Below are 57,671 nucleotides of genomic sequence, written 5' to 3' on the forward strand. Positions count from 1 at the left end.
TCGGAAAGCGGAAAGAACCGCAGAATATGAGGGAATACCAGGTCATGACGGAAAGCTGGGACGGAATTTCGTGGGAACGGGAGAGCCGGATTATCGATGGACCGGAAGATGAGGAAATCCAGGATTTCCGGGGTCCGAAAGTATTTTTTGAAGATGGCGAATACAAGATGATCATCGGCACACGGACAAAGGAACACCCGGCGGTTGCGCTTTATAAGTCCTACAATCTTGTGCAGTGGACGTACTGTCAGGAGATCTTCGAGGAAAAGCAGGAGGAAGGATGTTTTCCTCTGGAATGCCCGGATCTTTACAAACTGGACAATCAGTGGGTGCTGACAGCCGGATACTGCGGCAATGTGGACGAGCACGGAAGGAAAAACGGGACCTATTACCATATCGGAGAATGGTATCAGGATCAGTTCCATGCGGAGACGAAGGGACTATATGATTTCGGCGCGGATTTTTATGCCGTGCAGACACTTGAAACCGAGATCGGGAGAGTTGCCATCGGCTGGATCAGCGATGTTGCAAAGGAACATGTCAAATCAGTAAATGGAGCCTGCGGAAGCATGAGTATTCCGAGGGTGCTCCATGTCAAGGATGGAAGGCTGTACCAGAATCCGGTTCAGGGAATTTATCAGCTGATCCGTTACCCGGTCTATGAAGGATGTGACGAGAATGTGGAACTTTCCGGAATCGAAGGGAACACCTACTATGTCAGACTGGAACTGGAACATTCGGCGGATTTCCGCATGACGCTTTATAAATGGAAGGACCGCAAGCTCTATCTGGAGCAGAAAGACGGACAGTGCCGTTTCCGGACTGTCGGGGAAGGAGCGAAAAATATCCTCTATCCTGCGGACATTGATCAGGTGACGGTGGTGGAAGTTTTTGTGGACCGGAATGTCTGTGAGGTATTTTTAAATGAAGGGCAGGCGGCAGGAGCGAAGAAGTTTTATCAGCAGTCCGAGATGGGGAACTTTGAGTTCCACGTACAGGAAAAGGGTGCGGTGAAATCCCTGCTTGTAGAAAAGATGGAAGGAATATGGTAAGAGAAGATGAGAATAAAAGCAGTACTCTTTGATATGGACGGTGTTCTGATTGATACGGAAAAATACCTGACCCGGTTCTGGAGACAGGCGGCAGAAGAAGCCGGGCTTTTGCTGACAGAAGAGGATTCTTATCAGTTCCGCAGTTTTGCCAGCAGGTACGCTGCCCCGTGGTTTGCCAGGACGTATGGTGAGCAGTACGATTATTGGGCTATCCGGGAGCGGAGAAAAGAGCTGATGAACGAGCATCTGAGAGCAAATGGAATCGAGAAGAAGGGCGGTGTGGACGAAGTGCTCTGCGGGCTTCGGGAAGCCGGATATCAGACTGCCGTTGTGACGGCAACGGACGAAGAGCGGACGAGAAGCTATTTAAGTGAAATTGGAATTCTGGATCTGTTTGACGACATCGTCTGTGCTACTATGGTAGAGCGCGGCAAGCCGTTTCCGGATGTGTATGAATATGCATGCAGGAAGATCGGAAGAAAACCGGAAGAATGTGCGGCGGTGGAGGATTCGCCAAACGGCGTTCGTGCGGCATCCGGCGCCGGCTGCTGTGTCATTATGGTGCCGGATCTGACACAGCCGGATGAGGAGCTTTTTTCGCTCATTGACCGGAAGGCAGACACACTTTGTGGCATTCCGCAGATTATCCTGGAATGGAACAAAGAGGAAGAGTAAAGTCAGAAACTGGAGGAATACAGATGGGAACATTTCGGATTATCAAAGGAGATATTACAAAATGCAGAGCGGATGCCATCGTCAATGCGGCGAATCCATCGCTGCTTGGAGGAGGCGGAGTGGACGGAGCCATCCACCGGGCAGCGGGACCGGAACTTCTGGAAGAGTGCCGCACCCTCAATGGATGCAGGCGCGGTGAGGCGAAGATCACAAAAGGCTACCGACTTCCGGCGGACTATGTCATTCACACACCGGGGCCGGTATACCGTGGCGGAAACTGTGGAGAGGAACAGATTCTGGCCTCCTGTTACCGGAACAGTTTAAAGCTTGCAGCCTGCTATGAACGGAATACTGTAGCCTTCCCGTCCATCAGTACCGGAATCTACGGATACCCGGTTTCCCTTGCGGCAAAGACGGCTGTCAGGGAGATTCTCACATTTCTTCATACTCAGAGCACGGTCCGGGAAGTGGTGATGGTATGCTTTGATGAAGAAACAAAGAAAGCCTACGAAGAGGCATATCAGGAAATCGGGCAGACCGAATTTGTGATCCGGAAAGCCAAAGAAACGGATCTTGCGGATATTCAGAAGCTGATGGAAACAACCGTTGCATATATGGAGAATCCGGACTGGTTTTACGAGGATGGAAAAGAATTTCTGGAAACCTGCGTAAAGGAAGAGGAGAATGCTGGTTTTGCGGTCATTGCAAGGACTAAGCAGGAGGGAATTCCTGCAGGATGTTTTCTTGTGGAGATCCCGGGGGATGTCCCGTACAACCTTGGCAATGATCTGGGATTTTCAAAAGAACAGCTGCTTTTGTCGGCGCATATGGATACGGCAGCTGTGGCTCCTCTTTACCGCGGGCATCATCTTCAGGACAGGATGATGGAAGTCTGCGAAGAGGAAATGAAGAAACGGGGCATGCGTTATCTGCTGGCGACCGTTCATCCGGACAACCCGTACAGCCTTTCCAATGTGCAGAAGCGGGGTTACGGAATCCGGGCGACGAAAGAAAAATACGGCAGATCGCTCCGCCATATTCTTTGTAAGGAAATATAAGCCATGGGACAGACAGCTCCCATGGCTTTATTTTCATGAGAGGAAATCCTCTTTCACACTCCTTTTTGCGATAGAGATAAATTTTTTCAAGGGTGGGTTATCCACTCCTTTTTTATAGAAAATTCCGTAGGATAAAGGATCCGTGCCGGCGAGAGGAATGTAGCACAGCTGTTCATCCGGGAATCGGGACTGCGGAAGGATGCAGTATCCATATCCGGTACGGACCAGTGTCAGAGCTGCCTGATAATTATCACAGAAGTAAACCGATTCGGGCGGCAGATAACCGGTGATGCGGTTCTGATATTCCAAGGCGCCGGCAGGAAGCGCATAGGAGTTGCAGAAAACAAGGCGTTCTGAAAGAAGATCCTGTTCGTAAACTTCCTTTTTTCCGGCATAGGCATGACCGCGCGGAAATACGCAGCAAAGCGGGATATGGAGCAGTTCATCGTAAACGACGTTTCCTTTTAAAGGGATGTCGCTTTGGAATCCGATCAGAAGATCAAGCTCTCCCTGATAAAACAGATTCAGAAGCGAGCGGTGGGAGATGATTCTCAGAAACGGATGAAACGCAGGCATCTCCTTTAAGCAGGAATCGAGAATGCCGTTTAGAAAATCAAGGTGGGCCTCGCTTCCACACCCGATGGAGACCACCTGCATGGCGGCAGCGGTGTGGTGCTGAATTTTGGCGGTAGCGTATTTCAGTCGTTCTATGATCTGCTTTGCATCGTCAAGAAAGCTGATTCCGGCAGGGGTGAGGCGGACAGTCCTTGTGGTCCGGTGCAGCAGTTTGGTATCCAGTTCCTCTTCCAGAGCATGAATCTGGCGGGAGACTGCGGACTGGGTAATATTGAGAGATTCAGCGGCTCTTGCAAAGTTCAGGTTTTCCGCCACCTGGACAAATGTTTTCAGCTGTTGTGTATTCATGGTTCCGTTCCTTTCTATTATTGCGTTTGTAGCATTAATGATACCATTTTTTCATTTTTCATTCAAGGAAATTTGTGATTTAATAAATAGGAGACAGTTCGGAAGCTGACAAAAAGCATCCGGTACTGGAAAAATTAAAAATAAGGTAAAAGAGTAAATGGACAGGAGGTTTTTACAGTGAGAAAAGTATTACAACAGCTGGGAAAGTATAAACGGGATACCTTTCTGTGTATTGGACTGACCGCTCTCGAAGTAATTATGGAAATACTCATGCCCTTTGTTACGGCCATTATTATTGACAGAGGACTGGAGCAGTCGAATCTTTCCGTCGTATATCGTTATGGTGCCCTGATGATTGTCATGGCATTTCTGAGCCTGATCTTTGGAGCGATGGCAGGAAAAAATGCTGCAAGCGCCGCATCCGGTCTGTCCGCAAATCTGCGGGAGGCAATCTATGCCAATATTCAGACCTTTTCCTTTTCCAATATTGACAAATTCAGTGTGCCTGGACTTGTTACACGTATGACAACGGATATTACCAACGTGCAGAATGCCTACATGATGGTGATCCGCGTGGCAGTCCGGGCGCCGTTAAACCTGATTTTCAGTTTTACCATGTGTATGATTATTAACCGGAGACTCAGCGGCATGTTCCTGATTGCGGTTGTGTTCCTTGTGGTTGTAATTGGATCGATCATGGTCATCACTCTGAAAATTTTCCGTCAGGTTTTCCGCCGGTATGATGATTTGAACGCGAGTGTACAGGAGAATGTCACTGCAATCCGTGTGGTAAAAGCATTTGTACGTGAAGACTATGAAAATAAAAAATTTGCAAAAGCATCCAGGATTCTTTACGATCTGTCTGTCAAGGCAGAGGGGCTTCTGGCATTCAATAACCCGGCCATGATGGTTGCGGTTTACTTCTGCATTATTTCCGTCTCCTGGTTCGGTGCCCGGTTTATTGTGGAAGGTTCACTGACAACAGGAGATCTGACCAGTCTGTTCAGCTATATCATGGCTCTTCTTATGAGTCTGATGATGCTGTCCATGGTAGTGGTTATGATCAGTATGTCCATGGCGAGTATCCGCCGTATCGGTGAAGTGCTTGATGAAAAGCCGGATCTGACGGATCCTGAGAACCCGGTGATGAAAGTTGAGGACGGCAGGATTGATTTTAATCATGTGAACTTTTCCTATAAACATGGAAGCGGTAAAAATGCTCTTTCTGATATTGATCTTCACATTAAAAGCGGTGAGACAGTTGGTGTAATCGGAGGAACCGGTTCCGGGAAAAGCAGCCTTGTCAATCTGATCTGCCGGCTCTACGACGTGGATGAAGGCTCTGTCTGTGTAGGCGGCGTGGATGTCCGCAAATATGATACCGAAGTGCTTCGGAATCAGGTTTCCGTTGTGCTTCAGAAAAATACTCTGTTCTCGGGAACGATTCTGGATAACCTAAGATGGGGAAATCCGGATGCCACAGAGGAAGAGTGTATTGAGGCATGCAAAGCAGCGTGCGCGGATGAATTTATTGACCGGATGCCGGGAGGATATGAAACCCGGATCGAGCGGGGAGGAGCCAACGTTTCCGGAGGACAGAAGCAGCGTCTGTGTATTGCGCGTGCACTTTTGAAAAAACCGAAAGTACTGATCCTTGATGATTCTACCAGCGCGGTAGATACGGCGACCGATGCAAACATCCGGGCAGCCTTTGCAAAGAAGATTCCGGGAACAACAAAGATTATTATTGCACAGCGTGTTTCCAGTGTGGAGTCCGCAGACAGGATTCTTGTTCTGGATGAAGGAAAGATCGATGCGTTCGATACACATGAAAACCTGCTGAAACACAATGCAATTTATCAGGAAATTTACAACTCGCAGCTGGAAGGCAGCGGCGACTTTGACCAGCCGGCATAATCAGAAAGGAGGAAACAGTGTTATGAGCGAAAAGATCAATGAAAAACCATCAGGATCCAGAGTGAATACAGCCGTCAGGCTGATCAACAGGGTCATTCGATATATGCTTCATTATTACAAAATTCCGTTTTTGATTGTAGTTATCTGCATTTTGATTACTGCCATCGCAACTGTTGTAGGGGCGACATTCCCCCAGACGTTGATTGATGATCACATTACACCAATGCTCGAAAGCGGCTCCAGGGATTTCAGCAGTCTGGCTTCAGACCTGATTCGTCTGGTATGCATAATGGCAACGGGAGTTATCACGGCATTTACCTATAACAGGATCATGGTCAATGTAAGCCAGGGAACGATGCGGCATTTAAGAGATGATCTGTTCCGCAGGATGGAGTCTCTGCCGATCAAATATTTTGACACCCATGCACATGGGGATATCATGTCAGTCTATACCAATGACGTGGATACACTGAGACAACTTTTAAGCCAGAGTATTCCGCAGATCATCAATTCCGTGATATCCATGATTGCGACACTGATTACCATGATAGTGTTAAATCCGTTTCTTACCGTGATTTCCATTTTGACAGCATGTGTCATGCTGCTTGTAACGGCCAATTTTTCCAAACTGTCCGGAAAATATTATGTCCGCCAGCAGATCGATCTGGGAGCAGTGGATGGATTCATCGAAGAAATGCTGGACGGGCAGAAGGTTGTGAAGGTGTTCTGCCATGAACAGGAAGCGATGGCGGATTTTCACAAAGTCAATGAACGGCTTCGTGACAGTACAAACAAGGCGAACCGTTATGCCAACCTGCTCATGCCGATTAACGCCAATATCGGGTGGATCAGCTATGCGCTGGTGGCTATTGTAGGAGCAATCCTCGGGATCAACGGGCTGGCAGGAGTTACCATCGGTACTGTTGTTACCTTTGTGGGACTGAACCGAAGCTTTACCAACCCGATTACCCAGGTAAGCCAGCAGATCAACTTCGTGGTCAATGCGGCAGCCGGAGCACAGCGTGTCTTTGAACTGATGGATCAGGAGCCGGAGAAGGACGAAGGATATGTGGAACTGGTCAATGCCGAAGAGGATGAGAACGGCAATCTGATTGAATCCCCGGTGCGGACCAATATCTGGGCGTGGAAACATCCGCATAAGGCGGAGGGCACCATTACATACCGCAGACTGGAAGGCGGCGTTGTATTGGATGATGTCGATTTCGGATATAACGAAGACAAGATTGTCCTGCACAATATCAGTCTCTATGCAAAACCGGGACAGAAGATTGCGTTTGTCGGCGCGACGGGTGCAGGAAAAACGACGATTACAAACCTGATCAACCGGTTCTACGATATTGCGGACGGGAAAATCCGGTATGATGACATCAATATTAACAAAATCAAAAAGCAGGATCTGAGAAGATCTCTTGGTATGGTCCTTCAGGATACCCATTTGTTTACCGGTACGGTAATGGAAAATATCCGGTACGGAAAACTTGACGCCACGGACGAAGAATGTATCAAGGCGGCAGAACTTGCGAATGCGGACGGATTTATCCGGCGGCTGCCTGACGGCTATAATACCATGCTGACGGGAGACGGATCCAACTTAAGCCAGGGACAGCGGCAGCTTCTCGCTATTGCCCGGGCGGCAGTTGCGGATCCGCCGGCACTGATTCTTGATGAGGCGACTTCATCTATCGATACCCGTACCGAGAAACTCGTACAGGCCGGAATGGATGCCCTCATGAAAGGACGGACCACCTTTGTCATTGCCCACCGCCTGTCCACAGTCAAGAATTCAGACTGCATTATGGTTATGGAACAGGGGCGCATCATTGAACGAGGCACCCACGATGACCTTATCGAGGCAAAAGGAAAATATTATCAACTCTATACAGGAAACTTTGCTTCCTAGAGACACATCTCTTTTCAGACAAAGCTCCGCCCGGCGGGATTCCTTCTCCCGCAGGCGGAGCTTTTGTGTGTGAGAAATGATTGCCTGGGATGAAAGATTGGATTACAATAAAAGAAGAAGAAAAAAGAAAGCGGTGAAGACAACATGAGCAACAGATTTGAAAATGTAAAAAAGAATTTTGGATTCGGATGCATGCGCCTTCCAATGAACGGCGAAGAAGTAGATCAGCAGGAATTTACCAGGATGGTAGACACCTTCCTGGAGGCCGGATTCAATTATTTTGACACGGCCAGAGGCTACTTAAAAGGAAAAAGCGAGACAGCCATCCGGGAATGCCTTGTAAAACGGTACCCAAGAGAAAGCTTTATTTTGACAGACAAACTGACAGAACCATACTTCGAGACAGAAGAAGATATCCGCCCATTCTTTGAAAGCCAGCTGGAAGCGTGCGGCGTGTCCTACTTCGATTTCTACCTGATGCACGCACAGAACGCAGAAAATTATAAAAAATTCCAGAAATGCCACGCCTATGAAACAGCTCAGAGATTAAAAGAAGAAGGAAAAGTCCGCCACGTCGGAATCTCCTTCCACGACAGCGCCGAAGTACTGGATCGCATTCTCACAGATCACCCGGAGCTGGAAGTCGTACAGCTCCAGTTCAACTATGCAGACTATCTTGATGAAGAAGTACAGAGCAAAGCCTGCTATGACGTCTGCCGGAAACACGGAAAGCCGGTCATCGTCATGGAACCGGTCAAAGGAGGAAAACTCATCCGCCTGCCGAAAAAAGCACAGGACACACTCGACGCACTCCACGGCGGAACAAACGCAAGCTACGCCATCCGCTTCGCTGCAAGTTTTGACAATGTCATGATGGTACTCTCCGGTATGAGCGACATGGAACAGATGAACGATAACTTGAGCTTCATGACCCGGTTCCAGCCACTCACACCCGAAGAACAGGACGCAGTCAAAACGGCAGCAGAGATCTTCAACGCACAGAAAATGATCTCCTGCACCACATGCCGGTACTGCACCGACGGATGCCCAAAACAGATCCCGATCCCGGAAATCTTCAACTGCGTCAACGACAAAATTCAGTACGAAAACGAAAAAAGCAAAGAAGACTACCAGACCATCACAAAAGAAAAAGGAAAAGCATCCGCCTGCATCCAGTGCGGCAAATGCGAAAAAGCCTGCCCACAACACCTCCAGATCCGCCAACTCCTCAAAGACGCAGCCCAGATGTTTGAATAATTTTTGGGGACGTGTTCCGATTCACCGGAACACGTCCCCAAAATACAAAAAATGCCTTCCAGCCCAGTAAAATCAAGGGCTAGAGGGCTTTTTCTTAAAATTTTCATTGGGGACAGGTTCTGAAACGCCGGAACACGTCCCCAAAACGCAAAAAACACCCGCCAGCCCAGTAAAATCAAGGGCTGGCGGGCATTTTCATGAAAAATTCATTGGGGACAGGTTCCGAAGCATCGGAACACGTCCCCAATGATTAGAAAAACTGCTGGATTACGTGGAGGATGCCGTCGTCGTCGTTTGAGAGTGTGATGAAGTCGGCGGCTTCTTTGACGGCGGGCTGTGCGTTTGCCATGGCAACGCCGAGTCCTGCGGACTGGATCATGGTGATGTCGTTGTAGCCGTCTCCGCAGCAGATCATCTGTTCGGTGGTCAGCCCGATGCTTGAGAGGAGTTTCTCAAGGGAGTGTGCCTTATCGATGTTCTGCGGCATGATTTCGAGGAAGAACGGGTCGGAGCAGTAGATGTTGAGCAGTCCGTGAAAGTGCGGGATGAGTTTGTCTTTTACACGGGCGATTTCATCTGGTTCTCCTGTGATGAGGAATTTGTTGTTGTCTGCCTCGATATGTTCGGTAAATGGTTCGATATGGCGGACCGGGAGCCCGTTGATCCGGGATTCCAGTTCGGTGTACTGGTTCGTGTGGAGCCCGGACAGTATGGCCTTCTCGGAATATCCTACAATATCGACATCAAAGTGTTTGACGATCTCAAACAGAGGTGCAGCGATGTTTTTTGGAAGGAGTCTGTTGTAGAGGATCTCCCGGCTCCGGCAGTCGGTGATGCGTCCGCCGTTGAAGGAGAGAATGTAGCTTCCAAAGCGTTCCAGCTGCAGTTCTTTTGCAAGGGGAAGGACGCCGGTTGTTGGGCGTCCGCTTGCAAGTACTACTTTGATTCCGTTTTCCTGTATCCGGATCAGTGCCTCTTTTGTCTGGGGCGTGATCTCTTTTTTTGAGTTGGTCAGTGTGCCGTCAAGATCCAGGGCGAGGATCTGGTAATCCATCATAATGTTTCTCCTTTTTCCATGCTGTTGTCTGCCGGGGAGTTTCCGTTACAGCCGAATTCTTTTAATGTTTCCACAATCTGAGAGAATTTCATGGAATTGGAAGCTTTTACAAGAATGGTATCTCCTTTTTCAAATAAGGAAGGTACATCTTCTAAAAAGCGTTCTTTGTCCGGATAGTAGAGTACGGTATTGCCGGAGGCAATATTTTTGGCGCCCTGATACATGTGTTCGGCCAGAGGTCCGATGCAGATGATCTGGTCGATGCCTTTGCGGGCAGCGTATTCTCCGGTTTCAAAATGAAGGAGGTCTTCGTCTTCGCCTAATTCTTTCATGTCCCCCATAACCGCGGTGCGGCGTCCCAAAGCCATGGCGAGGACATCGAGGGATGCCCGCATGGATGCCGGATTGGCATTGTAGCAGTCGTCCAGAATGGTCAGAGTATCGGTCTCAATCTGGTGATTCCGTCCGGATACCGGCTGGAGAGCCCGGATACCGGATTCGATTTCCTCGGCTGAGAGTCCGAAGAGGCGGCCGATGTAAGCTCCTGCGAGAGCGTTGTAGACCATGTGTTTTCCTGGAATCGGAATGTCGGCCTGAATCGTTGTCTCCGGGAAATCGCCGCATGCCGGAAGCTGGATTGTGCAGAGTGTCCCCTTGAGTCCTCTGTTTTCAATGTGGGATGCGAAAACCGGAGCGGCAGAATCGATGCCGAAAAATACCGGTTTCTGCCCGCGCACATCAGAGACCGTGCGCAGCATATCATCATCTCCATTTAAAACAACACAGAACTCATCCTGCAGGTGATCGAACATTTCAGTCTTTGCTTTGAGGATTCCCTCACGGGAACCGAGACTTTCCAGATGTGCGTATCCGATATTGGTGATGACACAGACATCCGGCCTTGCAATATCCGCCAGACGGTGCATTTCTCCGAAATGGTCGATTCCCATTTCGAGAACCGCGATTTCATCTTCTTCGGTCAGCCGGAAAATGGTCAGCGGAAGACCGATCTCATTATTATAATTTCCTTCTGTTTTCAGTACGTGATATTTCTGCGCCAGAACAGAGGCGATCAGCTCTTTGGTGCTGGTCTTGCCAACGCTTCCCGTAATGCCGATCACTTTCAGATTCAGCCGGCTGCGGTAATAGCGGGCCAGATCTTTGAGCGCCTGTTCGGTGGACTCTACAACAATATACGGGTACGGGACGTCTCCCAGGGAATGTTCGGATAAGGAGCACAGTGCTCCTTTCTCCATAACCTGTTCTATAAAATCATGTCCGTCTACGCGCGCACCTTTGATTGGAACGAAGAGAAATCCTTCTTCAATCTTGCGGCTGTCAATCGCCACGCCGGTAATCTCCCGGCTGAGAAGTTCTTCCGGTCCGTAGCAGGTGCCGCCGCAGGCGGAGGCAATAGCTGCCAGTGATAATCCTTTCATATGTGTTCTCCTGTCTTTGGTAATTACCCGCGGTAACGGGCATCCATGGATTTTTCAATCAGCAGTTCGCAGAGATCGCCGAATTCGATTCCGGCCGCCTTTGCTTCTTTTGGAAGAAGGCTTGCGGCTGTCATTCCAGGCAGACTGTTGTATTCCAGACAGTAAATGCTGCCGTCCTCAGTCAGAAGGAAATCGGCACGGGCATACACGTCAAGTTTGAGTGCCTTGAATGCCTTCTCCGCAATATTCTGAATCCGAAGTGCTGTTTCTTCCGGAATCCGGGCAGGGCAGATCTCTTCTGTCATGCCGTCCTGATATTTGTTCGCATAGTCAAACCAGCCGTTTTTCGGACAGATTTCGATGACCGGAAGGGCTTTCCCGTCGATGACGCCGCAGGCAAGTTCTCTTCCTTTAATATACTCCTCAATAATAATCTCGTCTTCATAGCGGAAGGATTCCCGGACAGCCTGGTCAAATTCTTCCTCAGTGTGGGCGAAATAAACGCCGATGCTGGAACCTCCGGAGCACGGTTTTACCACGAGCGGGAGAGAAAGTCCGGTGGAAGCAAGGGAATGATCCGAAGCAGATTTTTTCATCCAGGTTCCCTTTGGAGTCGGAATCTGGTTTGCCTCGAAGATCACCTTCGTAATTTCTTTATCCATGGAAAGGGCGCAGCCAAGGGAACTTGGGCCGGTATAACGGATACCGAGGACATCAAAGGATGCCTGGAGTTTTCCGTTTTCTCCCACGTCTCCGTGAAGTCCCATAAATACGATGTCCGCAAGCCGGCAAAGTTCGATGACATTGGCGCCGAAAAAGCAGTCTGATTTGTCTTCTCTGCATGCCTTTACCGCTTCCAGATCCGGCTCTGTGGAGCGGATTCCGGATGCGATTCCAAGACCTGCGTCCGGTCTTTTGAAGACCGCTTCCAGATCATCCCCGGCATCCGGAAGCCCGAGGAACGGATCCAGAAGAAAAGCGTCGTGGCCTTTCTCACGTAAGGTACGGCAGATCCCTGCACCGGAACTTAAAGAAACGTCACGCTCGGTGCTGAGTCCTCCTGCTAATACAATAATTCTCATAATCAAATCCTCCTTATAAATTATCCATACTCATCTGATCGAGCAGTTCCTTCTTCACCTGATACAGCCGGTCAGATAAATCGACATAGACATTGTGAGGGTAGAAGAGACGCTTTGTCTCATCCCACAGTGTATCTTTTTCCTGGCGGCAGTAATCCGCAATCTCCATCACGGTCGGAGACTGGTATACGCATTCTCCGTTGATGAAAACCGGAACGAGCATTTCACGCATCGTGTAAGTGCCGCCTTTTAACTTCGTCTTTTTCCATGTTTCGATCGGGTCGAACAGAAGCAGATCGTCATTTTCATCGAAAGTCTCATCTGCAAAACAGATCAGGTCTGCCTTGATCTTGCCGCTTTCCTTCTCGTAGATCCGGTAGATCGTCTTGTTGCCCGGATTGGTAATCTTTTCCGTATTCTCCGACAGCTTGATCTTCGGAACAAACGTGCCGTTTTCATCCTGAATAGCCGCCAGCTTGTAGACGCCGCCAAAGGACGGGCAGTCCTTGGACGTGATCAGGTGAGTGCCCACACCCCAGACGTCGATGGCTGCTCCCTGCTGCTTCAGATCGTGGATCAGATATTCATCCAGATCATTGGAAGCGGAAATCTTCGCCTCCGGGAATCCTGCGTCATCCAGCATCTTACGTGCCTTCTTAGAAAGATATGCAAGGTCGCCGCTGTCAAGACGGATTCCGAAGCTTTTCGACTGGATTCCCTCTTCCCGCATCTCACTGAACACACGGATCGCGTTCGGTACACCGGATTTTAAGGTGTCATATGTGTCCACAAGCAGAGTACAGGAATCAGGATACATCCGGGCGTACGCCTTAAATGCTTCGTATTCATTTGGAAAACTCATAATCCAGCTGTGGGCATGGGTTCCCATCACCGGAACATCAAACATCTGTCCGGCCAGAACATTGGATGTGCCGACGCAGCCGCCGATCATGGCAGCTCTCGCCCCGTAAAGTCCGGCATCCGGCCCCTGGGCACGGCGAAGGCCGAACTCCATGATGCCGCCGCCGTTTGCCGCGTAGACAACACGGGCAGTCTTGGTAGCAATCAGAGACTGGTGGTTTACGATATTCAAAATCGCCGTCTCCACCAGCTGGGCCTCCATAATCGGGGCAACGACTTTGATAATCGGTTCTCTTGGGAAAATCACACTTCCTTCCGGAATTGCGTAGATATCACCGCTGAAATGATATCCACTTAAATAATGAAGGAAATCTTCATCAAAAATGTGCAGGCTTCTTAAATAATCCACTGCTTCATACGAAAAATGCAGCCCCTTGATATACTCGATCACCTGATCCAGCCCGGCTGCAATGGAATAGCCATTATTACAAGGGTTGGCACGGTAAAAGACGTCAAATACAACGACTTTGTCGTGATCCTTCTCCTTAAAATATCCCTGCATCATTGTCAGTTCATACAAATCTGTCAATAATGTCAAATTACGTTCCAACATAGGACACACTCCTTTTTTGCCGCACAAAAGAGCGTACGGCCTTTTTTTCAGCATAATACTGGAAACATTATAGCACTCATCCGGGCAAAGGGAAAGAAAAAATCCGCAACTTCAAATTGAAAGCCCCGGGGAACTGGTATATAATAAACTTAAAAAAAGAACATTTCCAGATGGAAGGAGGAGTCAATATGACCACACGAAAAGTGATAGCAGCAGATATCGAAAGCAGATATGAGGCACCGGGCGCAGAACTGGTTCGTATTGCATGCCAGTTCCAGAGCAGGATTATGTTAAAGAGCGGCGATATGCATATCAACGCAAAGAGTATTATGGGGATGATGGCTTTCCGACCATCAAAGGGAATGGAGATCGAGATCACTGCAGAGGGTGACGACGAAGAAGAGGCAGTCATCGGCATTGAGGCCTTTTTGAAAAATGACCAGGTAAGGTGAGAGAATGTAGTGGGCAGAGAGGAAGAAAGGCGAATGACATATATTAATAGTCTGGACATTCAATCGTTCAGAGGAATTTCTTCATTACAATTAGATCAGCTTTCCAGTATTAATATTCTGACAGGGGATAATAATTCTGGAAAAACAAGTGTACTCGAAGTCATAGAAAGTTACAGTAATCCAGAAAGCCTCAAAATGTGGGGGACGTTGTTAAGAAAGGGATCGTCAGCGTCGGCATATTCTTTTTATGAAGGATTCTATGACCTATTTAATATCAATGAAAAAGATAAGAGTATCGAATACACTATTAAAAGCCAGGACTCTATATCAAAACATGTTGTAAAAGAAAGAATACGAGTTGATGCACGGATTATAGACGAAGAGATGACCGAATCTGAGTATAATCAAGTAAGAGAAATTGTCAATTATGCCCCAAGCGATTCAGAAGAAATGCTTCAGAGAGTGGGAAAGATGGAGCTTTGTATCCGAATCAATGATTCGACCGTGGCAAAAGGCTGGGTGTATGAGGGGCAAAGACGTTTAGATACCGCTTCCGTTGGAACAGAAGGAAAGCAAAAACATAATATAGTCTATATTGCGCCATCCAGTCATACGGATGCAGATATATATCTTACAGATATTCTAAAATATCCGAATCTTTATGAAGAAATGTTAGAGATATTAAAAGATTATGATGAAAATATTATCAGCATTAATTATGATAAAGGGAATCATAATTATGGAAAAGGTATCTATAAAATCTTGTCAAAGTCGTATCAGGAAGCTTTGCCATTGAATGTATATGGCGATGGAATGAAAAAAGCAGTTTTGCTGATGAGTGCAGTTTTAAAGGCGCAAGACGGGATTTTGCTTCTGGATGAATTTGAAACTGCAATTCATACATCAGCTATGAGCAGAACATTTCGATGGATTTTGGAAACTTGTCTTAAACTGAATGTACAGGTGTTTTTAACGTCACACAGCAAAGAAGCGATTGATAAAGTTTTAAAATGTTCTGAAAAAGTGAGAAGTCGTACAGCAGTATATACTCTTTACAGAAAGAAGGATAAAATCACAGTTAGGCGGCTTTCCGGAAATAAAGCGTTGGAAGTACAGGACGAAATGGGATTGGAGTTGAGATAAATGAAAAGTATGTTAATCTGCGAAGGCTCAACGGATTCCGTTCTGATCCAGTACTTTATGAGAAACACATATCAGTGGGAGGACACCCGGGAGAGTTTCCTCATAAGTAAAAAATTTAAAACATTTCGTGTTCTCAAAAAAGAAGAGCGATTATTGTGCATAGGAGGAAGCGGAGGAGCCAGTCGGATTTTGGAAAAGTTTGGATATATGCTGGAACTAAACAGTCTGGCTGCCGATGAAGAAGAATATAATAAAATTGTGATTCTGACGGATCGGGATGAGGTCGATACGGAGGCAGAATTCTGTACTAAGATTAGAGACATGATGTCTGAGCGACATGTACAAACTCAGCAAGAGATAAAGAATAATGAATGGATTCATTGTCATATGCAAAACGGACAGAAAAAGGAAATTACGGTGGATATATTATTACTGGTAATTCCGTTTGAGGAAACGGGAGCGATGGAAACATTTCTTTTGAAAGCGATTGCTGAAAACGATCCATATGACGCTCAATTGATCTGTCAAAGCAATCAGTTTGTAGAATCCGTAGATCCGAAAAAAAGATATTTAAATAAACGAAGATATATTACTAAGGCAAAATTTGATGTATTTTTTTCAGTTAGGACTGCTGCAGAGCAGTTTGTGGAACGGCAGAACATACTCAGAAGTGTGCCATGGGAGAAGTATCAGAAGATACAGGAATGTTTCAAAAAATTTGCGGATCTTTAAAAGAACAGAACGATAAAGGGGAGGCAGCGACTCATATGAGCCGCTGCCTCCCCTGATTTTTTACCTCATACCATATCCGCGTTTTTCTCAATCGTTTCCTTAATAATCGCTTCAAAATACGGCGCGAGATGTTTTCTTGTCTCTTTGTCCAGATCTTTTGGATATACCGGCTTCCCGTACTCTACGACCACATGAGTCTTCCGGACAAACGGAAAATGGGCTTCAAAAATCTGAGCGGTATTATTCAAACTGATCGGGACAATCGCACATCCCGCCTTTTCCGCAATCTTAAAGGACCCCTCTTTAAAAGGAAGAAGACTTAACTCTTCTCCGGTATTTCGCGTTCCTTCCGGGAAAATACAGATGGAAATCCCGCTCTTTACATAGTCAATCGCCTGAAGAATCGTTTTCATGCCCTGCTTCGGATCTTCGCGGTCCAGAAACAGGCAGTATACATACTTCATCCAGGTGGAGAGAAGAGGAATCTTCTCCATCTCCTTTTTGGCAACATATCCGGTGAGCCGCGGGCATCTGGAATAGGTCAGCAGAATATCGAAATAACTTCTGTGATTTCCCACAAACAGGACCGGCTCATCCGGAATATTCTCAAGTCCGATCACCGTAGCATCTACGCCCGCGATTTTCAGGATACATTTAAAACCCCACTGCACAATCCGCAGGGAAGAAAGATCGCGCATCTGCCGGTTTTTCTTTCCGATCAGCCATTCCACGAAAAAGACCGGTATGGAAAGAATCAGATAGACAACCAGATAAATGACAATACAGATAAAGCGAATCATGGGGATACGCTCCTTTCCATAAAATTTAATAGACAGTATGTCGAAAAAAGACGTACTTACAAAGTAACACTATTATACTATAAAAATGCGCGAAAAGAAATCAAGATTTGGTATTTTTTATGGGAAGTTTGTGTAAGATAATAAAGAGAAACTGCAGGATCGCATGGAATGAGCAAAAAAGCAGGAAATTTCCGAAAAATCATCTTCTCCTGTACTGCAGTCTTCCTGATTTTATGCATGTCCGGATGCTCTGTCACGGACCTGGGAGGAACGAAAAAGCAGGAGCTGGACTTTACGGTCCTGGAAAAGGAAGACATACCGGAGGAATTAAAGACTCAAATCGAAGAGAAAAAGGACGAACCGATGAAGCTGACGTACACGGACCAGGGACAGATGTACCTTGTCAGAGGGTATGGAAAAAAGGAGAGCAGCGGATACAGCATTGAGGTAAAAGAACTTTACGAGACCGAAAACGCCGTCCATATCCGCACGGAGCTGAAAGGACCGGGAGAAAAGGAACAGGTCATCGAAAAACACACATGGCCTTATCTTGTCGTGAAACTGGATTATCAGGACAGACATGTTGTCTTTGAAGAATGAGGAGGTTCCCTATGGAGTTGGTAAAAAAACAGATTATGAAACAATGGAGCGGAAAGCCGGTGACAGACCAGTTTCTGATTGATGAAGACTACAATGTGCCGGACAACAAAAAGGATATCAAAAAAGTCATGCAAAGCGAAGGAACGCTGCGGATCGAGGAAATCCGAAAGGTGGATCATTATGTGAAAATCCATGGAAAGCTGATGTTCAAAATTCTCTATGTCACCGATGAGGCGGATGAAAAGATGGCAGAAATCTCCGGACAGTTCCCGTTTGAAGAGATGGTTTACACAGAAGAGGAACGGGGAGACTGGCTGATCCGAAGCACCAGAACAGATGTGACGGCGGTGATGATCCATTCCAGAAAGCTCAATATCCGGACCATGGCGGAGATGGTGCTGGTTCCGGAAGCCGGAGAGGAAGGCGAATTGACGATAGACGTGGACGGCGTCGACCGGTGCTGTAAGAAAAAGGAGACCCGGAAGATTCTGAAGATGCTGACTTCCATCCGTGATACATACCGGATCAAAGAGGAAATCCACCTTCCGAAAGGGAAAGAAAATATTGCCTCCCTGCTGTGGACGGATATCAAACCGCAGCGGCTGGATACGAAACTGATACAGGACGGACTGATCGTGGAAGGGGAGCTGCTTGTTTTTGCCTTTTATGAGACGCCGGATGAGACATTGAACTGGATCGAGGAGCCGGTACGCTTTGAGGGCAGAATTCCGTGCCCGGGAGCAGACGAGACAATGTTCCACCAGATCGACAGCGCTTTTACCGACGAAAACGCGGAAGTGCGGCTGGATGAGGACGGAGAAATGCGGATTGTCGGCATTGAGGCATCGCTGGAAGTGAAAGCTTCCGTTTTCGAGGAGGAAGAAGTGGAAATCCTTCAGGATCTGTATTCTTTAAGCTGCAATCTGACAGCTGAAAAGGAGAAGGATGAATATGAGCAGATGGTGATGCAGAACCACCTGAAATGCAGTGTCAGCGAGACCCTTTCCCTGCCGGAACTCAAAGACAATATTTTTCAGATCTGCCATACGTCGGGCAGCCTTGAAATTGTCCGGACGGAAGCGAAAGAAGAAGGAATTCAGGTAGAAGGAATCCTCCACATCGGATTTTTGTATGTCAAGCCGGATGATGATATTCCGTTTGACACCTGGCAGGGCATGGTCCCGTTTTCCTGTATGCTGGAATGCAATGAAATGTATCCGGATATCCGCTGTTCCTTAAACGGCTGCATCGAACAGCTGACAGTCAACCTTCTGGGACAGGGGAAAGCGGAGATTAAGGCTGCCGTCTGCTTCCGGGCGCTGGTAAGGAAACCGGTGGAAATCGAAAATATCAAAGGCATTACCATGGAAGAACGCTCGATGGAAGAACTGGCAAAGAGACCGGGTATTGTAGGGTATGCAGTCAAAGACGGAGATGATCTGTTCTCCCTTGCCAAGCGGTTCGGAACGACCGAAGAGAGCATCTGTGAGGTCAATGGAATCGAGAAGGAAAAAGGACTGCGTCCAGGTGAGAGGATATTGATTTTTAAGGAAAATTTGAGTATACTATAAGAAAATGTATACAAAATACATATTGTCCGTTTCTTCTATATATATAGAATCTTTTATAAGATCCGGAACAGGAAGAAAAGGGCAGGAGAGAAAAGAGGATAAACTAAGGAGAGATTGGATGGAACGAATTCAGTTAAAAGCACTTGGAAAGATTAATCTGGGGCTCGATGTACTTGGAAGAAGAGAAAACGGATATCACGATGTCAGGATGATCATGCAGACCGTCTACCTGTATGATGAGGTCACGCTGGAAAAGCGGAAAGAGCCTGGCATTACCGTTGCATCCAATCTCGTTTTTTTGCCGACGGATGAAAGCAACATTGCGTTTCGTGCAGCAAAGATTCTGCTGGATGAATTTGGAGAAAAGCACGGAGTTTCCATCACGTTGAAAAAGCACATTCCGGTGGCGGCAGGGATGGCAGGCGGAAGCGCGGACGCCGCCGCCGTGCTCTTCGGGATGAACCGGCTTTTCGGATGGAAATTAAGTGAAAAAGAACTGATGGAGCGCGGGGTCACACTTGGCGCGGATGTCCCGTACTGTATCATGCGGGGAACGGCTCTGGCAGAAGGAATCGGGGAAAAGCTTACCCGCCTTCCGGCCATGCCAAAATGCCACGTTCTCATTGCAAAACCGCCCATCAGCGTCTCCACAAAGATGGTCTACGAAAAGCTGGATTCTTCTGCCATCGTGGATCATCCGGACATTGACGGAATCATCGAAGGACTTCGGGCAAAAGACGTCACCCGTGTGGCCGGCTCGATGGGAAATGTCCTGGAGAGTGTGACAGAGAAACAGTACCCGGTGATCACGCAGATCAAAGAAGAGATGCTTCGCGGCGGAGCCATGAACGCCATGATGAGCGGAAGTGGACCTACCGTATTCGGCCTGTTCAGGGAACGCAGTATGGCAAAGAAAACAGCGGAACAGATTCGACAGAAGGGATTTGCAAGACAGATTTACACAACAACCATTCACAATGTACGAAAGAACAGGAGGAACGATTGATGGAAGCAGATTTTGGAGCAGAAATGAATGAGTATCTTCCGCTGCGCGACGTGGTGTTCAATACACTCCGCCAGGCGATTTTGAGAGGAGAGTTAAAGCCGGGAGAACGGTTGATGGAAGTCCAGCTTGCGAAAAAGCTGGGCGTGAGTCGTACACCGATCCGTGAGGCGATCCGGAAGCTGGAGCTGGAAGGGCTGGTACTGATGATTCCGCGAAGAGGAGCAGAAGTGGCGGAAATCACGGAGAAAAGCATGCGGGACGTGCTGGAAGTCAGACGGGCGCTGGAAGTGCTTGCGGTCAGCCTGAGCTGCGAGCGGATCACAAAGGAGCAGATTGAAGAGCTCAAAAAGGCGGCGGAAGAGTTTGACCGGTCGCTGACATCTGATGATGTGACAAGGACTGCCGAGGCAGACGTCCACTTCCACGACATCATTTACAACTCTACAGAAAACCAGAGACTGATCCAGCTTCTGAACAATCTGGGAGAGCAGATGTACCGGTACCGGGTGGAATACTTAAAGCACCGGGAATTCCATCCGCAGATCTCAAAAGAACACAAAGAGCTGATCACCTATCTGGAAGCAGGCGCAAAAGAGCAGGCGGAAGAAAAAATCGGCGTACACATCGACAAGCAGGCAAGAACCGTGCTTGAGACGATCCGCCGGAATAAAAATCCGGAAAAAGCAGAATAAATCAACCAGATCCGGCAATACTCCCGTTAGTAATGGAAACAACGGGAGGGACATGGATCATGGAAAAACGAAGAAATCTCATCATGGCAGCGTTAGCTGTCATGATTTCGCTGATGCTGACTGCGTGTGTCTGGCGCACGGAGACAGTCAGCGCAAAAGTAGAGAAAACACAGGAGCACATGGCAGAGGAAGTGCTGCGCTTCCATGTGCTTGCAAACAGCGACAGCAAAGAGGACCAGAACCTGAAAATGAAAGTAAAGGATACGGTTGTCTCCTGGATGGAAGAAGAGATGGATACAAAAAGCCTTGCACAGACAAAAGCATTTATCCGCTCCCACCTTCCGCAGATCGAAGCACTTGCCGAAGAGACCATCCAGAAGGAAGGATATTCCTATCCGGTCCGGGCATCCCTTGAGTGGACAGTCTTCCCGGAAAAGACCTACGGGGATATCACCTTTCCGGCCGGAACGTATGAAGCGCTCCGGATCCAGATCGGGGAAGCAAAAGGGCACAACTGGTGGTGTGTTCTGTATCCGAGCCTTTGCTTTATCGACAGCGTCCATGCGGTCGTCCCGGAAAAAGGGAAAAAGCAGCTGGAACATGTCCTGACAGAAGAGGAATATGAGATGGTGACAGCGACATCAAAATTCAAAATCAAATGGTTCTTCTTCGGATCATAAAGAAAAAGTACTTCAGGACAAAAGACGAAAGGGAAAAGGAATGACAGAATTTTTAGTAAGACGGTTTGTAAAAAACTACGAACAGACAGAGACGGTTGCGGTACGGACAGCCTACGGAGTACTGGCAAGTGTGGTGGGCATCCTCTGCAATGTTTTTCTCTTTCTTGTAAAAGGCGCCATCGGAATCGTACTTCACAGTATTTCCGTTACGGCAGACGCATTCAACAATCTTTCCGATGCCGGATCATCGATCATCGGTCTCGTCGGGGTCAAGATGGCGGAAAAGCCCGCCGATGAGGAACATCCCTTCGGGCACGGGCGGATCGAGTATATCGCGGCACTGGTTGTGGCATTTATCGTACTGCAGGTAGGCTTTACCTTCCTGAAAGACGCCGTTGGGAGAATCCGGAATCCGGAGATCCTCAGCTTCAATACCATTTCTGTTGTCATATTGATTCTGTCCATCGGAGTCAAGCTGTGGATGGCGGCGTTTAACCGAAAGCTTGGAAAAAGGATTGATTCCAAAGTCATGATGGCCACGGCAGCCGATGCCATGGGAGATGTGGCAACGACAACGGCGACAATACTTTCTGTATTATTTTTCCGTGTGACAGGCATCAATATCGACGGTTTCGTCGGAATCGGCGTGGCACTTGTTGTCATGTGGGCCGGAATCGGAATCGCAAAAGATACACTGGAACCATTGATCGGGGAAGCAGTCCCGCAGGAAACCTTTGATGAAATCACCAGATTTGTGGAATCCTACGACGGCATTGTCGGAACACACGATCTGCTGGTACATAATTACGGACCGGGACGGAGCATGGCGTCCATCCATGCGGAAGTGCCAAATGACGTGAATATCGAAGTTTCCCACGAGATCATCGACCGGATCGAGCGGGACGCCAGAAAATATCTGGGCATCTATCTTCTGATCCACATGGATCCGATTGAGACAAAAGATCAGGATGTGCTTCAGATCCGGGAAAAGGTGGAACACATTGTGGCCGAGACCGATCCGGAAGCAAGCATTCATGACTTCCGTATGGTGCCGGGCGAACATCAGATCAATCTGATCTTTGACATGGTGATGCCCCACGGGTATGATAAAGAAGAGGAAAATACACTGCTTCATCTGGTGATGGAGAAAATCCGTCATCTGGACGAGCGGTATCAATGCGTAATTACGATGGAAAAAAGCTATGTGGCAGAATCAAAAGAAAAGTAAAAGAGGGATGATATGTACGAGGTGAAATCAAGAGTACGGCTCAGTGAAGTGTCGGACAACGGATGCATGACACTTCCGGGCATAATCAATTCGTTCCAGGACGCAAGCATCTTTCAGTCGGAGGATCTTGGCGTAGGAACGAAGTATCTCGAAGAACAGAAAAAAGCATGGGTGCTTTCTTCCTGGCAGGTAGAAATCCTGCGCTATCCAAAACTTGGAGAAGAAATCCGGACCTGCACCTGGCCGACCGGATTCCACGGATTCTTCGGTGACCGGAATTTTGTCATGAAGGATCAAAATGGAGAAGTCACGGCGTATGCCAACTCAATCTGGGTTTACATGGATCTGGCATCCGGACGTCCGACCCGGCCTTCCGAAGAGGAGATCAGCCGTTACGGGATGGAAGAGCCGTATCCGATGGAATATGCATCCCGGAAAGTGTCGATGCCGGAAGGAGGAGTCAAAACGTCTCCGATCAAAGTCAGGAAGTATCATATTGACACGAACCATCACGTCAACAACTGCCAGTATGTGCAGATGGCGGTGGAACTTCTGGAAGAAAACGGGATGGAGCCGGACTTTTCCGGCCTGCGGGTAGAATATAAGAAATCAGCGGTTTACGGAGACATTCTTTATCCGTCATACAAGATAGAGGACGGCATTTCGACGGTAGCGCTTGGGGATGAGAATGGAAAACCGTACGCGGTTGTGGAGCTAAAGCATAAAGGAGAACAAAACGATGAAATTGGGCGAAAAGCAAGTATTGACGATTGAAAAGCAGGTAGACTTCGGAGTATATCTGGGAACGGAAGAGGAGCATGTCCTTCTTCCGAAAAAACAGGTACCGAAAGGGGCAGAGCTGGGAGATCCTGTGGAAGTCTTTTTATACAAAGATTCCAGAGACCGTCTCATTGCAACGACAAATGAGCCGAAGCTCACCCTCGGAGAACTGGCGGTGCTGGAAGTGATCGATACCGGAAAGAACGGCGCATTCCTCGACTGGGGACTGGAAAAGGATCTCTTCCTTCCATTCAGGGAGCAGACCGGACCGGTGAAAAAGGGCGATCACGTTCTGGTAAGCCTTTACATTGACAAAAGCTCCCGCCTGTGCGCGACCATGAAAGTCTACGAAAAGCTGTCCTGCGATTCCCCGTACCAGAAAGACGATATGGTGGAAGGAATTGTCTACGAACTCAGTGACCGCTTCGGTGTCTTCGTGGCGGTAGACGGAAAATACTCTGCCCTGATCCCGAAACGGGAAGTGTACCATTCCTACCGGGTAGGCGAGACGATCCGTGCCAGAGTATCTGCAGTCAAAGACAACGGAAAACTGGATTTAAGCGTGCGGGAAAAAGCATTCATCCAGATGGATGTAGACGCGGCAAAACTGATGGACTACATGGAAAAACATGGCGGCCGGATTCCATTTACGGATAAGGCGGCGCCGGAAACGATCCGCACGGAATTTGAGATGAGCAAAAACGAATTCAAACGGGCGGTGGGACGCCTCTTGAAAGAGAAAAAGATTGAAATCAGGGAAAAGGACATTGTCCTTGCAGGCAAATAAATCATATAAGAAACAAACAGGAAAAAGAAAGGAGAAACGCAGATGAAAGTACAGAACATTACGGACATTGACAAATTTTTTGAAGTAGTGGACAGCTGTAAAGGAAAGGTGGAACTGGTAACAGGAGAGGGTGACAGACTGAATCTCAAATCAAAACTGTCTCAGTATGTATCTCTGGCAAATATCTTTTCCAACGGAGAAATTCCGGAACTGGAAATCATTGCCTATGAAAAGGAAGATATCGACAAACTCGTATCCTTCATGATTAACGGCTAAGAAAACAAAACAGAATCAAAGAAAGCAGGGCGGAAGATCAGATCTTCCGCCTTTTCAATACATTTTGCAAGCGTAGAAATACAAAAAGGAAAAGGGAAAATCGGAGAATTCGAGGACAAAAATGATGATTTCATGGCCAGCAGGGCGAAAATTAGTGAGAAATGTAGTACAATTTCATCAGGACGAAAAGATAGTTAAGTTGAGGGCGCAGGGAGAAAAAATGAAATTTGCCAAAGTAGAAGTCGAAGGAATCAAACTTGCGGTCTCAAAATTTTACAAAACGGACGCACTTCAGTGCAGGAAGATTTTATTAGAGAGCATTCAGTGGCTGAGGGATCGGTATGAGCGTTTGAAAGAGGAAGAAGATCTCAAGAAAGCGCTCTGCCATATGGAGGCATATGGAGAGCTTGGCTTTTCATACGACGATGTAAAAGATGAGGCGGAAGAGATCTTCGGCCTGCTGGAAGCGGACAAGGAGGTGAGAAAAGAGTTTCGGAGACATTTCTGCGAAAAGATCGTCGTCAACAAAACAAGAGTCAACCGTCTGCTTGGACGATGGAATCCGGCCCGGCATTCTATGAGAATCAGTGATGCGGTGGATGATATCATCCGCAAGGTGACAGAACAAAAGGAGGGGATCTCCCTCTATCATTGCGGGAGAAAGCTTGTAGAAGACGGGGAAGACGGACTGTGGGAGCATACTTTCCGCCTGCAGATACAGGATGGAGAAGCAATTTTCCACGATGTCAACAATAATCAATACTATCTTCTGCTGAAGGAGGAGACACATGCTGAAAATTGTAATTGTAGATGACGATAAACAAATGCAGGATATGATCCGGGACAAAATCAAAGAAACAGCGGACGCATTTCTGAACACACAACTTCTGGTTTTCTCATCCGGAGAAGCATTTCTGGAGTATGCGAAGACACAGGAATACGGAGAGGAAGGGGATATCTTTTTCGTGGATATCGAACTTGGAGACGGTATGACCGGACTTGAGCTTGGAAGAATTCTGCGGAAAACCTACCCGAATCGTGGACTTGTGTTCCTGACGTCCCATACGGAATTTGCGCTGGAAAGCTATGAGATCGAGGCAGATCAGTATATTCTGAAAGAAACGATGGATGAACGGCTGCCGCACATTCTGGAAAAGCTTATGCGCCGGCTGGGTGCAGAAAAGAATGACTATCTGAAACTGAAACGTCAGGATGAACCGGAAGAAAAAGAACAAAAAGTCTATTTCCGTGAAATTATTACCGTCCATAAGAAAAAGATGGGAAAATATGCAGAATATGCGACCTTCCACGGGAACTTCAAAGAGCGGATTTCTTTAAGCGAATTGATGAAAAAGCTGGACAGTAATGAATTTTTCCTTGCAGATCGAAGTAATATTATCAACCTCCGCAATGTCCAAAGTATCAAGGGCAATACGATCTACATGGAGGAAGGTCATGAACTGGAACTGAACCAGTACCGGATCGATGCAGCGAAGAAAAAGATTGAAGCTTACTGGAGGGAACGGGAATGGAACGACAAATCCATGTCATAGTATTGATTCTGCTTTCTATCTTTGAAGTATGGATGTGCTATCAGGTATTATACCGGACGGCGCTGGAGAAGAAATGTCTACGGAAATGGAAGCAGGTGCTGATCTGGGGGAATATTCTGGTGTCAGGCACCCTGTTGGGGATCAATCGAAAAATCATTTTTTTCTCTAGTACCATGTTTATATTCATCATTTTAGCTACGCTGCTCTGTGCCTGGATTGTAGAGAGAAAGAATATGCTGATTAAAATAGAGATCATTACTCTATTTTACACGATTCTTGCGCTGTTTGATTTTTTCTGCGGATTTATCACTATGGAAGTGATTGGAAAACAATTTTGGATAGAGATTTATAAGTTCTCGCAGTCCATGTTGCAATGTGTCCTGTTTTTGATACCAAGAGCAGTTGCAATTCTGTTTTTGATGAAATGGAAAGAAAAAAGTTTGATTTTGAAAGAGAACAGAAAGATCCTTGCACTCCTTTGCGTTGTATTTTTAGGAATTTTGCGGATTTATACGACAACTATGATCAATATGGTAACAAGTACCAGAACGGCGCAGGGCTGGAGTGCGGCAGTTTCGCTGGTGTTTGTAGGCACACTGACAGCAGGAGTCGTTATGTTTTTTCATCATTTTCAAATGCTGAAAACGGAAAATAAAATGCTGTTGGAACTGGAAACATTGTCTGAAAACCATATAAAAGATATGGAACTCATGATGGAAAAGAACAGAATACAGACCCATGACATGAAGCATCATCTGCTGATTTTGCGTGAGTATGGACAGGAGAAACAATGGGATTCGCTAATGTCATATCTCAACGAGTTGTCGGATGACATTTTGGTACAAAAGAAGACGGTGTGGACTCAAGTTGGAATTTTGGATACCCTTCTGGAACAGAAAAAGACAAAAGCAGAGTCAAAGGGGATCGAAGTTCGTGTCCAGGCGGATCGAATCGTAGGACTGCCTTTTTCAGATATGGAAATCTGCACCTTATTCAGTAATCTTTTGGACAATGCCATCGAAGCCTGTGAGAAAATCGAGGATGACAGGCGGTGGGTTGCGATACAGATCACACGAAAATCAGGGATGCTTTATCTTACCATTTCCAACAGTATCAAAGACAGACCGGCAGAACAAGAGGGAAAATTGATTACGAATAAACAAAATCATCAACTGCATGGGTATGGGATCAAAAGTGTACAGAAGATTGTCCGTAAATACGAAGGAGACTTTTCTTATCAGATACGTGAAAGTGAATTTATAGTAACCATTACATTTTGGAGATTAGAGGAGAGAAACGAAATATGAATCAAGAAGTGTATTTGTATACTGCCGGAGACTTAAAAAGCGAATTAAAAGAAATAAACGGGATGCAAGATCTGGAATTGGAAGAAGCAGTAGAGCGTTTTACTAATCCGGCTGGAGATACCTTTTTAACAATCTTATGTTGCTAATTATTTTAAGAGCAGGATGTTCATGCGAGCATCCTGCTTTTTTCGGAGGAGCTTATGAAAGATACGTATTTGTGGGAGAGAGAGTATAGAAAAGACCAGAAGAAACCAGCCAATGAAAAGAAAAAGCAATACTGGGAGCAGCTTTTAGGAGAAGCTTTGGTGTCGGAACTTCAAAAGCGACATCCTGACTTTCAGGCATATCTGGAAGATCAAAGATTTGAGCGAAAAGAAGGGACTTACACGGGAAGTTTGCGTGTGGAATATAGGGAATGGAATGATCCATCAAAGGAGATACGAAGAAAGATTGGAGATACGAAGCTGTTTTTTGCAGAATTTTACCAGCCTTTTTTGATAACAGGAATAGAGGAATTCAAACGTCAGTTACATACCGGGAAAGAGCAGATCACTTCGGGCGTATATGAAGATTTTGGGAATGAACTGGCGGTCCGTCTGCAAAATATGGCACTTCGCACTTTGATTGCGGAAATGCATGGTTACAAGCAAAGGGGAATGCTAAAGGGAGCGGACTCGAAAGAGGAGTATCAGGACTTTTGCAGAATATGTGGAAGAAAAGAGTTTTTCTATTATATCGCAGCCACCTATCCGGTTCTGATTCGATGTATCCGGGAGCGTATAGAGTGTCAGATCCAGTACTATGTACAGGTAGTGCAATGGTTCCGGGAAGATTCTGATAAAATCGGGGAACTCTTTTTTGACGGGGGAACTCAGGGCAGGATCACAGGGATAGAATCGGGACTATCGGATCTTCATAACGGTGGGAAAGAAGTACTGAAAATATGTCTGGAAAACGGGAAAAAGCTACTTTTAAAACCTCGTTCTATGGAGAATGAACAGTTTTTCACAAGGCTTCTGGGGTGGATCAGTGAAAGGACGGGTTCAAGCCAGTATCATTATAGAATCCTGTCCTGCCGCGACCATAGCTGGTGTGAAATCGTGGAATATCAAAGCTGTGAATCGGAGCAGGAGATCCGTCAGTATTACAGACGACTGGGAGAACAGCTCTTTCTCTCCTATCTCCTTGGAACGAGTGATATCCATGCGGAAAATCTGATTGCCTGTGGAGCATATCCGGTGATTGTGGATCTGGAAGCATTGGCACGACCGGGGAAAGAGATACAGGCAGAGTCAGCGGAGGATGCAATTTATTCCTGGATCCGGGAATCGGTGATTGGAACAGGAATCCTGCCTTTTTATGTGTGGAACAAAGAGGGAGAGGGAATTGACGGGAGCGCCATTCACAGCAAGAAAGGTCAAAAGCTTCCATTTCAGATTCCGGCGGTGGCGGAAGAAGAGACTTCCAACATGTATATCACCTACCGGGAGGGAGTTACTTCCGCAGGCAGGAATCTTGCATGGATGAAAGGAAAAGAGGAAACGATCACGGCATATGTGGACGATCTTCTTAGAGGATTTTCCGAGGCGTATCAGGCAGTGGAGAAAGAAAAAAGAAGCTTTCAAAGTGTTCTGGAAGAAGGGAAAGGACTCAAAAGCAGGGTTGTTTTGATGCATACGCAGCGGTACGCGATGCTGTTAAACAGTTCCTATCACCCGTCCCTTCTGATGGATGGAGCGGATCGGGAAATCTTCCTGTGTTCCATTGGACAGGGACGCCGGGACAGGGAAGAGCGGATTGTCCGGGAAGAAATCCGGGCATTGCTGCGGGGAGACATCCCATGCTTTTCCAGTGGAATGGATGAGAAGAGCTTATATGCCGGAGAGGAGAAGTGTGAGGAAGCCTTTTTTCAAAGGACAGCATACAGCCGGATTCTGGAACGTCTGGGAGGGATCGGTCAATCGGACCGGAATAAGCAGTGTGATCTGATTCGTACATCCATGGAACTTATTCCGGAGAATAAAGAGCATTTTGTGAATCAGATATACGAAGTCAGAGCGGACGAGGAATTTGAACGGACGGTGAATAAGGAAAGTCTGGATCGGGTCATTACTATGCTGTCAGACAGATTGTGCAGTTATGCGCTCTGGAATCAGAAGAGGAGCGAGGTGAGCTGGCCTGTCCTTCGCTTTGCTTCTTCCGGGAGCTGTGCGTGGCAGATCCGTCCGATGGGTATTTACTTTTATGATGGATTAAGCGGGATGCTGCTCCTTACTACTGTGATGCAGGAAAAACAAAAATCCGAAAGAATTGAGAGAATTCAGAAAGCGTTACAGAGACAGTTGTTTCGATATACAGATGAGGGGATGGAAGATCTAAAGAATCTACAGTCCCAAAATACCGGGGCGTATACAGGGGAAAGTTCTGTCGTCTATACCTATTTAAAACTGTATCAACTGACAAAGGAAGCGATTTATTTACAGTATGCCAGAAAACATGAAGAAATCGTTTCAAAAATCGTTCCGAAAGATACTTGTGCCGACCTGCTTGGAGGGAAAGCGGGAGCAGCATGGATCTTCCTTCAGATGTTTGAGCAGACGGGAGAAGAGAGATATGTGAAGGAGGCAGAAAAGGCGGTCTACTCTATGCTCCCGCAGGCGGTGAAGATGGATTGCGGAATCGGATGGAAATTGGAAACAGGAGAAAATCCAGTCAGTGGAATGGCACATGGAAACGCAGGAATTTTGATGCCGGTTCTTGCACTTTGGGAACTTACGAAGAAACAGGAGTATGAAATCCTGGCAGAAAAGATCCGGGAATATGAAGAGAGCCTTTATGATGAAAAAAGAGGAAACTGGATCGATCGAAGGAAAGATAAGGAAGAAGGAGAAGATACCGTAGCATGGTGCCATGGGGCGGCCGGAATCTTACTTGCGAGGCTGTGGTGCTATCAACGTGTGACGGACAGAGCATGGAAGGAAAGGTTGAAAAACGATATTGAAAGAGCGTATCGAAAAACAGAAACATACTGGAAACGCGACAGCTGGAGTCTGTGTCATGGAACAGGAGGTAATCTGTGGATTCTGGATATCGCAGATCGGGTACTTGGGAAGGAACAAAAGAACAGGATGGATATAGACGAATTCCGATTACTTCCACAGGAGAGATTGAATCCGGGGATTATGGGCGGATATGGGGGAATATTGTTATATCTTCTGCAAAAAATAAACTGAAAACAAAAAGAATATAAATCAAAGAACAGAAAAATAAATTAAATAAAAGAGTATTGAAAAAACAATAATGATGAATTAAAGTATAACTAACATAACAGAGAAAAAAGAGAGAATGAGGTGATGCCGGTGTATTTTAAAATATAATATTTTTTGAAAAACAAAAAGGCGTTTTGATAAGTAGAGGGATGGTTGAATAATCTACTCAGCACCAGCAAGGGGTGAATTATGAAAAGAAAATCTAAAATCAATTACCCGGCGATACTAGTGATCCTTACTGCAGTCGTATATGAGTTTATGTATAAACAAAATTTTTCTTCAATCTGGCTCAATTTTGTATCAACGATGGCTTCGGTCAGTTTTTCGATCTATCTGTTTTTTGAATGGAAAAAATCTCGCCGCCGTTTTGAACTGATATGCTTTATACTTTCTTTAATCCCAATATTTATTATTGGCAGTTATGTAATCAGAGTTTTGATGAAACAATAGATGCAAAGGAAATCTGGAGGAACTTGGGAATGGATCACCAAACTATAAAGAGAATATTGGTATTCTCCTTGTGTGCAGTCATAATAAGCTTGTCAGGTTGTTCTAAGGGAGAAGAAGAGCAAAAAGAGAAAGAAGTAGTAACTACGGTACTGGAAAAATTGTTTACAATTCCAAATCAGAAAATGCAGGATGCCTATGAAGAAGCAACGAAGATGGCAGAGCAGGATTCTTCTGAGACAACAGAACCGGGTGCATATGGAGTATATGATTTTCAAAAGTTACTGGAAGAAATGTACGGTTCATATTTTACAGAGGAAGGAATTGAAAGTATACCGTACTGGATTTATACGAATTTGAATGTATATGCTGCGGATCGGGATGTGACAGTTACGTTTAAAAGTGCGGATGTCCAGCCGGAAGAAAGCTCGGAGGGAAATTATTATACATTTGTAACTGAATTGGAGTATTCTATTGGTGGGGAAGAGGCATCGTTTGAACAGAATGGAACGGTACTGTTTGAAGATGGAAAGATCAAAAATATTTACTTTGCGGATGGGCTGATGACAGAGATTGAAAATCAACTGTTTATGTAAGAGATGACAGGAGGAAGGTAAAGATTGCTACCAGATACAAAACTGGTAGCAATCTTTTTTGAATATTTATTTGTTTGTCTAGAAGAAAATGAGTCAGATAGGATGGAAGAACTTCTTCTGTTGGTATCATTGCAGCTGAAAAAATAAAATTGTCAAGATGCATGATGAGAAAGGAAGCTGTAAATTGGATACGGAGGATTTAACTCAAAAAAAGAAAAGTACTGATATGTCTAAAGTTAATTTTTATGTTTAAAAACTGAATCTTATAAACGATTATTCTAGTAGAATTTTGTAATATCTTTAAAACAATTTTAATAACAAGAAAAATGGAAATTAGAGGACAGAAAAACCAAAGTCAAGGACAAAATATTGAAATCGTATTATCTGTAAATTATAGTAGGGTAAAAACGTGAGCAATAATTCATTTTAGATTTAAGAGAGAGGCAGTGGATTATCATAATGCCTCTCTTTCCTTAAGGGAAATTAGGAGAGGTGGGGAAAAGATGAAGACAGATAGAAAAAGCAAGTGGATCAGGTGCATACAGCTTGGCGGAGGCATTCTTGCGGTGTTGCCTTTGTTTTTTATGAAATTCCGTGCCCCAGGGGCATCGCTTTATTGGCCGAAAATGGCTGTCAGGATGATGCAAGAAGACGGATTCCACCCGGAATATCTGATTTTTGTTCTGACTTCGCTTTTTGTGATGGCGTCGGTGATCCGGATAGTTTTCATCCTGCGGGGAAAGAGACAGGGATGGTATTCCTATCTGCCTGTAGTGAGTCTGGTGGTGTATGGAGGAATGCTCGCGGTCATCACTAATACGATGGATCTGACACTTTATGTTAATTTTCCGCTGTATTATATCATCGTTTCCATAGTGGAATTTTTGAGTGTAAAATATTTGGAGCAGCAGGAAGAAATCAACGAACGGTACGAGACGATTCAGGAAGAAGAACGAAGAGAAAAAGCTCACCGAAAGAAGGCAGACTATTTTCCGGGAAAATATCCAAAAGAATTTTATCAGGTCATTCGGGCGAACCTCCGGTACCGGGGGAAAGATCAGGCAGTTTTCATTATGGCAGGGGCGATGCTTGCCGCAATTTGCTACATCGTTATTGCCATGTATCAGATGACAAATCAGCTCTACGGAGGAAAAGGGGAAACGCATACTGCCCTGGTGAGCGTCATGTTCGGGGAAGGCATCCATGGACTGTTCAAAAGTCTGGCACTGATTTTAGGAATTTTGAGTGTCTTGATGATGACCCTGGTGACTTCCTGGTATATGAAGGAGCAGAAGAAGGAATATCGTCTGATGGTGATCCTTGGAATCCGGAAGAATACGGCGTATCGTATTTTTCTTGCGGAGTTTTTCGGTAATCTTCTGATCGGTGCGCTCATAGGAATCCCGGCTGGAGCTCTGGGATCGGTCTTTATGAGAATGTCATTTGCGAAAAGCTTTCCTAAAAGTGTAGATCTGCCGGGAGTGGTGAGTGTTTCCCGGTTTCTGACAGGATTTCTGGTGTACCTTGTTTTGATGCTTTTGGCGCTTGGGTTCAATCAGGAAAACTTTATCGCTCTTGGAAATTCGACCAATCTGACCGAAGAAAAGATAAAGGAGCGACGACCGGAACGAAATCTGGTGTTTGTGGTTATCCTTGGAATCTTCTTTTATGTCCTTGGAATGAAGTGGTTTTCCATCCGGGGATGGGCAGAGATGAAAGTGGTTTACGTCCTTCCGGTACTTGGAATCCTCGGTCTTCTCATGGCGGGAATGGGACTGTGGCTGAAAAGACGAAAATGCCGGGCAGCATATTATCAGGGATTGTTCCGGTGGCATACATGGTATTACCATTTTTGGAAGAATGCCTGGGTGATGTTTTACCTCTCGATTATTCAGTTTTTACTTCTGTCGATGTTTTCACCGGCATTTATCAGTTCGATGATGAAGCAGAATGTAGAAACCATGTACCCGTATGATCTTGTATGTACGGCGTATGAGTCAGATCTTCCGGAGCTGGAACAGATCGTAAAAAAAGCCGGAGCTGATGTCATCGAGTACCCGATGGTGAGAATGACATCCTTATATGGAAGCGATCAAATTCCATCGTGGGCAGGCCCGCGCCCAGTGCAGTGGCCGCAGGGACAGCATATCGCCATTTCCGAGACTTCTTATCACCAGATGCGGGAGAGGATGGGAAAGAAAGCAAACAATCTGGCACTTTCCGGGGAGGATATGCATGTCGTCTATCAGCAGGATCTTTCCGTCAAGACTAATACCATTGACTGGGATACGACCAGGATCGAAAAGCACCTGCGTTTTGGACAGCCTTTACAGTATTATGATACGGTAGACTATGAAAAAGCCTTTCCGAAACGTCGGATTGTAAGCGAAGAGAGGGACAGTCTGATTGGAAGTTTTCAGCAGGGAAAGCAGGAGAATCTGATTGTCCTGTCTGATGAATATTTTGAAAAAGTATGGAAGAAAATCACATCCCACAATCAGGAACACTGGGCGGAGCGGGAACATGCATCAGAGGAAGAGTGGATTCTTTATACCGGAACTCACACAGGCAATCTGACGGAAGGACCTACCATGCTACTTTGTATAAATGTCCCGGATGGAACAGAAAAGCAAGTCGCAGAGCAGATGGAATATTTGAAAGAGAAAAACCGGTTTGATCAGCTTTGGCACCGTTCGATCCAGCCTTTCTATGAGAAGACACAGATGATCCAAAATACGGAATCAGAAATCCTTCTGACCCGGACAGCAAACGGGTTTATATTGCTGATCCTGCTGATGATGGCAGTCTTTCAATATGTTCTGTTTGTCAGGGAAGAGGAAAGAAATTGGAAATGGGAGAATGACTTTTTGGAAAAGCTGGGAATGAAACAGAAAGACAGATGGGAAAAAATTGTATTTCAGCTCCGCTTTTTCATTCTTCTGCCATTAGTTCAGGCGTTGATCGGCGGAGTGTTGTTTGCTGCACTTACAAGGAAGGCGAGATTATTTACCGGGGAAGAGGGTATGGAATATGCAATGACTCTTGGCATTGTGTACCTGATATATGCCACAATTTGGCTTGGGATCTATCTGGCGATGAAACATGATATCAAAAAAAAGAGTGATAGATCACGGGTTCCGTTGTACAGAAAACAACCTTGAGACGAAATCCGGCAATGTAGATAAGAAGATGGGGGTGTGATATACTAAAATCAATAAAAAGAAACCCAGAATTTGACAGGAGGTTGGTGTCATGGATAAGAATCAGGGCTAAAAGTAGAACTGTAAAAAAGAAATTTGATATTATTTATTAGCGCAATTTACCGTAATGTAATTGTTCTATAATTATTTTTAAAAAGAGGGGTGATTATATGAAATTTTTACGCCGTCAGAAACCGCTGCCTTTATTTTTGCTTTTTTTAATTATCCTTACTATAGGGGAGGGGGTAGGTATGGGGCTTGCTTCGTACTTTCACAAACCGCTATCTGGGTTAGAAACCTTTCAAATGATGATTCCGGCTACGGCAGCGTTTTTAGTCTTCCGGATTTTGGCGGGACAGACGCAGCCATTCCCGAAATATGTGTGCAGAGCTTTTTTTGCAGCAGATATTCTGTTTTTGATCGCTGTTGTCTTGGAAAGTGTGCTTCTTCCGGTATCCTTAAGTCAAACTGTGAGTCCAATATTGGTTTTGACCGGTATAGTATTTTTTGATCTTGCTCTTTTTCTGGAACCGGCAGAGACAAAAGATGCCTATGGGCTGCTGTGTAAAACAAAGATCAAAACAATACTTTTTTATTTGTTTTTATTTCTGATTCTTCAGGCAGGCAACTATTTCATCCAAACTGTTTTTGACTATTTTTCCGGAAACCGTCACGCATTTTTGGATTTTATAGAATTATATAGTCATTTTCCTTCGGCTCTTCTTCGACTGCCCTTTTTTTTCCTCTGTGTGTTTCTTCCATATTTCGGAGAAGAATACGGTTGGCGCGGTTTTCTGCAGCCAAGGATGCAGAAACAGTTTGGGATGAAAAAGGGACTGATTTTGACAGGAATGATATGGGGTGTCTGGCATTTGCCTCTGTATTTGTTTCGCTATCCGTCATCAACACTTTTGCAGGAGCTTCTTCATCAAATCGCTTGTTGTGTGTTGATCGGTATCTTTATGGGATATGTCTACTTAAAAACAAAGAATATTTGGATTTGCACAGCAATTCATTTCCTGAATAATGCAATGATAGGTACACTCTTTCCTTCTGTTGCAGAGTCCGCACCATCGAGTTCGCTGGAAGATCAAGCAATAGGGATTTTAGCTATTTTCCTCGTATATGGATTTTTCATAGGTTCCAGGGTATTTCGGGAGAAAAAGATTCTTGAGGATCTTCTATTGCCGCGAACCAGATAGAGAGGTGAGATTCCCGTTAGTGTAACTTGGAAAAAACAGAAAATTTTGAATGGGGGGGCGGGTATTGATAAGACAATATATGCCGTGATAAAATATATTCAAATATTAATATATTATATTTTATGGGCTGGGGGAAAAGATAATGTTTAATAAAATTATTCTCAAAAATTTTAAAAGTAATCTACATAATTACATTTTATTTTTCATCAGCAACATTGTTGCGGTGGCGGAGATGATCGCATTCTGGGGCATGAATGACATTGTAACAAAAGCAATTACAGATAAGGTGACGGCAGCGGCACTGAAAATGGACTTCAAGATTGCAGCCGGACTCATTACCGTCATCACTGTTTTGCTGATGGTTTTTTCTATGAAGCACTATATTCAGCTTCGGATGAAGGACTATTCCACCTTTATTATTCTTGGCATGAGGAAACGAACCTCCTATCTCATGATGCTGACTGAATATGTGGCAGGATGTGTGCTTTCCCTGATTCTGGGGATTCTGCTTGGAATCGGGCTGTTATACGGCATCCAGTACTGGATCCGGGGTATCTATCCGGAGTTTATCAAGATCACGGCATTTGACTGGAAGATTCTGAGAAATGCCTGCGGTCTGAGTATCGGAATTATGGCGCTTGTTTTCGTGGCGCTGATTACGTGGATGGACGGGAAGGATATGAGCGCCTTCATGTCGTCCGCAGAGCAGAATGAGAAACGTCCGGTCAGCGGGCGGTGGCTTCTGCTGGTTGTATTGGGTATTGTTCTTCTTGTGATTGGGGAAGACATGTATCAGGGTTCGGATTCTATGTATCTGACGTCCCATGCGGTCTTTCCGGCAGGCATGGTACTGATTGTCGTGTTTGGACTGGCGTGGGTGCTGGAGCGGTTTCGGAAACGGAAAAAATCTTATCTGCGCCATATTTTTCAGCTAAACCAGTTGTACAGTAAATTCCAGAATAATTTGATGATCCTGATCCTTCTGTTAGTGATTCACTTTTTTGCTCTGACCTATCTGACAGTGGAAATTTCCAGCCTCCTGCCCCTTGATAGGTACCGGGAGAACTATCCGTATGACAGTGTATGGATTGCAAGGGAAGAGGACAAAGAGTATGCAAAAGAACTGGCTGAAAAATATGACGGTACCGTAACAGAGTTTCCGATGCTGCGTGTCACAACCGCTTATACAGCACAGCAGATCGGCGTGTCCGCCTCCACATATCAAAAACTGACGGGAAAAGATTGTGATCTGGAAGGACGCGAGATCTGGTTTGGCATGGAGGATGCGGAATTTCGGAAGGAAAAAGATATAACGAACTGGGACAGTCATGATTTGTATGAAGATGTGTTTGTAGGAAATTATGATCCAGAGTTTAATATGGTCATGCTGAAGAATACAGAGGAAGGGAAACCGTATCATTACGAATTGACGAAAGCTTTCACCCAGAGTCTTATCGGACAGTATTCGCTGGATCAGTACCATGAAAACATGGTTATTTTTTCCGATGAGTTCTTTGAAGAACGGTGGCAGGAAGTGCGGAGGGACAAGACGGAAGCTTCCGAGCTTTACCTGTTTACTTTCCCGGCGAGGGAAAGAGCGGATGCATACACAGAACTGACTGCATATAATGATGCCAATGGAATCAAAAATAAGAATGAAGTAATGATGGAGAACAGTCTGTACAATACGGATGAGTTTTTGAAGGGACAGCGGATGCGTGCGGTATTCAGCCTGTCCAGCAAGCTGTTTTTGATGGCGACCCTTCTGCTCAGCGGATTTTTCGTTGTGGCATTGAAGAACCTGTCGGAGATGACATCTTTCAAACGGCGGTATGAGTTCCTGAATTATATGGGAATGAAAGAAAAGGAGCAGCGAAAGAATATCCGGTTTGAGACAAAGATTTTGACAATGATTTCGGCAGGAGCGGCGTTTGTCATGGGTGTGCTGTATGTATGTTCCTATCTGTATCAGCAGAATACCGGTGGAGGCGACGGAGTCGGAACCGAATTCTGGAAGTACTGGGCGGCGATCATGATCGCCTATTTAGTGGTAGTATATTTAATCCAGCAGTTATTCGGATGGTATGTGATCCGCAGATTAAAACGTGAGAGGAGGAAACAGGGGTAATGCATGTACTGGAAGTAAAAGATTTGATTCGGAATTATCAGAAGTCGGCCTTTAAAAAGAGCGAGGATGATATTAAAGTCCTGAAAGGACTGAATTTTACCGTGGAGGAAGGAGAGTTCGTCGGCATCATGGGAAAATCCGGGTGCGGGAAGACGACTCTTCTGAAGGTACTTGGCATGATCGACAAGCAGACGGACGGAGAGGTCTTCTTTATGGAGCAGAATACCACCGACCTTTTCGGGGATAAGCTGGCGGACATCCGAAGGACCAAGATCGGATTTATCTTTCAGGATTTTTATTTGATGGACAGTCTGTCCGTGGAAGAAAATATCATGCTGCCGATGATCCTCGGAAAAGAAAAAGTGGATGTCATGACAAAGGCGGCGAAGAAATATGCAGATCAGTTTGAGATCACCCATCTGCTCAAGAAGAATCCGTACGAACTGTCCGGAGGAGAAAAGCAGAGAGTGGCGATCTGCCGGGCGCTCATCAACGACCCGGATCTGGTACTGGCGGATGAGCCGACGGGGAACCTGGACTCCAAGTCCGGGAAGATCGTCATCGACGCTCTGAACCGGATCAACCGGGAGTTCGGAAAGACCATCGTTATGGTAACACATGATCCGCAGATGGCAAGCAACTGCAGCCGGATCATTCTATTGAAGGACGGGGTGATTCTGGATACCCTCAACCGGGGAGACAATCAGGATAAATTTTATCAGGAGATTATCAGCCGGATGGCAGATCTGTAAAATGGGAAAAATGTTTAAAGGCAGTTTTTGAAAACGAGGAAAAGTCAATGACTAAAGTTTCGACGGATACGCGATTTATGCGTATCCGTTTTGTAATTATGTTGTAAAAAATGTCAAAAAAATTAATGATGACAAGGGATATAGATATTGAAAATGAATAGTCTGAATGTTATTATTTAGACAAATTAGAGACGAAAAAACATTGTAAACATAAACGTGTTTTTGGTAAGAGGTGAGACCGATGGTGCGTAAAGCAAGAGGATAAAAAGTTCATACGAAGCCCGGGGGAGGCTGGAGGTGAAGGTGTTATGAAGAAGAGATCGAAATATCAGCAAAAGATCTGGTGGTGCCGCCTGATTGTAAGTGTCGTTCAGGTTTTACTGTTTTTGTTTTGTCCCATCATACTGAAAGAAGGGAAAACATGTGGCGCGAGGGTGATTTTCACTATGATAGTGGATACGGGATTTCAGATCCGGTATATTCTGTTGATGCTCTGCATGCTGCCGGCTCTGCTTTATCTGATTCGTTTTATCCTTTTGATCCGCAATAAAAGTCTTGGTGTTTTGGAAAAACTTTCTGCAAAGACGCTGTGCTGGCTGGGAATTTCTATTTTTGTTGTGTCAATGCTGCCGCTTTCTCCGGATGATTTCAACAAGACGGATATAGCGGGCATGATGCTTGTATACTGCCTGTTTGTTTTCATCGGGGGAATTGAGTTTTTATACTGCCGTTGTCAGGAAACGATAGAAGACACCGAGGAAGAGGTGATTGCGGCTCGGGAGAAAGAGAAGATCGACAGACAGCACCGGAAGAAGGCGAATTACTTTCCGGGGAAGTACCCGAAGGAATTTTATCAGGTGATCCGCAGGATGTTCCGGGCCAGAATGAAGGTGCAGGTATTGATGATTGCTTCGGAAGCTTTTGCAGCAGCGAGCCTCTTTATCGTATTTTCCATGTATGGAATCATGAAAGATACTTATGAGATGGAGAGTTCCATTACCGGGGATGGGCTGTATGGCCTGTTTCGTAGCCTTGGTCTGATTCTGATTCTTTTACACCTCGTGATGATGACGATGATGAGTGCCTGGTATATCAAAGAAGCGAAAAAGGATTTCCGTCTGCTTGTTATTCTTGGAATCAGACGGCGGACAGTCTACATGCAGTTTCTGCTGGAATTCTGGGCGGGCGTGCTGATCGCCGCAGTGTTTGGTCTGGGAGCAGGGGCGGCAGGAGCGTCTGCAATGCGGATGGAGCTGCAAAAAGGGATCCCGGGCGGAGCGGTATTTCCGGAAGTCGTTACCGGAAACTATTTTCTCATCGGACTGATTTCTTTCCTGATTCTGATGGGATTGTCATTGGCTTTTAATCAGGAAAACTTCATTGACCTGGGACAGTCCGTGGATAGAAATGAGGACGTACAGAAGGAAGAACGATTGAGGAAAGGAATCAGTCTTTGGATTGCAGGAGGATTGTTTCTGGCAGCTCTGGCGGTGGGATGGTATTCGGTCAGAGAATGGGCGGAGAGCAGGTTCATCCATATTTTGACGGTTCTGGCAATGTTCCTTCTGCTCGCCGGCGGAACAGCACTGTGGATGCGGATACGGGAGAGAAAGCATAGATATGATACCGGTCTTTTGAAAATGAACCTGTTTTATCACAAGTTTGAGAGTAATATAGAGCGTCTGTTTCTTCTGGCAGTGATCCAGTTCCTTGCGCTTGGGATGTTTGCGGCGCCGATGGCGGGGGCATGCATTCCGCAGAAGATTTCGTCCATGTACCCGTATGATATCGTTGTGACGGCATATGAGCCGGAGCTTGAGAGGCTGGAAGCGATTGCGGATAAGTATGAAGCACGGGTTACGCAGTATCCGATGCTTCGGATGACTTCCATCTACGGGAGCGATAAAATCAAGCCGTGGAGAAGGACGACCAGACCAATCCAGTGGCCGCAGGGACAGCAGATTGCCATTTCGGAAAGTACCTATCAGCAGATGTGGAAATTTATGGGAAAAGAGCCGAAAAAGCTTTCACTGCAGGGCGAGGAGCTGCATGTAGTGTATCAGCAGGATCTTTCTGTCAAGGCACATACGATCGACTGGGATACCGGACGCCTGGAAAAGCATTTAAGATTCGGCCAGCCTCTGGAATATTATAATCCGGATGATTTTCGCAGATTCTTTCCGGTCAGAACCATCGCAGGCGAAGAGCGAGCCAGCCTGACGGGAAGCTTTCATCAGGGAATGCAGGACAATCTGATCGTGTTGACAGATTCGTATTTTCAGGAAAATTATGACCGGATCACGGCATATAACAGGGAAAACTGGGAGACGAGACAGAAGATGACGAGAGAAGAGTGGCGGATGTACACAGTCCGGCATCCGGAGAATCTTACAGAGGGACCAACGACACTCTTCTGTATGAATCTGGATGATGCCCTTGTGGATCAGGCAGCAGCGGATCTGGAATATCTGAACGAGGAGCAGGATTTTGACACGGTATGGGACAATAATATTCAGCCGTTTTATGTGAAATCTCAAATGATCGTCAATACAGAGTCGGAAATCTTTTTTACGAGAATGGGGAATGGATTCATTCTGCTGGTACTGATGATTCTCGGAGTCTTTCAGTTCTTTGTAAAAGTCAAGTCGGAAGAAGATAACTGGCGGTGGGAGAATATCTTCCTGAAACGTCTTGGAATGCACGAGAAGGAACGAAAAGCCAAGCTCCGGTATCAGATCCGGATGTTTGTACTCATACCGGTGCTGTCCGGGATCACGGGAGGAGTTATCTTCGCGGCACTGACTGCAAAGGCAAGGCTGTATACCATGCAGGAAACGTTACAGTTCGCGGGATATCTTGGAATGATCTATCTGATCTGGATTCTGGTGTGGGCAGCGGTCTGTCAGGTGATGAACTGGAATATCTGGAAACATGTTGAGAAAGAATAGGGAAAAAGTAAGATGTTGTGCTCCGGACAGGGGGTTCCTGTTCAGAAAGGAGAGATTATGAAAAGAAAGTATATTTATACAATAGTAGCTGCAGCACTTCTGGTCTGTCTTGGTATGTCGGTCGTTTTTCTAAGACCGGACAAGGAGCAACAGCTCGTAAAGGAGTTCCTGGATCAGACATTCACCAAAAGCGAAGAAAATGCAAAGTTGTATCAGGCAGTCATGGATTCACCGTCCGTCATAGGGCTGGGTGTAGATCAACAGACACAGAAAGAAACGGCAGGAAAAGCGCAGCAGGCGTCGGAAGAATTTGAAAAAGCATACAGCACCTATCTGGATTCAAATGGCATGGATGATTTCCAGAATGGACTGTTTGGCTATATGCTGGACTTGTATACGGCAGACGAGACGTGGGAGATTTCTGAAACAGAAATCATGAAAGATAACGACGCTTACAAGTTCCGCGTCAGCATGAATGTGGGAGATACGCCGCAGGAAATTCAGGGAAGAGCAGAAGTGAACGATGGGAAGATCGGCAATCTGGATATTACAGAGTTATAGGAAATATTGGGGAAACCGCAGCAGGATTTAGCCTGCTGCGGTTGATTTTTGGTATGCAGAATGTATATACTATAATTGAAATTGAGAAATATCCGGGAAGGAGGAAGCATATGTCTCAGGTTTTAAATGAAATATTAAAAAAATACGTGGAAGACGTGCATAAAATTTATGGAGAAAAACTGAGGACTATCATTTTATATGGCTCTTATGCCAGAGGTGATTTTAGACCGGATTCAGATATTGATATTATGATTCTGGTGGATTTATCAGATGATGAGATAAGGCGGAAGGGACATACACTTTCCGACCTGACTTTTGATTATAATTTTGATCATGATTTGGAAATTATGCCCATTGTGAAAAATCGGGATCATTTTAATAAATGGCTCAGGGCATATCCATTCTATAATAATATCAAGAATGAAGGGGTAGAATTATATGCAGCATAATTTAGATGATATTGGCGGAGCCAGAGAATTATATTATTTCAATAGAAGATGCAAAAGAGCAGTTGGAAACAGCGAAAGAGGTAGTAGAATTGGTTGAACGGTACCTCAAGACACTGGATGAAAAATAAGATTGTTAAGAAGGTAAAATATAAAAAAACGGAAGAATTCCACAGAGGAAAAGTCTTCCAATTTTTTCTCCGGGAAACTAAGTGATCGTCGAGCAACTTTATGTAAAAAGTTTTGCATGATGTAGAAAAATCAGTAGATCTGGAAATCCTTTTATTTAAGAATCGACGCAATTGATTTGCAACGCAAAACGAATCGTTGTACAAAGAAGTGCAACGAAAAACAAAATCGTTGCAAAATGATTGCGACGATTTTATAATAATAGGAGAGGTGATGTGCGATGAGAGAGAATAAAAGGCTGGAATATAAAGAAAATATGGAATCAGGAACATTTCTGAAAACGATCAGTGCATATGCAAATTATGGTGGTGGGAAGATCATTTTTGGAATTGCAGATGATGGAACTGTAAAAGGAATCTCTAAACCGGAAGAAGCATGTCTAAATCTGGAAAATAAGATTAATGACAGTATAAAACCGGTTCCGGAATATTCGATAGAGATTGGGGAAGATTCTACAATTATTCTCAGCGTCTGCGAGGGTCCTTATAAACCTTATCTTTATAAAGGAAAAGCGTATAAGCGGTATGATTCCGCTACCATAGAGGTGGATCGCCTGGAATATGGAAGACTGATTCTGGAGGGACAAAATCAGTCTTACGAAGAACTTCCTTCATCTATGCAGGAACTGACATTTGACCGTTTGGAAGAGGAGTTAAAAGAAAGTCTGGGAATTACCAGTCTGAATGAAGATATCCTGAAAACGCTGGAACTCTATTCGGAAAAAAGAGGATTCAATAATGCGGCAGCTTTACTGGCTGACAGAAATCAGTTTCCGGGAATCGATATGATTCGCTTCGGAAGCAGTATTGATGAGATCATGGACAGGGCGACGTTTGAACATATGTCTGTTTTGGCACAGTTAAGCAGTTGTATCGAGATGTTTCAGACGTACTATCAGTATGAGAAAATAGAAGGCGTTGAGAGAAAACAAATTGACAAGATACCGGAGAAGGCCTTCCGTGAAGCGATTGCAAATGCTTTGGTACATCGGGCATGGGATGTCCGGGCTTCCATAAAAATCAGTATGTTTGAAGATAGAATCGAAATCAGCTCACCTGGCGGGCTCCCGGCAGGAATTGGCCGGGAAGAATATTTGAATGGGCAGATTTCTGTCCTCAGAAATCCGATTCTTGGAAATGTTTTTTTCCGGCTGAAATATATTGAGAAGTTTGGAACGGGGATTATGAGAATTAACCGGTCTTATTCTAATGCATTGGAAAAACCGTCCTATCAGATTTTTGAGAATTCCATTCAGGTGGTACTTCCGGTAATCGCATCAGATGAGAAACTCTCAGAAAAGGATAAGAAGATTCTGGACATTATCCGGGACAAGGGAACCGTGAGCAGAAGTGAGATTGAAAAGCTTGCGGGAACAGGAAAAGATTCGACAATCCGCAGTCTGAATCTGCTGTTGAAGAAACATATTATTGAAAAAACGGGAGCCGGAAGAGGAGTAAAATATCATATCCGGTAAAGAATAAAGCATACGAAAAGCAACCGGAATACATCCCATGGAATGAGATGCACCGGTTGCTTTCTATTTACTGTAGCCCGACGGTGTCTATCTTGTCATCCACCGTCCGTTTGTAAAGTCCGGGATGGCAACCGGCTGTCCGCCCATTGCGATGGACTGTTCGGAGAGGACGCTGATGCACATCCAGGAAGCCGCGTCATAGACGTCGATCGGGCAAGGCCGTCCGTCGCGGATACACTGTGCGAATTCCCGGAAGACGAGGTAGTCCATACCGCCGTGTCCTCCTTTGATTTCGCTCTTCAAGAAGTCTTTCCAGATCGGATGGTCATACTGCTCTTCGTATTCTTTTGCATTTCCCCAGTGTTTGTTCCAGAAGAATTCCTCTTCCAGGGAATACAGTCCGTCCAGGAAGACGGAATCGGTCTTTTCCTCATACATGCCCTTTGTGCCGCAGACTGTGAAATCACGGCTGTAGTAGCGTGGAAGAGAGGTGTCGAGTGTCAGCAGAATCGTCTCCCCTCCGGCACAGGTGATGACGGTATTGACAACATCACCCTGAGCAAACCGGGCGTGAAGCAGGGACTGGTCGCAGTCCGGGTGCCGGCGCACGTATTCATTCATCCCTTTGGAGATGGAAGCGGTGCTTGTCAGAGTGAGCATCCGGTTTCCGTGGTTGATATCAAGGATCCTTGCGATCGGACCGAGTTCGTGAGTCGGATAGTTCTCCGCATTCCGGTTGAGATAATTTCTGAGACGGTAATGGCGGTTTTCTTTTCCGCGGGTAACCTCGCTTCTCAGATCATGCATATAGCCGCCGCGGCAGTGGACGATATCTCCGAATACACCCTGCTCTTTCATATTCAGGGCCATCAGCTCCCGGCGCCCGTAACAGCAGTTTTCCATGAACATAAACGGTGTTTTTGTCTCTTCGTAAGTCCGGACAAGCTCCCAGCATTCTTCCAGACTGTATACGCCTCCGACTTCGATTCCTACCGGGATTCCTGCTTTCATTGCCTCGATGGCAGCAGGTACGTGGTGCTCCCATGAGGTAGCGATAATCAAAGCGTCAATATCTGAGCGGGTCAGAACTTCTGAATACTCCGGCTCGGCAGCAGGACGATGCCCGCAGCGCTCTTCGATCAGGTCCTGTGCCTGTTTGATTCTGTCTTCATAAGCGTCACATACGACAGAAATCTGCATTTCCGGGATATACAAAAGGGTTTCCTTTAAAAGCATATAGCCTCTGTTTCCCAGTCCGACAAGTCCGATCTTTAATGGTTCCATAATCAAGTCCTCCTTCATGAAATCTCATCCACAGCATAGCACAAAGCAAAGAGAGTTACAATAATCACAATTCTCTTTTCGCCCCTGTTTTCCGATGCCTTTTTTTCTGCTATAATAGGTACCGGAAAAGGAGGAACACAATGAGTTTTGTACATTTGCATGTTCATACAGAATATAGTTTGTTAGACGGTTCCAACAAGATCAAGGAGTATGTCGCGCGTGTGAAGGAACTCGGCATGAACAGTGCCGCCATTACGGATCACGGTGTGATGTACGGTGTGATCGATTTTTATAAAGAAGCAAAGAAGGCGGGGATCAATCCGATCCTTGGATGTGAGGTATATGTGGCTCCGGGTTCCCGGTTTGACCGTGAGGCAGGGCACAATGATGACCGGTATTACCACCTTGTCCTTCTGGCGGAAAATGATGAGGGATACCACAACCTGATGAAGATTGTATCGAGAGGGTTTACGGAAGGGTATTACTACAAGCCGCGTGTGGATAAAGAGCTTTTGAGGCAGTACAGCGGCGGGATCATCGCTCTGAGTGCCTGCCTGGCCGGAGAGGTGCAGAAGAATCTGGTGAGGGGTCTTTATGAAGAGGCCAAGAAAGCCGCATACGAGTATCAGGATATTTTCGGAAAAGGGAACTTTTTCCTGGAGCTGCAGGATCACGGGATGGGCGAGCAGCAGACGGCCAACCAGGGCCTTCTTCGTCTGTCGGAAGAGACGGGAATTGAGCTGGTAGCTACCAATGACGTCCACTATACCTATGCGGAGGATGAAAAGCCGCATGACATCCTGCTTTGTCTTCAGACGGGAAAGAAGCTTTCTGATGAGAACCGGATGCGTTACGAAGGCGGCCAGTATTATGTAAAGAGTGAAGAGGAGATGCGGGGGCTCTTCCCGTATGCCCTGCAGGCACTTGAGAATACGCAGAAAATCGCAGACCGCTGCCATGTGGAGATTGAATTCGGAGTCACCAAGCTTCCGAAATACGATGTGCCGGATGGCTATACCTCATGGGAATATTTGCAGAAGCTTTGTTTTGACGGGCTGGAGAACCGGTATCCGGGAAGCCCCAAGGAACTGGTGGAGCGGCTGAATTATGAGCTGGATACGATTCGCACGATGGGGTATGTGGACTACTTCCTGATCGTGTGGGATTTCATCAAGTATGCACGGGATCATGACATTATGGTGGGACCGGGAAGAGGTTCCGCGGCGGGAAGTATCGTGTCCTACTGTCTTGGAATTACCAACATTGATCCGATCCGGTATAACCTGCTCTTTGAGCGGTTCCTGAATCCGGAGCGTGTCACCATGCCGGATATCGACGTGGACTTCTGCTTCGAGAGAAGGCAGGAGGTCATCGATTATGTAACGAGAAAATACGGAACAGACCGGGTGGTGCAGATTGTTACCTTCGGTACCCTGGCGGCGCGGGGAGTTATCCGGGATGTGGGACGTGTCATGGATCTTCCGTACGCCTTTGTGGACAGCATTGCCAAGATGATTCCAACCGAGCTGAATATGACGCTGGACCGGGCGCTTACGATGAATCCGGAGCTGAAAAAGCTGTACGATACGGATGAACAGGTAAGAGAACTGATTGACATGAGCAAGCGTCTGGAAGGTCTTCCGAGACATACGTCCATGCATGCGGCGGGGGTTGTCATCAGTCAGAAGTCCATCGATGAATATGTGCCGCTCTCCCTTGGATCGGACAATTCTCCGGTGACCCAGTTTACCATGACGACGCTGGAAGAGCTGGGTCTTCTGAAGATGGACTTCCTTGGGCTTCGGACCCTTACCGTCATTCAGAATGCGGCCAAGCTTGCGGAACAAAGCACCGGAAAGAAGATCGACATGTCCAGGATCGATTTTGATGACAAGGCAGTCTTTGACTCCCTTTGCAGTGGAAAGACGGACGGCGTGTTCCAGCTGGAAAGCGCAGGGATGAAGAGCTTCATGAAGGAATTAAAGCCGCGGAATCTGGAGGATGTGATCGCGGGGATTTCTCTGTACCGTCCGGGACCGATGGATTTTATCCCGCAGTATGTCAAAGGAAAGAATCATCCGGAACAGATCACCTATGACTGTCCGCAGTTAAAACCGATTCTGGAACCGACCTACGGATGTATCGTCTATCAGGAGCAGGTTATGCAGATCGTGCGGGATCTGGCGGGATACACGCTGGGGCGAAGCGACATTCTGCGGCGTGCCATGTCAAAGAAAAAGGGCGATGTCATGGAGCGGGAGCGTCAGAATTTCGTCTACGGCAATCCGGAGGAAAACGTGCCGGGATGCGTGGCAAACGGCATCGATGAGAAGACAGCCAACAAGATTTACGATGAGATGATTGATTTTGCGAAATATGCCTTCAACAAGTCTCACGCGGCGGCCTATGCGGTCGTTTCCTACGAGACGGCGTGGCTGAAATATTATTATCCGGTAGAATTTATGGCGGCGCTGATGACTTCGGTCATCGATAATCCGGGGAAAGTGGCGGAATACATCTATACCTGTAAAGAGATGGGCATAAAACTGCTGCCTCCGGACATCAATAAAGGGTACGGCAACTTTTCCGTGGACGGGGGCGATATCCGTTACGGCCTTGCGGCAATCAAAAGTATCGGACGGTCCGTGATCGATGACATTATCCGGGAAAGAGAGGCCGGGGGAGAGTTCAAAAACCTCCGGGATTTCGCGGAGCGGATGTCCGGCAAGGACATCAACAAAAGGACGGTTGAAAACTTTATTAAATCCGGGGCCTTCGACTGTTTTACCGGGACGAGAAAGCAGCATATGATGGTCTATCTTAAGATCCTTGACCAGATCAATCAGGAGAAGAAATATTCCATGGCAGGACAGATGAGCCTGTTTGATATTGTGGATGAGGATCAGAGAAAGGAATTTGATATTCAGTTCCCGGATGTGGGCGAATACGAAAAGGAGACGATGCTTGCCTTTGAAAAGGAAGTGCTCGGCGTCTATGTCAGCGGTCATCCGCTGGAAGAATACGAGGAGCGGTGGAAGAAAGCGATCACGGCGACGACACATGATTTCCAGTATGACGATGAGACCGGACATACGAAAGTCCGGGACGGGGCCAAAGAAACCATCGGCGGTATGATTACGTCCCGCACCATAAAATATACGAAGACCAACAAGGTGATGGCATTTATTACCATCGAGGACCTGCTTGGTACGGTGGAGGTCGTGATTTTCCCGAGGGATTACGAGAAGAATCAGCAGTATCTGGAAGTGGACCGGAAGGTGTTCGTAAGGGGACGGGTGTCTGAGGAAGACGAAAGTGCCAGCAAGTTGATCTGTGAGACGATCATTCCGTTTGAACAGACAGAAAAACAGCTCTGGATTCAGTATCCGGATAAGGCATCCTTCCTTCAGGAAGAGCAGCTTGTCTACTCCATGCTCCACATGAGTGAAGGGGAGGAGAAAGTCTTCATTTACTGTCAGGCAGAACGGGCAGTCAAACAGCTTCCGGCGGGGCGGAATGTGGATATCTCAGATGAACTCATGAGCAGATTGACGAACTATTTTGGCAAAGAGCGGGTAAAAGTAGTAGAAAAGTCAAAGATATAGGAAAGATATTGAAAAACGAAAATAAATAGTTTAGTATATTATGTGGTTAAACTATTCACAGAAAACACATACAGAAATCAGGGGATGACCTAATGGAGGTATAAGAATCATGGCAAAAGAAATCAGGACAATAGGTGTTTTAACGAGTGGTGGAGATGCGCCGGGAATGAACGCGGCGATTCGTGCCGTTGTAAGAACAGCGCTTGGAAATGGACTGAAGGTCAGAGGAATCAGAAGAGGATACTCAGGACTTTTAAATGAAGATATTATTGATATGTCCGCGCGCGATGTTTCCGATACGATTCAGCGCGGAGGTACGATTCTCCAGACTGCAAGATGCCAGGAGATGTGCACAGAAGAAGGACAGCAGAGAGCGGCAGCGATCTGTAAGAAATATGAGATTGACGGACTGATTGTAATCGGAGGAGACGGTTCCTTTAAAGGAGCAAGAGCGCTGTCCAATCTCGGGGTGAATACGATCGGTCTTCCGGGAACGATTGACCTGGATATCGCATGTACAGAGTACACGATCGGATTTGATACCGCGGTGAATACGGCGATGGAAGCCATCGACAAAGTACGTGATACCTCTACATCCCATGAGAGATGCAGTATCGTTGAGGTTATGGGACGTGATGCGGGATACCTTGCGCTGTGGTGCGGTATTGCCAACGGAGCAGAGAGAATTCTGCTTCCGGAAGAGCATGATTATAATGCAGAGAAGATCATCGAAGATATCAAGCTGAACAGAAAACGCGGAAAGAAGCATTACATCATCATCAATGCAGAAGGTGTCGGTAACTCCGTCGGCCTTGCAAAAGAGATTGAAGAGGCAACAGGCATGGAGACAAGAGCGACGATTCTTGGACACATGCAGCGCGGTGGAAGCCCGACAGCAAAAGACCGTGTCTACGCGTCCATCATGGGAGCAAAGGCAGTGGATCTTCTTCTGGAAGGAAAGACAAACCGTGTCGTAGGCTACAAGCACGGCGAATATGTAGACTTTGATATCGACGAAGCACTGGAAATGGAAAAGGGAATTCCGCAGTATCAGTACGATATTGCAAAAGAACTCTCTCTTTAATTTACCTTGGAGAGCCAAAAAGCAGGGGGCATTGCGTACTCCCTGCTTTTTTATACTTGAAAAGCAAAAACAGAAATTGTACAATGATAGGACAGAAGGTAAAAAGGAGATATGGACTGTGAGTAGCAATAAAAAGGCGGCGCCTGTCGGAGTGTTTGATTCCGGAGTGGGAGGACTGACAGTAACAAGAGAGATCATGCGGCAGCTTCCGGACGAAAATATGGTGTATTTCGGGGACACTGCGAGAGTGCCGTACGGAAGCAAATCAAAAGATAATATCATACGTTACAGCCGGCAGATCATCCGGTTTCTGCAGACAAAGAATGTCAAGGCTATTGTGATCGCCTGCAATACAGCCAGTGCGCTGGCGCTGGATGTGGTGAAAGAGGAGACCGACATCCCGATTATGGGAGTGATTGTGCCGGGAGCCGCTGCGGCTGTCCGGGCCACCAGAAATAAAAAGATCGGCGTGATCGGGACAGAGGCGACGATCCGGAGCCAGATGTATTCCAAAGTGATGAAGGAGATGCTTCCGGGTGTGGAAGTGATCGGAAAGCCGTGTCCGCTTTTTGTTCCGATTGTGGAAGAAGGATTTGCAAAGCACAAGATTGCGGAGGAGGTCATCGATTACTATCTGGCATCGATGAAAGAGACGGATATAGACACAATGATTCTTGGATGCACCCATTATCCGCTGTTAAGATCCCGGATCATGAAATATCTGGGAGACGGCATTCAGCTGGTGAATCCTGCTTATGAGACGGCGATGGAGCTTAAGAAGCTTCTCAGGAAGATGGATCTGCTCAATGAAGGGCAAAGCAGCGCAGAAGAGAGCGGTCAGGTCTGTGCCAACGGCTCCTATGAGTTTTACGTAAGCGATACGGCGGACAAATTCAAGCAGTTTGCAAATTCCATCCTTCCTTATGATATCCGCACAACCCAGCGGATCAATATCGAAGAATATTAAACATGACGGGGAATGATTATGGATAGAGAGATATTACTTGGAATTACAGGAATGCAGTGGGAGATGATGGACGATGGAGAACAGAAGGCCGAAGATGCTGAAGCAGTGGAAATGCTTACTTCTGCTGATTATTTCTTTAAAAATGGAAAACATTATTTCGTGTATGATGAGACGTCTGGAAGCGGTCGAAAGATTGGAAAAAGCAAGATCAAAATTACGGGAGACCGGATCGTTGAAATCATGAAAGCAGGAGAGATGAGAGGAGGACTGTTCTTTGAGAAGGACAAGCGCACCCTTACCTGTTATGAGACTCCGTACGGTCAGCTTCACTTTGGCGTCTGGACGACCGGTATTGATGTTGATGTAAAAGAGGACGAAATCCTTGCGGAGATCCGCTACCGGATGGAGATGGAAGACAAGCCGATGGCGGACTGCTGCGTCAAAATTCATGCCTGCAGCAAGGGGGAAAAGTCGGCTCAGATGGTGAGAGAGCTGATGGAGCATCAGAAGCAGGATCTCATAAAAGCAGAATAAAGACAGGACAAAGAGTACATTTCATGCTGGATGAAGAGTACTCTTTTTTTCTATATGTTTATCAGGGAGTGAGAAACAATCTGGACGCAGTGTCCGCTCCGAGGCTTCTGGAAGCGGCGCAGATGCTGGGAGCAGGAAAGTTCTATGCATTCTGGAGGATCATTCTTCCGAATATCACAAATGGAATCATGGTATCCGTCATGCTGGCCATGTCCATCGTGTTTGGAGATTTCGTAATTATCAATACACTGGCAGGAAACTATTTCCCGACCGGACAGATGTACCTGTATTCGGCAATGAGACAGTCCGGACAGAAGGCAAGTGCCGTGATCGTGATTCTGTTTATTATCACGCTGGCAATTTCACTTGTGGGATTTGGTCTGCAGAAAAGCAAGAAAAGGAGATAAGAGAAGATGTCTTACATAGAGTTTCAGAATATCAACAAGTTTTACGGAAAAAACCAGGTATTGAAAGATATCAGCCTGAACATTGAAAAAGGACAGTTTGTGACATTGCTCGGACCTTCCGGATGCGGAAAAAGTACGCTTCTTAGGTGTCTGTCCGGCCTCGAAGAGATCAGCTCCGGCCGGATCATCATGGATGGAAAAGACATTACCAATCTGGAACCAAAAGACAGAAACATCGGAATGGTGTTCCAGCACTACAGCCTCTTTCCGAATATGACAGTAGAGGAAAACATTGCCTTCGGTCTGAAAATGCAGAAGAAAAGCAAAGAAGAAATCAAGGCGAAAGTGGATTCTGCGATTCAGATCGTGGAGCTGGAAGGAAAGGAAAAGGCCTATCCGGAAAATCTTTCCGGAGGACAGCAGCAGAGAGTGGCGCTTGCGAGAAGTATCGTGCAGCAGCCAAAGGTTCTGCTTCTGGATGAGCCGTTAAGCGCCATCGATGCGAAGCTTCGGAAGTCTCTGCAGAACAGCATCAAGCAGATTCACAAGGATCTGGGACTGACCTGTATTTTCGTAACCCATGATCAGGACGAGGCGATGGTAATGTCTGATACGATCCACCTCTTCCACGAGGGACGCATTGAACAGTCCAGCGATCCGATCACCATGTATACATCTCCGGTAAGTCAGTTTGCAGCGGCATTCATCGGTAACTATAATATTCTTTCCCGGGAGCAGTTCACGTCCGTAACCGGAAAGAAGATTGCTTCCGAAAACGGAATCGCAATCCGTCCGGAAACGATTCAGATTGTAACAGATCCGTCGGAAGAGACAGATTATACATTTGACGGTGTAATTATTGATAATACACCAAAAGGAAACGTTTTGCAGTATAACATTAACGTAAATGGTGTTAAAATGAAAGTAGACGTACTCTTCAGGAGTAAGGTACTTTTTGAAAACGGACAGAAACTTCGTCTGTCTGTAGCAGATCACAACTGCATCAGAATTTAGCAGAAAGGAACAAAAACGACTATGAAACATGGAATCGTCAATTCGCTCGAAATCCCGCGTTTTTCAGGGATTCAGACCTTTATGAGAATGGAGAATGACACGGATCTTCAGGATGCGGACTTTGTCGTGGCAGGAATTCCGTTCGATACCTGTGCGACTTACCGTGCAGGGGCCAGATTTGGCCCGGCCGCGGTCAGGGAGATGTCTTCTCTGGCGGCCAAACCGTATAATCCCGTTCTGGAAGTGGATATTTTCGGGGAATGCCGGGGAGTGGACTACGGCGATCTTCCGACGGTGCCGGGGTATGTGGAGGAGACTTTTGACAAGGTGCATGCGCAGATGAGAACACTCTTTGAAAGCGGAGCCGTTCCGATTGTTATCGGAGGAGACCACAGTGTGACGCTGCCGGAACTTCGGGCATGCAAGGATGTACACGGAGAGGTGGCGCTGATTCATTTTGACGCCCACTACGATACGATCAAAGAATACTTCGGAAAACCGTACAGCCACGGTACACCGTTTTACCATGCGGCAAAGGAAGGGCTGGTGGATCCGTCCTGCTCCATTCAGGTAGGAATCAGGGAAGGGCTTTACGGACCGGAGGACGCGCAGAATTCCGCAAATCTCGGGTACGAGTCCATCGATGCTCTTACGATACACCACATGAGTGCACAGGAGGTCATAGACCGGATCAAAAGCAGGGTTGGCGGAAAGAAAGTGTTCCTGACATTTGATATCGATTTCCTGGATCCGGCATTTGCTCCGGGAACCGGTACACCGGTGCCGGGCGGATTTTCCACCTGGGAGACGCTGGAGATCCTGCATGGCTTAAAAGATCTGGATGTTGTGGGATACGATGTGGTAGAAGTGGCAAACGCATTTGACGGTTCGGGAATCACTGCCATCGCGGCAGCAGGAATCATTCAGGAGTTCATGTCTCATATTGCATGGAGGAAAAAGCATGGAAAAGATCAAAGATAGGATTGGTGAAAATCCGGTCGTAGAAAAGCTTGCACGAGCAGAGGAAACAGCGTGGATCAATCCGAAAAAAGAATGCTGGGATGATGCCGGAGAAACTTTTGATGTCCGGCCGGAAGAGATTGAGGATGCAAGGGCAAGACTGGAGCGGTTTGCACCGCTGATTCTCAGGTATTTCCCGGAGACGAAAGACCGGGGAGGACTCATCGAGTCCCCTCTTGAGGAAATCCCGAAGATGAAGGCGGCGCTGGAAGAAAAGACCGGAAGTGCTGTTGACGGAAGACTGTTTTTAAAGGAAGACAGCCATCTTGCCATTGCAGGTTCCGTCAAGGCAAGGGGCGGGATTTATGAGGTGCTGAAATACGCGGAGGATCTTGCGGTGAAACACGGCCTCTTGAAAGATGGCGACAGCTACGAGGTGCTTGGCGAGGAAGAGAATCGTGCAGTATTCCGGAAGTATACGATTCAGGTGGGATCCACAGGCAATCTGGGGCTCAGCATCGGTATTATCAGTGCAGTTCTCGGATTTCGGGTCATTGTTCATATGTCTGCGGATGCAAAAGAATGGAAGAAACAGCTTCTTCGGAAGTTCGGCGTCGAAGTCAGGGAATATGAGCAGGACTACGGAGAAGCGGTCGGACAGGGAAGGGCGCTCTCGGACCAGGACTCAAACAGCTATTTTGTGGATGATGAAAATTCCAGAACACTCTTCCTTGGATACGCGACAGCAGGAAAACGGCTGAAAGAGCAGCTGGATGAACAGAAGATTGTCGTAGATAAGGAGCATCCGCTCTTTGTCTATATTCCATGCGGAGTCGGCGGAGCGCCGGGCGGCATTACGGCGGGACTCAAATGGGTGTTTGGCGATGCGGTGCATTGTTTCTTCGCGGAGCCGGTGCAGGCTCCTTGTATGCTGCTTGGTATGGCATCCGGACTGCACAATGAGATTGCGGTTCAGGATATCGGACTGACAGGAAAGACCGATGCAGACGGACTTGCGGTAGGACGTCCGTCTGCCTTTGCGGGAAAGATGATGGAACGTGTATTAAGCGGCGAAGTGACAGTGGAAGACCGGAAACTTCTTCAGTATATGAAGCTTTTGATGGATACGGAAGAGATTTTCCTGGAGCCGAGCGCCTGCGCCGGATTTGCAGGTGTGTCAGCGATGGCAGCACAGGAGGAATTTCAGAAGTATGTGAAGGAACACGGGCTGGAGCCGGTGATGGAAAACGCCGTACAGATCGTCTGGGCGACCGGAGGAAGCCTGGTGCCGGAAGAGATGCGCAGGCAGTATCTGGAAGAGGCACGGATCCTGTCACTGAACGTACCGGGATTTACGGAAAGTGGAAACTGGTACAAAGGAAACCTTCACAGCCACACGGTCAATTCTGACGGCCATCTGACACCGGCGGAGTCGGTGAAACTGTTCCGGGAGCACGGGTATCATTTCCTCTGCTTTTCCGAACACGATCGTTATACCGATTACAGGGACGAATTTGACTGTGAGGACTTTATTATCCTTCCGGGGCTTGAGGCCTCTGCAGTGCTCTATGAGTCAGAAGGATCGAAACTCAGACCGAAGGTGCATCACATCCATGGAATTCTCGGCACGAAAGAAATGCAGAAACAGGCCACAAAAGAGCCGTACAAGCATATGGAAATCCATCCGGTGGACAAATATTACGGAGACTGGGATGGAGCGAAAGCAGCGCAGAAACTGGCGGATGAGATGACGTCCAGAGGAATGATCGCGACCTACAATCATCCGATCTGGTCCAGAGTGCGGGAGGAAGAATTCATCCATACAAAAGGAATCTGGGCGCTGGAAATCTATAATTACGGCACGGTAAATGAAAGTGCCACCGGATATGATGAGACATACTGGGATGTCATGCTGCGGGAAGGGAAACAGATCTTTGCCTTTGCATCCGATGACAATCATAATGACGGGATTGTGGAAGACGCCTGCGGCGGATATATCGTTGTAAAGGCAGAGGAACTTTCCCGCGAAGCGATTGTAACAAACATGCTGGCAGGAAATTATTATTCATCCTCAGGACCGGAAATCTACGACTGGGGAATCCGGGACGGAAAAGCATATGTCAGCTCAAGCCCGGTGTACAGGATCGATTTTATCGCAGGCAACTGTATTAACGACGGGACATCAATTGTATGCAGATCTGTGGACGAGACAGTGGAAAGCGGCGAATATGTCCTTAAAGGACATGAGAAATATGTGAGGGTAAAATGTACTGACCGGTACGGAAAGACTGCATGGAGCAATCCGATTTTCCTTGACCGGGAAAATGCATAGTTTTCCGGAAGGGGAAAACGAAAGAGGATACCGGAGAGTCCGGAATCATTAATAGAAAAAGAGACAGAAAAAGAGTGCGGATGAAATATTCCGCACTCTTTATGCTGTCTTATTTCTTTTTTGATTTTGATGAATTCTTGGAAGCCTCTTCCCTGGCTGCTTCCTTAGCTCTTGCAAAAAATCCTTTTTTCTTCTTTGGAGCTTCCAGAGGCCCTCTGACACCTCTTACTCCTGTAATATAAATACCGCTCACGGTAGCTTTGACTTCTTTTTTCACAGGAACAAGCGGGTAAACCTTATCATCACACATAAATGTCATGATCTTCGGCCCGACTTTTGCCTTAACGACATAAACCTTGGACCGGCGTAAATATTTCGGCGTGCTTTCCATTACGATAGATGGAAAACCGGCATCTTTCAGCTTCATACGGCCCTTGTCTATGACGAGTATGGAAACTGTCTGAGCCATGGCATCGATCTTCTCCTGCTGTTCCGCCTGCTTCTTCTGAGCGCGCTTTCCAAGAAAATAAAGGACGATCAGAGCGATGACCAGAATAACAAGAATCACGAGTGATACGATAAAAAACGGACTCATCTTAATTACTCTCCTCCAATCTTTTGTTACACATGTTGTATTGTAGCATTGTTTTTGGGGAAGCGCAAGTAGTTTGCAGGCGGGTTGCATCTTTTTTCCCCTGCAAGTATAATAAGAGCAGGAATCGAGGAGGAAAAAGTATATGGAAATAATATTCGAATTAACAAAAGACGCAGCTCTTTGGATACTGGACAACCTCGTATTCATCAACATC

Annotated in this window: 50 protein-coding genes and 1 pseudogene (2 of these 51 running past the window's edge); 43 read left to right on the forward strand and 8 right to left on the reverse strand. The window is 46.4% G+C overall.

All coding sequences use genetic code 11. The annotated features are described in order from the left end of the window. From B5E64_RS03105 to B5E64_RS18320, 4 genes and pseudogenes are all read left to right on the forward strand, one after another. On the forward strand, positions 1-1,052 hold the 3' portion of the coding sequence (locus B5E64_RS03105; RefSeq protein ID WP_087167073.1) for a glycoside hydrolase family 32 protein. The gene continues 601 nt to the left of window position 1, outside the view; 1,052 of the gene's 1,653 nt are visible here — the last part of the coding sequence; the start codon falls outside the window, past its left edge; it ends in the stop codon at positions 1,050-1,052. Between the two features lie 6 nt (positions 1,053-1,058). Then, a complete protein-coding gene (locus tag B5E64_RS03110) occupies positions 1,059-1,727 on the forward strand; it encodes an HAD family phosphatase (protein ID WP_087167074.1) in 669 nt (222 codons plus the stop codon). 23 nt (positions 1,728-1,750) lie between these two features. Next, positions 1,751-2,257, forward strand: a pseudogene (locus tag B5E64_RS18315) (O-acetyl-ADP-ribose deacetylase); the annotation flags it as partial. A gap of 84 nt (positions 2,258-2,341) precedes the next feature. Continuing rightward, positions 2,342-2,785, forward strand: a complete 444-nt coding sequence (locus B5E64_RS18320; RefSeq protein WP_242959044.1) for a GNAT family N-acetyltransferase — start codon at positions 2,342-2,344, stop codon at positions 2,783-2,785. A 33-nt stretch (positions 2,786-2,818) separates the two neighbouring features. On the opposite strand, the gene B5E64_RS03120 is transcribed toward B5E64_RS18320, so the two are convergent. Then, positions 2,819-3,709 carry a LysR family transcriptional regulator gene (locus B5E64_RS03120; RefSeq protein WP_087167076.1) on the reverse strand — a complete coding sequence of 297 codons (891 nt, stop codon included), beginning with the start codon at positions 3,707-3,709 and terminating at the stop codon, positions 2,819-2,821. 177 nt (positions 3,710-3,886) lie between these two features. Here B5E64_RS03120 and B5E64_RS03125 point away from each other — a divergent pair, with 177 nt between their 5' ends. The 3 genes from B5E64_RS03125 to B5E64_RS03135 all read left to right on the forward strand — a co-directional run bounded on the left by B5E64_RS03125 (position 3,887) and on the right by B5E64_RS03135 (position 8,804). Further along, complete coding sequence (locus B5E64_RS03125) at positions 3,887-5,626, forward strand: ABC transporter ATP-binding protein (protein ID WP_087167077.1); 1,740 nt, start codon at positions 3,887-3,889, stop codon at positions 5,624-5,626. 22 nt (positions 5,627-5,648) lie between these two features. Then, positions 5,649-7,547, forward strand: coding sequence for an ABC transporter ATP-binding protein (locus B5E64_RS03130; protein ID WP_087167078.1), 1,899 nt, complete (start codon positions 5,649-5,651; stop codon positions 7,545-7,547). Between the two features lie 144 nt (positions 7,548-7,691). Beyond that, complete coding sequence (locus B5E64_RS03135; protein ID WP_087167079.1) at positions 7,692-8,804, forward strand: aldo/keto reductase; 1,113 nt, start codon at positions 7,692-7,694, stop codon at positions 8,802-8,804. 250 nt (positions 8,805-9,054) lie between these two features. On the opposite strand, the gene B5E64_RS03140 is transcribed toward B5E64_RS03135, so the two are convergent. From B5E64_RS03140 to B5E64_RS03155, 4 genes are read right to left on the reverse strand one after another with little or no spacing between them, the layout of a single operon-like run. Then, the gene (locus B5E64_RS03140) at positions 9,055-9,861 is read right to left on the reverse strand and encodes a Cof-type HAD-IIB family hydrolase (RefSeq protein WP_343284038.1); all 807 of its coding nucleotides are present in this window, start codon (positions 9,859-9,861) and stop codon (positions 9,055-9,057) included. Next, positions 9,858-11,300, reverse strand: a complete 1,443-nt coding sequence (gene murF / locus B5E64_RS03145; RefSeq protein ID WP_087167080.1) for a UDP-N-acetylmuramoyl-tripeptide--D-alanyl-D-alanine ligase — start codon at positions 11,298-11,300, stop codon at positions 9,858-9,860. The genes B5E64_RS03140 and murF overlap by 4 nt, the downstream gene beginning before the upstream one ends. A gap of 23 nt (positions 11,301-11,323) precedes the next feature. Continuing rightward, positions 11,324-12,382 carry a D-alanine--D-alanine ligase gene (locus B5E64_RS03150; protein ID WP_087167081.1) on the reverse strand — a complete coding sequence of 353 codons (1,059 nt, stop codon included), beginning with the start codon at positions 12,380-12,382 and terminating at the stop codon, positions 11,324-11,326. 13 nt (positions 12,383-12,395) lie between these two features. Beyond that, the gene (locus B5E64_RS03155) at positions 12,396-13,856 is read right to left on the reverse strand and encodes a nicotinate phosphoribosyltransferase (RefSeq protein ID WP_087167082.1); all 1,461 of its coding nucleotides are present in this window, start codon (positions 13,854-13,856) and stop codon (positions 12,396-12,398) included. Positions 13,857-14,044: 188 nt separating this feature from the next. Between B5E64_RS03155 and B5E64_RS03160 the strand changes: the two genes are divergently transcribed. Genes B5E64_RS03160 through B5E64_RS03170 form a run of 3 tightly spaced genes read left to right on the forward strand, consistent with a single transcriptional unit; the run spans position 14,045 to position 16,183 of the window. After that, positions 14,045-14,308 (forward strand): HPr family phosphocarrier protein, encoded by a 264-nt coding sequence (locus tag B5E64_RS03160; RefSeq protein ID WP_087167083.1) that lies wholly within the window; start codon positions 14,045-14,047, stop codon positions 14,306-14,308. A 33-nt stretch (positions 14,309-14,341) separates the two neighbouring features. After that, on the forward strand, positions 14,342-15,451 hold the full coding sequence (locus B5E64_RS03165; RefSeq protein WP_087167084.1) for an ATP-binding protein: 1,110 nt from the start codon (positions 14,342-14,344) through the stop codon (positions 15,449-15,451). Positions 15,452-15,460: 9 nt separating this feature from the next. Next, positions 15,461-16,183 (forward strand): DUF3226 domain-containing protein, encoded by a 723-nt coding sequence (locus B5E64_RS03170; RefSeq protein WP_330616859.1) that lies wholly within the window; start codon positions 15,461-15,463, stop codon positions 16,181-16,183. A gap of 65 nt (positions 16,184-16,248) precedes the next feature. Here B5E64_RS03170 and B5E64_RS03175 read toward each other — a convergent pair whose 3' ends face one another. After that, positions 16,249-16,983 carry a lysophospholipid acyltransferase family protein gene (locus tag B5E64_RS03175; RefSeq protein ID WP_087167086.1) on the reverse strand — a complete coding sequence of 245 codons (735 nt, stop codon included), beginning with the start codon at positions 16,981-16,983 and terminating at the stop codon, positions 16,249-16,251. Positions 16,984-17,151: 168 nt separating this feature from the next. On the opposite strand from B5E64_RS03175, the gene B5E64_RS03180 reads away from it, so the two are divergent. The 24 genes from B5E64_RS03180 to B5E64_RS03290 all read left to right on the forward strand — a co-directional run bounded on the left by B5E64_RS03180 (position 17,152) and on the right by B5E64_RS03290 (position 44,675). Next, entirely contained in the window at positions 17,152-17,583 is a 432-nt protein-coding gene (locus B5E64_RS03180; RefSeq protein WP_087167087.1) for a protease complex subunit PrcB family protein, read from the forward strand. Positions 17,584-17,594: 11 nt separating this feature from the next. Further along, complete coding sequence (locus tag B5E64_RS03185; RefSeq protein WP_087167088.1) at positions 17,595-19,154, forward strand: SPOCS domain-containing protein; 1,560 nt, start codon at positions 17,595-17,597, stop codon at positions 19,152-19,154. A 118-nt stretch (positions 19,155-19,272) separates the two neighbouring features. Next, positions 19,273-20,160, forward strand: a complete 888-nt coding sequence (gene ispE / locus B5E64_RS03190) for a 4-(cytidine 5'-diphospho)-2-C-methyl-D-erythritol kinase (RefSeq protein WP_087167089.1) — start codon at positions 19,273-19,275, stop codon at positions 20,158-20,160. After that, entirely contained in the window at positions 20,160-20,852 is a 693-nt protein-coding gene (locus B5E64_RS03195) for a GntR family transcriptional regulator (protein WP_087167090.1), read from the forward strand. The genes ispE and B5E64_RS03195 overlap by 1 nt, the downstream gene beginning before the upstream one ends. A 59-nt stretch (positions 20,853-20,911) precedes the next feature. After that, on the forward strand, positions 20,912-21,532 hold the full coding sequence (gene spoIIR, locus B5E64_RS03200) for a stage II sporulation protein R (protein ID WP_087167091.1): 621 nt from the start codon (positions 20,912-20,914) through the stop codon (positions 21,530-21,532). A 40-nt stretch (positions 21,533-21,572) separates the two neighbouring features. Then, a complete protein-coding gene (locus B5E64_RS03205; RefSeq protein ID WP_087167092.1) occupies positions 21,573-22,760 on the forward strand; it encodes a cation diffusion facilitator family transporter in 1,188 nt (395 codons plus the stop codon). Between the two features lie 12 nt (positions 22,761-22,772). Continuing rightward, a complete protein-coding gene (locus B5E64_RS03210; protein ID WP_087167093.1) occupies positions 22,773-23,534 on the forward strand; it encodes an acyl-ACP thioesterase domain-containing protein in 762 nt (253 codons plus the stop codon). Beyond that, on the forward strand, positions 23,500-24,327 hold the full coding sequence (locus B5E64_RS03215; RefSeq protein ID WP_087167094.1) for a S1-like domain-containing RNA-binding protein: 828 nt from the start codon (positions 23,500-23,502) through the stop codon (positions 24,325-24,327). The genes B5E64_RS03210 and B5E64_RS03215 overlap by 35 nt, the downstream gene beginning before the upstream one ends. Positions 24,328-24,369: 42 nt before the next feature. Next, complete coding sequence (locus tag B5E64_RS03220) at positions 24,370-24,603, forward strand: polya polymerase (RefSeq protein WP_087167095.1); 234 nt, start codon at positions 24,370-24,372, stop codon at positions 24,601-24,603. A 220-nt stretch (positions 24,604-24,823) separates the two neighbouring features. Further along, positions 24,824-25,417, forward strand: a complete 594-nt coding sequence (locus B5E64_RS03225) for a hypothetical protein (RefSeq protein ID WP_087167096.1) — start codon at positions 24,824-24,826, stop codon at positions 25,415-25,417. Then, positions 25,392-26,156 (forward strand): LytTR family DNA-binding domain-containing protein, encoded by a 765-nt coding sequence (locus B5E64_RS03230; RefSeq protein WP_087167097.1) that lies wholly within the window; start codon positions 25,392-25,394, stop codon positions 26,154-26,156. The genes B5E64_RS03225 and B5E64_RS03230 overlap by 26 nt, the downstream gene beginning before the upstream one ends. Next, a complete protein-coding gene (locus B5E64_RS03235) occupies positions 26,132-27,463 on the forward strand; it encodes a sensor histidine kinase (RefSeq protein ID WP_087167098.1) in 1,332 nt (443 codons plus the stop codon). The genes B5E64_RS03230 and B5E64_RS03235 overlap by 25 nt, the downstream gene beginning before the upstream one ends. Next, positions 27,460-27,609 (forward strand): hypothetical protein, encoded by a 150-nt coding sequence (locus B5E64_RS17960; RefSeq protein ID WP_162610124.1) that lies wholly within the window; start codon positions 27,460-27,462, stop codon positions 27,607-27,609. The genes B5E64_RS03235 and B5E64_RS17960 overlap by 4 nt, the downstream gene beginning before the upstream one ends. A 54-nt stretch (positions 27,610-27,663) precedes the next feature. Further along, positions 27,664-30,696 carry a type 2 lanthipeptide synthetase LanM family protein gene (locus B5E64_RS03240; RefSeq protein ID WP_087167099.1) on the forward strand — a complete coding sequence of 1,011 codons (3,033 nt, stop codon included), beginning with the start codon at positions 27,664-27,666 and terminating at the stop codon, positions 30,694-30,696. 575 nt (positions 30,697-31,271) lie between these two features. Continuing rightward, positions 31,272-31,775 (forward strand): hypothetical protein, encoded by a 504-nt coding sequence (locus tag B5E64_RS03250; protein WP_087167101.1) that lies wholly within the window; start codon positions 31,272-31,274, stop codon positions 31,773-31,775. Positions 31,776-32,278: 503 nt separating this feature from the next. Then, the gene (locus tag B5E64_RS03255; RefSeq protein WP_087167102.1) at positions 32,279-34,936 is read left to right on the forward strand and encodes an ABC transporter permease; all 2,658 of its coding nucleotides are present in this window, start codon (positions 32,279-32,281) and stop codon (positions 34,934-34,936) included. A gap of 209 nt (positions 34,937-35,145) precedes the next feature. Then, positions 35,146-36,177 carry a type II CAAX endopeptidase family protein gene (locus B5E64_RS03260; RefSeq protein WP_087167103.1) on the forward strand — a complete coding sequence of 344 codons (1,032 nt, stop codon included), beginning with the start codon at positions 35,146-35,148 and terminating at the stop codon, positions 36,175-36,177. Positions 36,178-36,319: 142 nt separating this feature from the next. Then, positions 36,320-38,305 (forward strand): FtsX-like permease family protein, encoded by a 1,986-nt coding sequence (locus B5E64_RS03265; protein WP_087167104.1) that lies wholly within the window; start codon positions 36,320-36,322, stop codon positions 38,303-38,305. Continuing rightward, positions 38,305-39,057, forward strand: coding sequence for an ABC transporter ATP-binding protein (locus B5E64_RS03270; protein WP_087167105.1), 753 nt, complete (start codon positions 38,305-38,307; stop codon positions 39,055-39,057). The genes B5E64_RS03265 and B5E64_RS03270 overlap by 1 nt, the downstream gene beginning before the upstream one ends. 308 nt (positions 39,058-39,365) lie before the next feature. Then, a complete protein-coding gene (locus B5E64_RS03275; protein ID WP_087167106.1) occupies positions 39,366-42,005 on the forward strand; it encodes an FtsX-like permease family protein in 2,640 nt (879 codons plus the stop codon). Between the two features lie 57 nt (positions 42,006-42,062). Then, positions 42,063-42,566 carry a hypothetical protein gene (locus B5E64_RS03280; RefSeq protein ID WP_140398816.1) on the forward strand — a complete coding sequence of 168 codons (504 nt, stop codon included), beginning with the start codon at positions 42,063-42,065 and terminating at the stop codon, positions 42,564-42,566. 53 nt (positions 42,567-42,619) lie between these two features. Next, the gene (locus B5E64_RS03285; RefSeq protein WP_330680133.1) at positions 42,620-43,015 is read left to right on the forward strand and encodes a nucleotidyltransferase domain-containing protein; all 396 of its coding nucleotides are present in this window, start codon (positions 42,620-42,622) and stop codon (positions 43,013-43,015) included. Positions 43,016-43,020: 5 nt separating this feature from the next. Then, on the forward strand, positions 43,021-43,143 hold the full coding sequence (locus tag B5E64_RS18610) for a hypothetical protein (RefSeq protein ID WP_275532781.1): 123 nt from the start codon (positions 43,021-43,023) through the stop codon (positions 43,141-43,143). A 278-nt stretch (positions 43,144-43,421) separates the two neighbouring features. Continuing rightward, a complete protein-coding gene (locus B5E64_RS03290; protein ID WP_087167109.1) occupies positions 43,422-44,675 on the forward strand; it encodes an ATP-binding protein in 1,254 nt (417 codons plus the stop codon). Positions 44,676-44,762: 87 nt separating this feature from the next. On the opposite strand, the gene B5E64_RS03295 is transcribed toward B5E64_RS03290, so the two are convergent. Next, a complete protein-coding gene (locus B5E64_RS03295) occupies positions 44,763-45,959 on the reverse strand; it encodes a Gfo/Idh/MocA family oxidoreductase (RefSeq protein WP_087167110.1) in 1,197 nt (398 codons plus the stop codon). A gap of 140 nt (positions 45,960-46,099) precedes the next feature. Between B5E64_RS03295 and B5E64_RS03300 the strand changes: the two genes are divergently transcribed. From B5E64_RS03300 to B5E64_RS18730, 8 genes are all read left to right on the forward strand, one after another. Beyond that, complete coding sequence (locus B5E64_RS03300) at positions 46,100-49,564, forward strand: DNA polymerase III subunit alpha (RefSeq protein ID WP_087167111.1); 3,465 nt, start codon at positions 46,100-46,102, stop codon at positions 49,562-49,564. 109 nt (positions 49,565-49,673) lie between these two features. Beyond that, complete coding sequence (pfkA, locus tag B5E64_RS03305; protein WP_087167112.1) at positions 49,674-50,648, forward strand: 6-phosphofructokinase; 975 nt, start codon at positions 49,674-49,676, stop codon at positions 50,646-50,648. Between the two features lie 118 nt (positions 50,649-50,766). Continuing rightward, entirely contained in the window at positions 50,767-51,615 is an 849-nt protein-coding gene (gene murI, locus B5E64_RS03310; protein ID WP_087167113.1) for a glutamate racemase, read from the forward strand. 18 nt (positions 51,616-51,633) lie between these two features. Next, on the forward strand, positions 51,634-52,149 hold the full coding sequence (locus B5E64_RS03315) for a DUF1934 domain-containing protein (RefSeq protein ID WP_162610125.1): 516 nt from the start codon (positions 51,634-51,636) through the stop codon (positions 52,147-52,149). Positions 52,150-52,172: 23 nt separating this feature from the next. Continuing rightward, entirely contained in the window at positions 52,173-52,556 is a 384-nt protein-coding gene (locus B5E64_RS03320) for an ABC transporter permease subunit (protein ID WP_087167115.1), read from the forward strand. Between the two features lie 6 nt (positions 52,557-52,562). Beyond that, positions 52,563-53,570, forward strand: coding sequence for an ABC transporter ATP-binding protein (locus tag B5E64_RS03325; RefSeq protein ID WP_087167116.1), 1,008 nt, complete (start codon positions 52,563-52,565; stop codon positions 53,568-53,570). A 21-nt stretch (positions 53,571-53,591) separates the two neighbouring features. Next, complete coding sequence (gene speB, locus B5E64_RS03330; RefSeq protein WP_087167117.1) at positions 53,592-54,551, forward strand: agmatinase; 960 nt, start codon at positions 53,592-53,594, stop codon at positions 54,549-54,551. After that, positions 54,532-56,862 carry a D-serine ammonia-lyase gene (locus tag B5E64_RS18730; protein ID WP_343284039.1) on the forward strand — a complete coding sequence of 777 codons (2,331 nt, stop codon included), beginning with the start codon at positions 54,532-54,534 and terminating at the stop codon, positions 56,860-56,862. Before speB ends, B5E64_RS18730 begins: the two co-directional genes overlap by 20 nt. Positions 56,863-56,971: 109 nt before the next feature. Here the strand turns inward: B5E64_RS18730 and B5E64_RS03340 are convergent, their stop codons facing one another. Next, on the reverse strand, positions 56,972-57,457 hold the full coding sequence (locus B5E64_RS03340) for an ABC transporter ATP-binding protein (RefSeq protein ID WP_087167118.1): 486 nt from the start codon (positions 57,455-57,457) through the stop codon (positions 56,972-56,974). A gap of 142 nt (positions 57,458-57,599) precedes the next feature. On the opposite strand from B5E64_RS03340, the gene cls reads away from it, so the two are divergent. Beyond that, positions 57,600-57,671, forward strand: partial view of a cardiolipin synthase gene (gene cls, locus B5E64_RS03345; protein ID WP_087167119.1) — the start only. The gene runs 1,404 nt beyond the window's last position; 72 of the gene's 1,476 nt are visible here — the first part of the coding sequence; the start codon lies at positions 57,600-57,602; its stop codon lies beyond the right edge, outside the window.

This window comes from Drancourtella sp. An12, from assembly GCF_002160935.1.
GTDB lineage: Bacteria > Bacillota > Clostridia > Lachnospirales > Lachnospiraceae > Sellimonas > Sellimonas catena.

Coding starts and splice junctions, on each gene's coding strand:
- B5E64_RS03170 (WP_330616859.1), top strand. CDS start 15,461: ATGTTAATCTGCGAAGGCTCAACGGATTCCGTTCTGATCCAGTACTTT.
- B5E64_RS03175 (WP_087167086.1), bottom strand. CDS start 16,983: ATGATTCGCTTTATCTGTATTGTCATTTATCTGGTTGTCTATCTGATT.
- B5E64_RS18320 (WP_242959044.1), top strand. CDS start 2,342: ATGGAGAATCCGGACTGGTTTTACGAGGATGGAAAAGAATTTCTGGAA.
- B5E64_RS03290 (WP_087167109.1), top strand. CDS start 43,422: ATGAGAGAGAATAAAAGGCTGGAATATAAAGAAAATATGGAATCAGGA.
- B5E64_RS03160 (WP_087167083.1), top strand. CDS start 14,045: ATGACCACACGAAAAGTGATAGCAGCAGATATCGAAAGCAGATATGAG.
- murF (WP_087167080.1), bottom strand. CDS start 11,300: ATGAAAGGATTATCACTGGCAGCTATTGCCTCCGCCTGCGGCGGCACC.
- B5E64_RS03215 (WP_087167094.1), top strand. CDS start 23,500: ATGAAATTGGGCGAAAAGCAAGTATTGACGATTGAAAAGCAGGTAGAC.
- ispE (WP_087167089.1), top strand. CDS start 19,273: ATGGAACGAATTCAGTTAAAAGCACTTGGAAAGATTAATCTGGGGCTC.
- B5E64_RS03185 (WP_087167088.1), top strand. CDS start 17,595: ATGGAGTTGGTAAAAAAACAGATTATGAAACAATGGAGCGGAAAGCCG.
- B5E64_RS03295 (WP_087167110.1), bottom strand. CDS start 45,959: ATGGAACCATTAAAGATCGGACTTGTCGGACTGGGAAACAGAGGCTAT.
- B5E64_RS03225 (WP_087167096.1), top strand. CDS start 24,824: ATGAAATTTGCCAAAGTAGAAGTCGAAGGAATCAAACTTGCGGTCTCA.
- B5E64_RS03260 (WP_087167103.1), top strand. CDS start 35,146: ATGAAATTTTTACGCCGTCAGAAACCGCTGCCTTTATTTTTGCTTTTT.
- B5E64_RS03235 (WP_087167098.1), top strand. CDS start 26,132: ATGGAACGACAAATCCATGTCATAGTATTGATTCTGCTTTCTATCTTT.
- B5E64_RS03180 (WP_087167087.1), top strand. CDS start 17,152: ATGAGCAAAAAAGCAGGAAATTTCCGAAAAATCATCTTCTCCTGTACT.
- B5E64_RS03135 (WP_087167079.1), top strand. CDS start 7,692: ATGAGCAACAGATTTGAAAATGTAAAAAAGAATTTTGGATTCGGATGC.
- B5E64_RS03270 (WP_087167105.1), top strand. CDS start 38,305: ATGCATGTACTGGAAGTAAAAGATTTGATTCGGAATTATCAGAAGTCG.
- B5E64_RS03210 (WP_087167093.1), top strand. CDS start 22,773: ATGTACGAGGTGAAATCAAGAGTACGGCTCAGTGAAGTGTCGGACAAC.
- B5E64_RS03325 (WP_087167116.1), top strand. CDS start 52,563: ATGTCTTACATAGAGTTTCAGAATATCAACAAGTTTTACGGAAAAAAC.
- B5E64_RS03155 (WP_087167082.1), bottom strand. CDS start 13,856: ATGTTGGAACGTAATTTGACATTATTGACAGATTTGTATGAACTGACA.
- B5E64_RS03315 (WP_162610125.1), top strand. CDS start 51,634: ATGGATAGAGAGATATTACTTGGAATTACAGGAATGCAGTGGGAGATG.
- spoIIR (WP_087167091.1), top strand. CDS start 20,912: ATGGAAAAACGAAGAAATCTCATCATGGCAGCGTTAGCTGTCATGATT.
- B5E64_RS03340 (WP_087167118.1), bottom strand. CDS start 57,457: ATGAGTCCGTTTTTTATCGTATCACTCGTGATTCTTGTTATTCTGGTC.
- B5E64_RS17960 (WP_162610124.1), top strand. CDS start 27,460: ATGAATCAAGAAGTGTATTTGTATACTGCCGGAGACTTAAAAAGCGAA.
- B5E64_RS03300 (WP_087167111.1), top strand. CDS start 46,100: ATGAGTTTTGTACATTTGCATGTTCATACAGAATATAGTTTGTTAGAC.
- B5E64_RS03230 (WP_087167097.1), top strand. CDS start 25,392: ATGCTGAAAATTGTAATTGTAGATGACGATAAACAAATGCAGGATATG.
- B5E64_RS18610 (WP_275532781.1), top strand. CDS start 43,021: ATGATATTGGCGGAGCCAGAGAATTATATTATTTCAATAGAAGATGCA.
- B5E64_RS03140 (WP_343284038.1), bottom strand. CDS start 9,861: ATGATGGATTACCAGATCCTCGCCCTGGATCTTGACGGCACACTGACC.
- B5E64_RS03265 (WP_087167104.1), top strand. CDS start 36,320: ATGTTTAATAAAATTATTCTCAAAAATTTTAAAAGTAATCTACATAAT.
- B5E64_RS03195 (WP_087167090.1), top strand. CDS start 20,160: ATGGAAGCAGATTTTGGAGCAGAAATGAATGAGTATCTTCCGCTGCGC.
- B5E64_RS03275 (WP_087167106.1), top strand. CDS start 39,366: ATGAAGAAGAGATCGAAATATCAGCAAAAGATCTGGTGGTGCCGCCTG.
- B5E64_RS03110 (WP_087167074.1), top strand. CDS start 1,059: ATGAGAATAAAAGCAGTACTCTTTGATATGGACGGTGTTCTGATTGAT.
- B5E64_RS03205 (WP_087167092.1), top strand. CDS start 21,573: ATGACAGAATTTTTAGTAAGACGGTTTGTAAAAAACTACGAACAGACA.
- B5E64_RS03220 (WP_087167095.1), top strand. CDS start 24,370: ATGAAAGTACAGAACATTACGGACATTGACAAATTTTTTGAAGTAGTG.
- B5E64_RS03150 (WP_087167081.1), bottom strand. CDS start 12,382: ATGAGAATTATTGTATTAGCAGGAGGACTCAGCACCGAGCGTGACGTT.
- B5E64_RS03280 (WP_140398816.1), top strand. CDS start 42,063: ATGAAAAGAAAGTATATTTATACAATAGTAGCTGCAGCACTTCTGGTC.
- B5E64_RS03240 (WP_087167099.1), top strand. CDS start 27,664: ATGAAAGATACGTATTTGTGGGAGAGAGAGTATAGAAAAGACCAGAAG.
- B5E64_RS03120 (WP_087167076.1), bottom strand. CDS start 3,709: ATGAATACACAACAGCTGAAAACATTTGTCCAGGTGGCGGAAAACCTG.
- B5E64_RS03320 (WP_087167115.1), top strand. CDS start 52,173: ATGCTGGATGAAGAGTACTCTTTTTTTCTATATGTTTATCAGGGAGTG.
- B5E64_RS03130 (WP_087167078.1), top strand. CDS start 5,649: ATGAGCGAAAAGATCAATGAAAAACCATCAGGATCCAGAGTGAATACA.
- B5E64_RS03255 (WP_087167102.1), top strand. CDS start 32,279: ATGAAGACAGATAGAAAAAGCAAGTGGATCAGGTGCATACAGCTTGGC.
- B5E64_RS03165 (WP_087167084.1), top strand. CDS start 14,342: ATGACATATATTAATAGTCTGGACATTCAATCGTTCAGAGGAATTTCT.
- speB (WP_087167117.1), top strand. CDS start 53,592: ATGAAACATGGAATCGTCAATTCGCTCGAAATCCCGCGTTTTTCAGGG.
- pfkA (WP_087167112.1), top strand. CDS start 49,674: ATGGCAAAAGAAATCAGGACAATAGGTGTTTTAACGAGTGGTGGAGAT.
- B5E64_RS03285 (WP_330680133.1), top strand. CDS start 42,620: ATGCAGAATGTATATACTATAATTGAAATTGAGAAATATCCGGGAAGG.
- B5E64_RS18730 (WP_343284039.1), top strand. CDS start 54,532: ATGGAAAAGATCAAAGATAGGATTGGTGAAAATCCGGTCGTAGAAAAG.